Origin of the sequence: Marinimicrobium koreense (assembly GCF_003762925.1) — a bacterium.
Lineage (GTDB): Bacteria > Pseudomonadota > Gammaproteobacteria > Pseudomonadales > Cellvibrionaceae > Marinimicrobium > Marinimicrobium koreense.
In genome coordinates, this window is sequence record NZ_RJUK01000001.1 from 860,719 (window position 1) to 918,389 (window position 57,671).

At 54.7% G+C, this 57,671-nt stretch carries 41 protein-coding genes (2 of these 41 only partly in view); 23 read left to right on the forward strand and 18 right to left on the reverse strand.

Features of this window, described 5'->3' with window-relative positions; genetic code table 11:
• A protein-coding gene (locus tag EDC38_RS03700; RefSeq protein ID WP_123637364.1) for a phosphorylase b kinase regulatory subunit alpha/beta crosses the window boundary here: on the reverse strand, nt 1-2,237 show its 5' portion. The gene continues 838 nt to the left of window position 1, outside the view; the window shows 2,237 of its 3,075 coding nt (coding positions 1-2,237); its start codon is at nt 2,235-2,237; its stop codon lies off the left edge, out of view.
• 185 nt (nt 2,238-2,422) lie between these two features.
• Between EDC38_RS03700 and EDC38_RS03705 the strand changes: the two genes are divergently transcribed.
• The 6 genes from EDC38_RS03705 (at nt 2,423) to EDC38_RS03730 (ending at nt 10,592) form a co-directional block, all read left to right on the forward strand.
• On the forward strand, nt 2,423-4,102 hold the full coding sequence (locus EDC38_RS03705; RefSeq protein ID WP_211331037.1) for a VRR-NUC domain-containing protein: 1,680 nt from the start codon (nt 2,423-2,425) through the stop codon (nt 4,100-4,102).
• Nucleotides 4,095-6,371, forward strand: a complete 2,277-nt coding sequence (locus tag EDC38_RS03710) for an ATP-dependent DNA helicase (protein ID WP_123637365.1) — start codon at nt 4,095-4,097, stop codon at nt 6,369-6,371. Before EDC38_RS03705 ends, EDC38_RS03710 begins: the two co-directional genes overlap by 8 nt.
• A 202-nt stretch (nt 6,372-6,573) precedes the next feature.
• Nucleotides 6,574-7,161: a hypothetical protein gene (locus EDC38_RS03715; protein ID WP_123637366.1), complete on the forward strand. Its 588-nt coding sequence runs from the start codon at nt 6,574-6,576 to the stop codon at nt 7,159-7,161.
• Nucleotides 7,161-8,270, forward strand: coding sequence for a rhomboid family intramembrane serine protease (locus EDC38_RS03720; protein ID WP_123637367.1), 1,110 nt, complete (start codon nt 7,161-7,163; stop codon nt 8,268-8,270). Before EDC38_RS03715 ends, EDC38_RS03720 begins: the two co-directional genes overlap by 1 nt.
• Before the next feature lie 190 nt (nt 8,271-8,460).
• On the forward strand, nt 8,461-9,714 hold the full coding sequence (locus EDC38_RS03725) for a GGDEF domain-containing protein (RefSeq protein WP_170162843.1): 1,254 nt from the start codon (nt 8,461-8,463) through the stop codon (nt 9,712-9,714).
• Nucleotides 9,715-9,788: 74 nt separating this feature from the next.
• Entirely contained in the window at nt 9,789-10,592 is an 804-nt protein-coding gene (locus EDC38_RS03730; protein WP_123637369.1) for a glucose 1-dehydrogenase, read from the forward strand.
• A 21-nt stretch (nt 10,593-10,613) separates the two neighbouring features.
• On the opposite strand, the gene dauA is transcribed toward EDC38_RS03730, so the two are convergent.
• Complete coding sequence (dauA, locus tag EDC38_RS03735) at nt 10,614-12,404, reverse strand: C4-dicarboxylic acid transporter DauA (RefSeq protein WP_281273501.1); 1,791 nt, start codon at nt 12,402-12,404, stop codon at nt 10,614-10,616.
• A gap of 117 nt (nt 12,405-12,521) precedes the next feature.
• On the opposite strand from dauA, the gene EDC38_RS03740 reads away from it, so the two are divergent.
• From EDC38_RS03740 to EDC38_RS03765, 6 genes are all read left to right on the forward strand, one after another.
• On the forward strand, nt 12,522-12,707 hold the full coding sequence (locus EDC38_RS03740) for a ribbon-helix-helix protein, CopG family (RefSeq protein WP_123637371.1): 186 nt from the start codon (nt 12,522-12,524) through the stop codon (nt 12,705-12,707).
• A 45-nt stretch (nt 12,708-12,752) separates the two neighbouring features.
• On the forward strand, nt 12,753-13,097 hold the full coding sequence (locus EDC38_RS03745; protein WP_123637372.1) for a zinc ribbon domain-containing protein YjdM: 345 nt from the start codon (nt 12,753-12,755) through the stop codon (nt 13,095-13,097).
• Nucleotides 13,098-13,107: 10 nt separating this feature from the next.
• On the forward strand, nt 13,108-13,563 hold the full coding sequence (locus tag EDC38_RS03750; protein WP_246004327.1) for a YchJ family protein: 456 nt from the start codon (nt 13,108-13,110) through the stop codon (nt 13,561-13,563).
• A gap of 207 nt (nt 13,564-13,770) precedes the next feature.
• Nucleotides 13,771-14,184, forward strand: a complete 414-nt coding sequence (locus EDC38_RS03755; protein ID WP_170162844.1) for a DUF6088 family protein — start codon at nt 13,771-13,773, stop codon at nt 14,182-14,184.
• Nucleotides 14,174-15,085, forward strand: coding sequence for a nucleotidyl transferase AbiEii/AbiGii toxin family protein (locus EDC38_RS03760; protein WP_123637373.1), 912 nt, complete (start codon nt 14,174-14,176; stop codon nt 15,083-15,085). Before EDC38_RS03755 ends, EDC38_RS03760 begins: the two co-directional genes overlap by 11 nt.
• A gap of 91 nt (nt 15,086-15,176) precedes the next feature.
• Nucleotides 15,177-15,500, forward strand: a complete 324-nt coding sequence (locus tag EDC38_RS03765) for a hypothetical protein (RefSeq protein WP_123637374.1) — start codon at nt 15,177-15,179, stop codon at nt 15,498-15,500.
• 84 nt (nt 15,501-15,584) lie between these two features.
• Here the strand turns inward: EDC38_RS03765 and EDC38_RS03770 are convergent, their stop codons facing one another.
• Nucleotides 15,585-16,481, reverse strand: coding sequence for a dienelactone hydrolase family protein (locus EDC38_RS03770; protein ID WP_123637375.1), 897 nt, complete (start codon nt 16,479-16,481; stop codon nt 15,585-15,587).
• Between the two features lie 977 nt (nt 16,482-17,458).
• Between EDC38_RS03770 and EDC38_RS03775 the strand changes: the two genes are divergently transcribed.
• Complete coding sequence (locus tag EDC38_RS03775) at nt 17,459-18,520, forward strand: lipase family protein (RefSeq protein ID WP_211331038.1); 1,062 nt, start codon at nt 17,459-17,461, stop codon at nt 18,518-18,520.
• Nucleotides 18,521-18,635: 115 nt separating this feature from the next.
• On the opposite strand, the gene EDC38_RS03780 is transcribed toward EDC38_RS03775, so the two are convergent.
• From EDC38_RS03780 to EDC38_RS03795, 4 genes are read right to left on the reverse strand one after another with little or no spacing between them, the layout of a single operon-like run.
• Nucleotides 18,636-19,508 carry a DUF7281 domain-containing protein gene (locus tag EDC38_RS03780; RefSeq protein ID WP_123637376.1) on the reverse strand — a complete coding sequence of 291 codons (873 nt, stop codon included), beginning with the start codon at nt 19,506-19,508 and terminating at the stop codon, nt 18,636-18,638.
• Nucleotides 19,498-20,754: a hypothetical protein gene (locus EDC38_RS03785; protein WP_123637377.1), complete on the reverse strand. Its 1,257-nt coding sequence runs from the start codon at nt 20,752-20,754 to the stop codon at nt 19,498-19,500. Before EDC38_RS03785 ends, EDC38_RS03780 begins: the two co-directional genes overlap by 11 nt.
• Entirely contained in the window at nt 20,744-21,391 is a 648-nt protein-coding gene (locus EDC38_RS03790) for a hypothetical protein (protein ID WP_123637378.1), read from the reverse strand. Before EDC38_RS03790 ends, EDC38_RS03785 begins: the two co-directional genes overlap by 11 nt.
• On the reverse strand, nt 21,391-25,083 hold the full coding sequence (locus EDC38_RS03795; protein ID WP_170162845.1) for an ATP-binding protein: 3,693 nt from the start codon (nt 25,081-25,083) through the stop codon (nt 21,391-21,393). Before EDC38_RS03795 ends, EDC38_RS03790 begins: the two co-directional genes overlap by 1 nt.
• Before the next feature lie 944 nt (nt 25,084-26,027).
• On the opposite strand from EDC38_RS03795, the gene EDC38_RS03800 reads away from it, so the two are divergent.
• The 3 genes from EDC38_RS03800 (at nt 26,028) to EDC38_RS03810 (ending at nt 34,517) form a co-directional block, all read left to right on the forward strand.
• Nucleotides 26,028-27,860, forward strand: a complete 1,833-nt coding sequence (locus EDC38_RS03800; protein ID WP_123637380.1) for an AAA family ATPase — start codon at nt 26,028-26,030, stop codon at nt 27,858-27,860.
• Nucleotides 27,861-28,598: 738 nt separating this feature from the next.
• Entirely contained in the window at nt 28,599-32,288 is a 3,690-nt protein-coding gene (locus tag EDC38_RS03805) for a hypothetical protein (RefSeq protein ID WP_123637381.1), read from the forward strand.
• A 771-nt stretch (nt 32,289-33,059) separates the two neighbouring features.
• Entirely contained in the window at nt 33,060-34,517 is a 1,458-nt protein-coding gene (locus EDC38_RS03810) for a right-handed parallel beta-helix repeat-containing protein (protein WP_123637382.1), read from the forward strand.
• A 70-nt stretch (nt 34,518-34,587) separates the two neighbouring features.
• Here EDC38_RS03810 and corA read toward each other — a convergent pair whose 3' ends face one another.
• Together corA and EDC38_RS03820 are read right to left on the reverse strand one after the other, a co-directional pair.
• Nucleotides 34,588-35,661: a magnesium/cobalt transporter CorA gene (gene corA / locus EDC38_RS03815; protein ID WP_123637383.1), complete on the reverse strand. Its 1,074-nt coding sequence runs from the start codon at nt 35,659-35,661 to the stop codon at nt 34,588-34,590.
• A 152-nt stretch (nt 35,662-35,813) separates the two neighbouring features.
• Nucleotides 35,814-36,128, reverse strand: coding sequence for a BON domain-containing protein (locus tag EDC38_RS03820; RefSeq protein ID WP_024460186.1), 315 nt, complete (start codon nt 36,126-36,128; stop codon nt 35,814-35,816).
• Nucleotides 36,129-36,391: 263 nt separating this feature from the next.
• Between EDC38_RS03820 and EDC38_RS03825 the strand changes: the two genes are divergently transcribed.
• Nucleotides 36,392-36,778: a hypothetical protein gene (locus EDC38_RS03825; protein WP_123637384.1), complete on the forward strand. Its 387-nt coding sequence runs from the start codon at nt 36,392-36,394 to the stop codon at nt 36,776-36,778.
• 46 nt (nt 36,779-36,824) lie between these two features.
• The gene (secD, locus tag EDC38_RS03830) at nt 36,825-39,128 is read left to right on the forward strand and encodes a protein translocase subunit SecD (RefSeq protein WP_123637385.1); all 2,304 of its coding nucleotides are present in this window, start codon (nt 36,825-36,827) and stop codon (nt 39,126-39,128) included.
• On the opposite strand, the gene EDC38_RS03835 is transcribed toward secD, so the two are convergent.
• Nucleotides 39,129-40,358 (reverse strand): EAL domain-containing protein, encoded by a 1,230-nt coding sequence (locus tag EDC38_RS03835; protein ID WP_170162846.1) that lies wholly within the window; start codon nt 40,356-40,358, stop codon nt 39,129-39,131. It abuts the gene before it with no gap.
• Nucleotides 40,359-40,724: 366 nt separating this feature from the next.
• On the opposite strand from EDC38_RS03835, the gene EDC38_RS03840 reads away from it, so the two are divergent.
• Both EDC38_RS03840 and EDC38_RS03845 read left to right on the forward strand, forming a co-directional pair.
• Nucleotides 40,725-42,032, forward strand: a complete 1,308-nt coding sequence (locus tag EDC38_RS03840; RefSeq protein ID WP_123637387.1) for an acetyl-CoA C-acetyltransferase — start codon at nt 40,725-40,727, stop codon at nt 42,030-42,032.
• Nucleotides 42,033-42,042: 10 nt separating this feature from the next.
• Entirely contained in the window at nt 42,043-44,187 is a 2,145-nt protein-coding gene (locus EDC38_RS03845; protein ID WP_123637388.1) for a 3-hydroxyacyl-CoA dehydrogenase NAD-binding domain-containing protein, read from the forward strand.
• A gap of 49 nt (nt 44,188-44,236) precedes the next feature.
• On the opposite strand, the gene EDC38_RS03850 is transcribed toward EDC38_RS03845, so the two are convergent.
• From EDC38_RS03850 to glgC, 6 genes are all read right to left on the reverse strand, one after another.
• Nucleotides 44,237-45,658 (reverse strand): TonB family protein, encoded by a 1,422-nt coding sequence (locus EDC38_RS03850; protein WP_123637389.1) that lies wholly within the window; start codon nt 45,656-45,658, stop codon nt 44,237-44,239.
• The gene (locus EDC38_RS03855; RefSeq protein WP_123637390.1) at nt 45,655-46,077 is read right to left on the reverse strand and encodes a hypothetical protein; all 423 of its coding nucleotides are present in this window, start codon (nt 46,075-46,077) and stop codon (nt 45,655-45,657) included. Before EDC38_RS03855 ends, EDC38_RS03850 begins: the two co-directional genes overlap by 4 nt.
• Nucleotides 46,078-46,384: 307 nt before the next feature.
• Nucleotides 46,385-46,810 carry a hypothetical protein gene (locus EDC38_RS03860; protein WP_123637391.1) on the reverse strand — a complete coding sequence of 142 codons (426 nt, stop codon included), beginning with the start codon at nt 46,808-46,810 and terminating at the stop codon, nt 46,385-46,387.
• An 8-nt stretch (nt 46,811-46,818) separates the two neighbouring features.
• Complete coding sequence (gene malQ, locus EDC38_RS03865) at nt 46,819-48,327, reverse strand: 4-alpha-glucanotransferase (RefSeq protein WP_024460195.1); 1,509 nt, start codon at nt 48,325-48,327, stop codon at nt 46,819-46,821.
• On the reverse strand, nt 48,327-50,048 hold the full coding sequence (locus tag EDC38_RS03870; protein ID WP_024460196.1) for a glycoside hydrolase family 57 protein: 1,722 nt from the start codon (nt 50,046-50,048) through the stop codon (nt 48,327-48,329). The genes malQ and EDC38_RS03870 overlap by 1 nt, the downstream gene beginning before the upstream one ends.
• The gene (gene glgC, locus EDC38_RS03875; RefSeq protein WP_024460197.1) at nt 50,038-51,306 is read right to left on the reverse strand and encodes a glucose-1-phosphate adenylyltransferase; all 1,269 of its coding nucleotides are present in this window, start codon (nt 51,304-51,306) and stop codon (nt 50,038-50,040) included. Before glgC ends, EDC38_RS03870 begins: the two co-directional genes overlap by 11 nt.
• 316 nt (nt 51,307-51,622) lie before the next feature.
• Here glgC and glgB point away from each other — a divergent pair, with 316 nt between their 5' ends.
• From glgB to EDC38_RS03890, 3 genes are read left to right on the forward strand one after another with little or no spacing between them, the layout of a single operon-like run.
• The gene (gene glgB / locus EDC38_RS03880; protein ID WP_024460198.1) at nt 51,623-53,815 is read left to right on the forward strand and encodes a 1,4-alpha-glucan branching protein GlgB; all 2,193 of its coding nucleotides are present in this window, start codon (nt 51,623-51,625) and stop codon (nt 53,813-53,815) included.
• Nucleotides 53,812-55,278: a glycogen synthase GlgA gene (glgA, locus tag EDC38_RS03885; protein ID WP_123637392.1), complete on the forward strand. Its 1,467-nt coding sequence runs from the start codon at nt 53,812-53,814 to the stop codon at nt 55,276-55,278. Before glgB ends, glgA begins: the two co-directional genes overlap by 4 nt.
• Nucleotides 55,279-55,314: 36 nt before the next feature.
• A complete protein-coding gene (locus EDC38_RS03890) occupies nt 55,315-56,898 on the forward strand; it encodes a PQQ-dependent sugar dehydrogenase (protein WP_123637393.1) in 1,584 nt (527 codons plus the stop codon).
• A 66-nt stretch (nt 56,899-56,964) separates the two neighbouring features.
• Here EDC38_RS03890 and EDC38_RS03895 read toward each other — a convergent pair whose 3' ends face one another.
• The gene (locus tag EDC38_RS03895) at nt 56,965-57,360 is read right to left on the reverse strand and encodes an ectoine synthase (protein WP_024460201.1); all 396 of its coding nucleotides are present in this window, start codon (nt 57,358-57,360) and stop codon (nt 56,965-56,967) included.
• Nucleotides 57,361-57,443: 83 nt separating this feature from the next.
• Nucleotides 57,444-57,671, reverse strand: partial view of a redoxin domain-containing protein gene (locus EDC38_RS03900; protein ID WP_024460202.1) — the final stretch only. It continues 387 nt past the right edge of the window; only the last 228 of its 615 coding nucleotides appear in the window; the start codon falls outside the window, past its right edge; the stop codon is at nt 57,444-57,446.

Consider the following 57,671-nt stretch of genomic DNA (forward strand, 5'->3'; position numbering starts at 1 on the left):
TCATTACTGAGGTGGGCGCTGACTATAAATTCGCGTTTTTTGTCTCCCAATACCACCAGTAGGTGGCGCATAGCGAGCACCGATAGACTACCGGCGAGATCGCTGTGAAAACGATTCAGTGCCGCGAAACAGTAGCGGGCCATCAGCCATTGATTCAGCTCCCGTGTTCGCCGGTAGAGCATTTCCAGCCACTGCTGCAAAGTCACCGGCTCGCCATCATGCTGGCCGACCAGGGCGTCCAGGTCACGCTTGTGAAGAAAACCGGCGAGCTGCTTTTGCAGCTCGATTTCCGGTAGCTGGGTCAGAGAATCCCATATGGTCTGGGCTTCCGGCGCAAGGTCGTCCCACTGATCCAGGCAGCGCGAGCAATCGCGAGGTGCCAGGGGTTCCAACTCAACATCCCGAATACTCAGGGCATTCACGCGAGAAGCGCGATAGGCCAGATTGGCCGAGGCATAGCCGACATGGTCATGCTCGGTGCGCAACTGCAGGGAGCGAATCGCTTCGAACAGCGACTCGATCTGAGGCATCTGACACAGTTCGTGGGTCATCAATAAGGTGAAAACGGCGACTTCCTGATTGATCCAGTGCTTGCGAATATGCTCGATTTCCTGGGCGAGGCTTTCGCTGAACCACTGAGCATCGTACAGGCGGTAATCTTCCTCTTCGCTTTGCAGCCAGGAGAGTGTCAAATAGACCTTGCCGTTGATCTGATAGGTCTGGGAGCTGGCCAGGCTCTGCAGGCGTCGGGCTGGACGCCCTGTCAACTTCAGTGCCGGGTTGGCGCCAACCTGGCCATAGGCCTTGACCAGCTCGGGGGCGGGCAGGGCAATCAGTGGCTGAATTTCCTGGAGCGTTTCGGCGATCACCCCGTGCTCAGAGAGAATGCCTTTGGTCACTTCGTTATCGGTCAGCACCACCAAGGCGATGTTCGACTTGATGAACTTGGTGGCTCGCCGACGCAGTGACAGTGGGTCCAGATGATCCGGCTCCAGCAGCCCTTCGTGCATGATCAGGCCGGTCCAATACAGGCTCTGGGCCCAGACCAGCGGTACATTGTCGTTGGCCACCCGCTCTTGGGAACCGGGCTGTTTCTTTTCCGCCGCGACCCGATCGTCCGGCAGATAGTACAGCTCGGGTAACAGTCCGATGCCATCCACGTTTACCATCAGGGATTCCAGCCTGTCCCGATAGTGTTGCGCGGTGGATTCATTGCCGTCGAACAGCGCCTGAATGTACAGATAGGTGAAAAACAGCGGCCACTCGGACTCAACATGCTCAAAGTTCGCCAGTTCCGAGTGCTCGTAGTACAGGCGTGAAGTTTCCTCCAGCACAGTCTGGTGACCATCCCAGATAAACCGCTTGCAGCCGTAGTGGCCACCGAGTTTACCCAGAATTTCATCCCGGGTCCGGGTGACCAGTTTTTCCCGGCTGACCGCAAAGGCGGGAAAGCCGATGATGCTCAGCAGCGCGCTGTCCACCTCTTTGGAAACCGACTCTCTGGGCAACAGAGACGCCAGCGTGGTGCGCGCCAGGGAAATGGCATCGGCCACCACATGAATGGTGGCCCGTTTGGGCCCGGTGGGACCAAACAGGTTGAAACCGTCCAGCGCCTGGAGCGCGGCCTTTGCCATACCCACCGAGCTGGCGTTGATTTCGGTTTTGCCATTGTTGATTTTGTTGCCGCGCTCCCAGATACCGTAATCCGGGGTGCGGTAGGCGCTGGAGATGTAGTACACCAGGTTCTGAACAAAATCCACTTCGCTGAAGGTGGTGACAATCCGCAGGCCCGAGGCGGTCATCTGGGCGAGCATCAGCAGGTACAGTGAGGTGGCATCAATCTGTAAGTGACCCCAGGCGTCATCGGCCACCACCGTCAGGCCACTGGCGGTATCGTATTTGGCGTGCAATGCATCCAACGGGTCGAGGGACGACTTGAAGGTTTCGACCTTGTCCGACTGACGCATCATGGATTGCAGCAGTCCGCGCATCAGCTTGATGGTCGCCTGTTCGAGTTGGTCGCTACGGTCCCGGTCACCGGCGTGGCGCAGGGCCATACCCAGGGCCCAGACACAGACAACGGAGTAGACATTATCCCGCACCCAGGCGTCCGTGTAGTCTCCGTGATGGTTTACACTGGTGCTGGCCGGCAGCAGCCCGGTGACCGGGTGTTGCCGGCTGAGGATCACCGTATCGATATCCTGAAACAGCTGGTTCAATACTGACTTGTTTTTCATAGGGTTGCTTTACACCGCGTTGAGCAGGCAAGGGGAGCATGCTGTCATTATATGAGTAGAACTGAACCGTTGATATGACAATTTTTCATCCCCGGGCCTAATTGACACGCACCGGGTAAACACAGCATATTCCGTGCCCAAGCCGCTCCGACCCGATCCGGGGCAGGAGTTTCACTGAGGTATCCGTGACACTGAATTTTACACCCGCACCGCTGGACGATCCGCTCTACTACCTGCGTAACTTCGAGTGGGTACTCGGCTGGGTGCGACAGCGCTACGGCGACCTGCTGCCGCCGGCCGAACTGGCCTTTATCGACCAGGCCCTGGCGCTGCCCGAGGCCAGTCGTGGCCTGCTGGTGCGCATGGTGATGCGCAAAGGGGACCTGTTCCGGCCGGAAACGCTCGAGTACCCGGAGCTTGAACCCTTCTCCAAGGCGTCCGCCCCACTGCAGCAGTTGGGATGGCTGGTTGAGGACCCGCAGATCAGCCTGGAAACCTTATTCCGGTTGTTCACCTGGTCTTCGTTGAAAACCGTATTTATAAACCGGTTGGAGGCCCATGGTATACCGCCAACGGCCCGCAAGAGTGAAGCCCTGGACAGACTCAGGGGCGAGCTGGAGCCAGAGGATTTAGAGCCGAGACTGGCGTCGAGCTGGGGCTTGGCGCCACAGGCCCTGGTGCAATTGACGGTCATGCCCCAATGCGATCGATTGCGCTGGCTGTTTTTCGGCAACGGCTACCAGGGCTGGTCCGAGTTTGTCCTGACCGAGCTGGGTCTGTACCAGTACGAACCCGTGACCTTTGATGAGCGCTCCCGTCCGGTGCATAAGCGCACCGAGTTAGAGACCTTCTGGCAACTGCTCGAATGCCGCCAGCAGTGGCACGAGGATGAGTCGCCGGAAGCGGTTCTCGAACAGTTGCCGCCGGAACCAGAGGAGCAACCCTGGCTGGCCCGCCACTATCACCGCCTGTTGTTCAAAATGGCGCGCCACTGGGAGCGCACCGGAGAATTGGAACGGGCCCGGGACAGCTACCAGCGCTCGTCCTATCCCGGTGCCCGCGGTCGACTACTCCGGGTGCTGGAACGCCTGGGGTACCATGAAACCGCCTTCGAGTTGGCCCAGGCGGCACAGCAGGCGCCCGAAAGCGAGGCCGAGCGGCAACAACTGGAACGGCTGCTGCCGCGACTGAAACGCACCCTGACCGGAGAGCGTCAGCGCCGGACAGCGCCGCCCGAAGTGCCCGAGCTCCATTTGATCCTGCCCCAGGACCCATCGGTGGAGCGCGCCGTGGCGGCATACCTGAGTACCCCGGAAACGCCGGTGTACTACGCTGAAAATACGCTACTGACCGGCCTGTTCGGTCTGCTGATGTGGGATGCCATCTTCGAGCCCTTACCGGGGGCGTTCTTCCATCCATTTCAGCGGGGGCCGGCGGATCTTTACTGGCCGGATTTTGTCGAGCGCCGCGCGGACCGTTTCGACGCCTTGATGGCACAGCTGACCACCGGCGCGTACCGACAGACCATTCTCGACAACTTTGAGCGCAAGGCCGGACGACAGTCCCCCTTTGTCGCCTGGGGCGCCCTCGACCAAGAGCAGCTGACCCAGGCCCTGGAGTGCATTCCCGCCAAACACCTGGCTCTGTGTTTTCAGCGTTTCCTGCAGGACCTCAAAGCCAACTGCGCCGGCCTGCCGGACCTGATCCAGTTCTGGCCCGATGAGCGTCGCTATCACCTGCTTGAAGTCAAAGGCCCCGGGGATCGCCTGCAGGACAATCAGAAGCGTTGGCTGGCGTTTTTCAGGCAACACCAGATGCCCGTGTCCGTCTGTTATGTCCGCTGGAGTGAGTCGGCGGATGACTGATACCACCTATACGGTTTCCGTCCGCGCCCTGTGCGAATTCACCGCTAAACGCGGCGACCTGGACATGCGCTTTACCCCGTCCCCCAGTGCCCGAGAGGGAATGGAAGGTCACCTCTGGGTGACGCGTCGACGCCCGGACCACTACCGGGCAGAGGTGACCCTCAAAGGCGAATACCAAAACCTGACGGTGCGGGGCAGGGCGGACGGCTATGACCCCGAGCAAGGCCGCCTGGAGGAAATCAAAACCTTTCGCGGTAATCTCAATCTGATTCCCGACAATCACCGGGCGCTGCACTGGGCGCAAGCCAAAGTCTACGGCGCTCTGTTGTGCGCAGCCCAGGGGCTCGAGTCGGTGGAATTGGCCCTGGTGTATTTCGATATTGTTCGGCAGGAGGAACACCATCTGACCGAACACTGGTCGGCGGAGGATCTGAAGGCCGAATTTGAGGCTCAATGCGACGCGTTCATCCTCTGGGCCGAGCAGGAGCTCGCACACCGGGAGCGGCGCAACCTGTCCGCCGAAGAACTTCAGTTTCCCTACCACGATTTTCGGTCCGGCCAGCGGCCCCTCGCCGAAGCGGTTTATCAGTCCGCCGCCACCGGTCGCTGCCTGCTGGCGGAGGCGCCGACGGGCACCGGGAAAACCCTGGGGACGCTATTCCCCCTGATCAAAGCGTTGTCGACGCAGTCACTGGATAAAGTCTTTTTCCTCACGGCGAAAACCCCGGGCCGTCAGTTGGCTCTGGACGCCTTACAGACGCTGGACCTGCCGGAGCTGAGAACGCTCGAACTGGTCGCGCGGGAGAAAACCTGCGAGCACCCGGATAAAGCCTGCCACGGCGACTCCTGCCCACTGGCCAAGGGGTTTTACGATCGTCTGCCCGAAGCGCGGCAGGCCGCCGCCCGGGAGCGCTGCCTGGATCAGGCTCGCGTGCGGGATATTGCCCTGGCCCACGATCTGTGTCCCTATTATTTAAGTCAGGAAATGGCTCGCTGGAGCGATGTCATCATTGGCGACTACAACTATTACTTCGATCAGAGCGCCATGCTTTACGCCCTGACGCAGACCCACCAATGGCGCACCGCACTGCTGGTGGACGAAGCCCACAATCTGATCGAGCGCGCCCGAAGCATGTACTCCGCGGCGCTGGACCAACACCGGTTTCGGCGCACCAAAAAACAGGCCCCCAAGGCCTTGAAGTCCCGACTGGAGTCGCTCCATCGCAGTTGGAATGAATTCAATCGCGCCTTGCCGGAGGAGCAGGATCTGGTGTTGCAGACGGAACCGCCGGAGCCGCTGATCGGTCAACTGCAATTGACCGCGGCGGCGATAACCGATTATCTGGCCGAGCACCCCTTTGCCCTCGACAGCGAGCTGATGCAATTTTATTTCGACGCGCTGCAGTTTCTGCGCATCGCCGAGCTGTTTGATCAGCGCGACTTTCTGTGTGATATCGAGTGGCGCCCACCGCCAAGCGGGAAGGGTGGCAAGCGCAAGGGCACCGTGATCCAGCTACGCAACCTGATTCCCGCCGCGCAACTGAAACCACGCTTTGAGGGCGCACACAGTGCCACCCTGTTTTCGGCCACCCTCAACCCCGCTGGTTATTACTGCGACCTGTTGGGACTGCCCGACACGGTCGTGGCCATGACCATGCCATCGCCCTTCAACGCCGAACAGGTCACCGTCCATACGCATCGCAACCTGTCCACACGTTACCATGATCGAGCCCGGTCCATTGCGCCCATCGCACACCTGATTGCCGAACAGTACGAGCAGCAGCCCGGTAATTACCTGGCTTTTTTCAGCAGCTACGACTATCTGCAACAGGTGCACGAACACCTGCGAGATCATCACCCCGAGGTGCCCACCTGGGCGCAGGAACGAAAGATGAACGAAGCCGCTCGCGCGGACTTTCTTGCCGCGTTCAACGAGCGCAGCAGCGGCGTCGGCTTTGCGGTCCTGGGTGGCGCCTTTGGCGAAGGTATCGACCTGCCCGGAAAACGCTTGATCGGCGCCTTTGTTGCGACGCTCGGCTTACCCCAAATGAACCCGATCAATAACGAACTCAAGCAGCGCCTGGAAGAACAATTTGGCCAGGGTTACGATTATGCCTACCTCTATCCCGGCCTGCGCAAGGTGGTCCAGGCCGCCGGCCGGGTGATCCGGGGAGAGGATGACACGGGAGTGATACACCTGATCGACGACCGTTTCGCCCAGCCCAGGATTCGCCGTTTGTTACCCGAGTGGTGGGCGCTGGAACGCTAAAGGCGAGCTTGTCGGATTACGCCTGCGGCTAATCCGACCTACGAGAAAGATTCCAGTGGCATCAAGTAGGTCGGATTAGCGAAGCGTAATCCGACAACCCCCTCCATTCGTGACCGCCATCACACATTAACTCAAACGATTGGCAATATCCGCTCAGTTTGGCACAATTCCCGGCGCCAAAGAATTTCGTAGGAGTACCTTCGTGCCCATAAGGACCGTGTTCCGCCGCCTCGCATCGCGTCTTTCAAACCCGCTGACCCCCGGCGAACTTCGCCACGGTAGCTTCTGGTTCAGCCAGTTCCTGATGATCGGGGCCACCGTGCTGGGTGTTTATCTCGCCTCATCCGAAGGGATGAAAGTCGCCATTCAGTTCAATGAACTGACCCGTCTGGAGCGCAATTACTACCTGCGCCAATCACTTGCCAATGAACTGGAAGCGAATGCCCGTCTGGTGCAGGCGTACGCGGAGAGTCTTGATGGCGGAATTCAATCTCATAGTTTCTTTGAACAGAATCCGTTGACGCTTGATCAGTACGTCTGGACCGTTATGGGTGAGTCCGAAACCACGCTTGAAACCCCCAGTATTTACCTCAGTAGCACTCAGCGGTTCTATCGGGAAGTGCCGTCGATCTATCACCGCCTGAGCAACCGAATGATCGGTGCCCAATACGGTGCGGAGCAGTTACGCGAAGCCGCACAACCGATTCTTGACGATACCATCCCGGGCCTTCGGGATAGTGCCTCGACCCTGAAACAACACCTTCAACAAGCCGGAATGGACGTCCACTAATGCCCTCTACACTGCATCGCTGCCCCAACTGTTTTCACCAGACCCTACTGGAATCCCGCGTCGGCCGTCAGGCGGTCATGCAGTGCGATGGCTGTCTCGGTGTATGGTTTGAAGATGGGGCGCTGAATCAGGCGATCGCCCACAAACACGACAACATCAGCGTTTACGACCACGAACAGAGTCTCGGAAAGCGAATCGGGGTAGGGGGGCGATTGTGTCGTCGCTGCGATGTCAACATGGAACGCTTTTACATGCTGGAGCAGTACGAAGTGGAGGTTGACTGCTGCCCGGACTGTGACGGCGTATGGCTGGACCAGCCGGAGGTCGAGCTGGCCTTGAAATCGCCCCAGCTGAACAGTGCCTTGGCGACCCTGTCGAAACAGCTGACCTGGCGCTCCATGGTGTTTCAGTTTCTCACCGGCATGCCGGTGGAATACAACCTCAAACCTCACCGCACGCCCTGGGTAACCTACGCCATGATGGCGATCTGCATCTCGCTGTTTGTCGCCGGCCAACTGAACGGCCAGTGGGAAAACACGCTTTACCTCTATCTCGGGCTACACTCCGATGCACCCACTCAGTGGCAGGTCGGTCAGTTGCTCTCCCACCAGTTTATGCACGGTAGCTGGTTACACTTGGCGGGCAATATGTATTTCCTCTGGGTGGTGGGCGACAATATCGAGGATGTACTGGGGCACTGGCGCTACCTGGGCGTCTACCTGGGAGCCGGCGTTCTCGCTGCGTTGGCCGAACTGGTCTTTTTCGACAACGCCCAAGGGCCGCTATTGTTGGTAGGGGCCAGTGGTGCCATTGCCGCGCTGTTTGGCCTGTATATGATGTGGTTCAGGCGCGCCAGCCTGACGGTGATGATTCTGGTCCTGCAGTTTAAAGTCGCGCCCCACTGGTATTTTCTGGTATGGAGCTTGACCAATATTGTCGGGATGATCATGGGCGAGAGCAATGTCGCCTACATGGCGCACCTGGGTGGTTTCCTGGCGGGCATTCTGGTGGGGTGGCTGCTATACCCTTGGGTCCTCCGTAACAATCCGCTGCTGAACTGGCTCAGCCAACCAGAGGTGAAGTTGCGGCGCACAAAATACATCAGCTGACCGTCACCGGGGCACGGGGAGCTCAAACCTTGCATTATGATGATAAATGTGCCATTTTGGCCGCATGATTGCCGGAGTCCGCGACGATCGGCGTTAATCACACCCATTATTAAAATAACGTATGACGCAAGGCACCCACACATCAAAGGGGCTACTCCGCCGGGCTGGCACAGGGTTCGGCGTGGAGATTGTGGTTCTGATATTCGCACTCATCAGTGTTGGCCTCATGGCCTGGCAGCACTGGGGGATGAATCTGGTCATGCCCATTGCCTCGGAGAACGGTAATCCAGGCTGGGTGGAGGATGATCGCTCCGAGAACGGCAACTCCATCGTTCACTACCAGCAGAATGATGCCTACCACATGCAGTGCGAAATACGCACCGCCATTACCTATCCGTTCTGCAATCTGTTTACCGCCCTAAACCCCGAAGACCAAAGCGTGGATCTCACGCAGTACACCACCTTGCATCTGGATCTGTCACATCAGTCGTCGACCCGCGACAGTCTGCGCATTTACCTCAATCACTTTTTTGCGCCCGACGACCAGGTCTGGTTTCCCTACAAGAGCAATCAGCAGGTGATCAACCCGCGCGAGGGCAGGCACTCTTACACACTGAAGCTGGACGAATTCTACGTTCCCCCCTGGTGGGTGTACGCCAGCGATCTACCCGCTGAACAGACCACACCGCAACTGACCAACGTCCGTCATCTGGTGCTCTCCACGGGTGACAGCTCGATCCCCCGGAAAGTCAGCCTCATCCTCCATCACGCCGAGTTGAGAGGAAAGTGGATTTCCGCCAATGCCCTGTATCGAGGCCTGATCTGGGCCTGGATGCTGTTGGCGTTACTGTATTTTTCCTATCGTGCGGTTCGTTACAGCCATGAAGCCAAAGCGAAACACGCTGAAACGGAACAGCTCCGGGCGGTCAATCGACTGCTCGACCTGAAAAGCAAACGGTTTGAAGACCTGGCGACCCATGACACCCTGACCGGGCTATACAACCGCGCGGGCCTTCGCCCGCACCTCCAGGAAGCGGTGGCAGACTACAAGAAAACGCAGCTACCTTTCTCCGTGCTGATGATTGATCTGGACCACTTCAAGGCGATCAATGACAGCTATGGTCACGACGAAGGCGACCGGATTCTGAAAGCCTTCGCTCAACTGATCAGTGAGCGCTGCCGACACAGCGACATTCCCGCCCGGTGGGGTGGGGAAGAGTTTGTGGTGGTCTGCAAAGGCTCATCCGCCAAGGCCGCAAAAGTGCTTGCCGACGATCTGTGCCGAACCGCCCGGGAGGCTGAGCTGGGCAAAGGTTATGTGGTGACCTGTTCCATTGGTGTGTCAGAAGTCAGCGGCACAGGCATCAGCGCATTGTTCAAACGAGCGGATACAGCTCTGTACCAGGCCAAAAATAGCGGGCGGGACCAGGTCGCCGTTGCCTGACGATAGGGCGCTTGTACGGGTCGGATTCGTTCGGTATAACGGAGCCCTTCTATTTTTGAGTCGCTGAGCCCCCTATGAGTAACCCGCCCCCCACGAATGACGCCACAGCAATCCCGCTTGAACAATCCCGAGTGGCACTGGTAACCGGTGCTGCTCAGGGAATCGGCAGAGGTATAGCCCAGTCGCTTCTCCAGCGAAACTGGCGTGTCGTGCTTTTCGATATCGACGAGGCCGCCGGACAGCAGTGTCTGGACCAGTTGCCTGAGGGCAGGGCAGCGACGTTTATTGCCGGTGATGTGGCCAACGAGGCCGATGTCCGCCGCTGCATCGAGCATACCCTGGAGTGGGGCGGCCGACTGGACGCACTGGTCAATAACGCCGGCCTGGCCGATCCGCATTCCGGCCCCCTGGAAACGCTCGCACTTGAAGACTGGCAGCGCCGCCTCGACGTCAACCTGACCGGCCCTTTTCTAATGGCTAAACACGCCGTTCAGGCCCTGCGGGCCTCTGAAGGGGCCATCATCAACATCGCTTCAACCCGCGCCTGGCAATCAGAGCCACAGTGTGAATCCTACGCGGCGAGCAAAGGCGGCATAGTGGCGTTGACCCACGCCCTGGCCATGAGCCTCGGGCCGCAGGTCAGAGTCAACAGCATCAGCCCCGGCTGGATAGACGTCCGCGCTCTACAGGCCGATGCACCAGATGACCTGAAACCTCTCCCGCCCAGCGCCCACGCGCAACACCCGGCCGGTCGCGTAGGCAAGGCGGAAGATATCGGCTCGCTGCTGGCTTACCTGGCTTCACCAGAGGCAACCTTCATCACGGGGCAGGATTTTATCGTGGACGGCGGCATGACCCGGAAAATGATCTATGAGTGACCACCCTCCGGATCAGCCCATTCAGGAGTATTCAGCCGAATCGCCATGAAGGGCATCGCTCAGTGTCCGATGAATGCGGAAAACACCCGCCACAGGCTCCACGTTGGCTCGCACCAGGGTTTTCATTGGCTGAAAGTGCACTTGGGCCAATAGAAGCTGGGCACCTGAGGATTGGCAGTGTGCGATCAGTTTGGTCAAGGCCGAGACGCCACCGGCATCGAGCAGGCTGACCTGATCCATATCCAGAACAATGGTTTTGCCGTCTTCGCAGTAGTGGGTAAGCTCCCCGAAAATTCGATCGGCGGCGGCAAAAAACAAGGGGCCGGTAACTTTGAACACGCGGGCATTGAGCGCCGGGTTGTCGCCAGGCTCGTTGGACGTATCGGTTATCTCGATCAAGCGCGTCAACTCGGCCATTTGTTTCATAAACAGAAGGGCGGCAAGCACAATACCGGCCGTAATGGCGATCACCATATCGAACAGCACCGTGAGGACAAAGCAGCAAAGGAACACCCAACGGTCACTGGCCTGAGACGTTCTGAGCATGTGCAGGCTTTTTCGCGCTTCGCTCATATTCCAGGCCACCATCACCAGCAACGCCGCCATTCCGGCCATCGGCAAGTAGCCCAGCAATGGGGCGAATGCTACCAGCCCCAACACGACCACCAGGGCGTGTATTGCCGCCGCCACCGGAGACTGGGCGCCGGCTTTGAAGTTGGCCGCAGACCTCGCAATCGCTGCGGTCGCAGTAATGCCACCAAAAAAGGGCACCACCACATTACCGATACCCTGACCGAGTAGCTCGCTGTTGGCGCTGTGGCGCTTGCCGCTCATTCCATCCAGCACCACCGCGCACAACAACGATTCAATGGCCCCAAGCATGGCAATGGCAAAAGCCGCGGGCAGCAGGTCGCGAAACAGATCCCAACTGAGCGTCAAGGGGGCCCCATCGGCGCCCGGTTGATTCCACGGCCATTCGAAGCTCGGCAGAATAGGCGGGATACCCTGACCTACACCGCCGTCAGCCAGGGGATAACTGAACCTTGAATCAATGGTCTCGACCGGAAAGCCGGTTTTATTGAACACCAGAGCCACCAACGCCCCAAGAACCACCGCTGGCAAATGAGCTGGAACCGCGATTTTAAGCCGCGGCCATAGGACCATGACGCTCAGAGTCACCACCGCAACGATCACACTGGGCCACTGGGCGAGACCAACCGACTGAGCGAGCCATTGGATCTTGTCAACATAGTGTTCCGGCATGGACGCCAGGGGTAAACCGAGAAAATCTTTGACCTGCAGGGTGGCGATGACCACCGCAATCCCACCGGTGAAGCCGAGCGTGACCGGCTCAGGAATGTATTCAATCAACCGCCCCAAGCGAAACAGCGCCATGACGATCAGCATGCCCCCGGCCGTGAATCCGGCCAGAAGCAGCCCTCCAAGTCCGTATTGCTGAGTAATCGGGTAGAGAATAACCACAAACGCCGCAGTCGGGCCCGACACACTGAAGCGCGAGCCACCCGTCAACGCGATAATGAAACCCGCAATGGCCGCGGTGTACAGCCCATACTGGGGTGGCACACCGCTGGCAATGGCCAGCGCCATCGCCAACGGAATCGCGATTATGCCCACCGTCAAACCCGCCAGCAGGTCTCCCTTAAAGCGCACTCGAGTATACGGGGTGTTCAAGCAACTCTCGCGGAAGGCGTGACCAAGGCGCAAGGAAAACAGGTGAGCTCTGTGTGGCACGATCGGGGCTCCTCGGCGTGGACGTAGATGACCCGTACAGGGTGCCACCGATATTACCATAACATTATAATGTTGTTATAATTGGGTATTATTCGGCCACCGCCAAGCTCAGTAGAACCCAGGTGGCGCATCCCGGCCCTGACCCCACAAGCCATTACAACCGCAAGAGACAAGGCTATGGAACAAAAAACCGCCCGTTTGACAGTGCTGATCGACCCCACCAAGAAGAAAGCCTTTGAAGAGCTGTGCGCCACCCAGGACGTCACGCCGTCACAAGTCGTGCGCAAAATGATCCGGGACTACCTGGAACAGCACGGCGTCAGCTATGCCAACCAGCCGCAACACCCCTCTAGCGAGGCGTAAAGACCGCCCGCTGCAACACCCACCCCTTGATGAGACAATGCCCGAATGAGCCAACTTCCCGATTGCCCCGCCTGCGGATCAACCTACACCTATCAGGACCAGCACCTGCTGGTTTGCCCCGAATGCGCCCATGAGTGGGACGCCGCGAACCTGTCTCCGGAAGAACAAGATGGCCTGACCGTCCTGGACGCCAACGGCAACCGCCTGCAGGACGGCGACCGTGCCACCATGGCCAAAGACATCAAAGTCAAAGGCTCGTCTCTCGTGCTCAAGGTGGGCACCAAAGTGAAGATCAACCGCCTGGTGGATGGCGATCACAATATCGACTGCAAAGTGGATGGGGTAGGGGCGATGATGCTCAAGTCCGAATTGGTCAAGAAAGTACAGTAAGGAACATGCAATGAAACCGGTGCAACACCCGATTTGCCCCTGCGGCAGGCAAACGACCTACGAGGAGTGCTGCGGCCAGTACCACACCGGAGCGCCGGCGCCCACGCCGGAGGCGCTGATGCGCTCCCGGTTCAGTGCCTTTGTGCAGAACAAGACCGATTACCTGATGGCCACCTGGCACCCGTCAACACGCCCCGAGCACCTGGACTTGAGCGATAGCCCGGATTGGGTGGGGTTATCGGTGCTGGCCAGCGACACCAACGAAGACCGGGGCCGCGTCCACTTCAGAGCGTACTACCGTACAGGTGGTCAGTGGCGCTTCCTCGAAGAGCATTCCGAGTTCGTGCGAGAATCAGGGAGCTGGTTCTATGTCAACGGAGAGATTCGTGACGAAAGTTTCAAGCCAGGGCGTAATGATGCTTGCCTGTGTGGTAGTGGGCGGAAGTTCAAGCGGTGTTGTGGTTGAGGGGAGCCTGCGGAGTTTGGGTGGTTGCGGGACTCGGGCGAGTCTCCCATTGCAGAAGATGCAGCCAAAGTCCTTTCTTCAAGGTTCGAGGAATACGGTATAAATCAAATAACACATTGATAAATATAACTTTTTTAGGTTTGATTGTTGCCTGAAAATGTCGTATATTTGTGGGCGATGATATCGTTTATAGTCAGGATGCAGGCTGTGCCACTTAAGTCACTGAAAAGCAAGGTGAAATACAGAATCAGTAGAAGCTCCGGGACTGTGTTTACCCCCGGGGATTTCTTTGATCTGTCTGGTCGTGACCAGGTCGGTCGCGCCCTACGGCAACTGGTTGCTGAACAAGAGTTGATCAGGTTCGGGCAGGGGCTCTATGCCAAGGCAAAGCGCTCGTCATTAACCGGGAAGTTAATACCCGAAAAACCGCTGCCCGAATTGGCCAGAGAAGCGCTGAGCAACAAGCTTAAGGTACAAGTGCTATCCGCCCGCGACCTGGAGCGTTACAACAACGGCGAGTCCACCCAGGTGCCGACAGGTCGGGTCATTGCAGTGAAAGGACGAGTGTCAAGAAAAATGGCCTACGATGGCAAGTCCATTAAGTATCAGTATGTCTCTTGATCAGGCTATCGTTGGAGAGATAGCCGCAGAGCTCGGTATAAATCCTGCCTTTGTCGAAAAGGACTGGTATTCCGTCCAGGCGCTGAAGCTCATTAGTCAGCACCATAGCGAAGATATTACAACCATTTTTTCTGGTGGCACCAGCCTCTCCAAGGGGCATAGATTGATTCAGCGCTTTTCAGAAGACTTGGATTTTCGATGTCGTTACAATGCGGCCAACTCCGGCAATAAAAGCAAACTCATTCGAAGGACTTACCGAGAGAGCATCATTGATCAGCTTTCCAATGCCAGTTCGCTCGCTTTGTCAGAGGATGCGGTAACCCGTGCCGGAAACTACTTCAAGTTTCCCCTGACATACCCTCAAGCCTATGAGGAACACTCAGCATTGCGTCCAAACCTGGAAGTCGAATTCAGTTTCACTCAACCACAGCTTGAGCCGCAAACAAAGCCCATCCAGTCGTTAATGGCGCAATTTACCGGAGGAGAGCCAGAAGCGTATATCTTATGTCTGTCGCCTATAGAGATTGCTGCCGATAAGCTCAGCGCGCTGACGTGGCGTGTTCTCAAGAGAGATCGAATGAGCAGTAAAGATGACCCTACCATTATTCGCCATCTGCACGATTTGTGTGCGCTAATTCCAGCAATCAATGCAAATTTTTCTGTATTCGAAGAGGCTGCGCGCGCTTCATTCGAAGTTGATCAGAAATCGACATCCCGGCAGACAAGCGAAGGATTCCATGGGTCAGTAGCCAGAGCACTTGACACGCTCATGAGAGATGGCACCTATAAAGCGGAATACAGACAATTCGTTGATGCAATGTCTTACGCGAATGACGAAGACAATATTGACTTTGATAGGGCATTGAAAGGCTTTAAAAATTTAACCGAGCAGCTACGATAAAGCGCACTACCAGGGAAAGCGGTAATGGCAAGTTCGAGGCTCGTAAAAAGGCAAGTGACTACGTGTTATCCAATACAAAAGCTGAGAACTAATGTCTGAAGATCCCCTGAAAGCACTGTCTGATATGGCCAGCGATGCCCACGCACGCATCCAGGCCACTCATGAGCACATCAATCCGGTGGTGGGAGTGCGCCGCAAAATGCGGGACGCCGGCATTCCAGCCGACGTGATGACGATTGACTGCCTGCGGACGCGTCGGCGTATTAACTTGATCCTGCACGACGAGCAGCCGGGCGTCTTACTGTACCAATTCATCACGATTGAAGACGAAGTCAAGGACGACTTTCAGAGTATGGCGTTTTCGCAGGTCAATACACAGACGCTCTATGAATGGATGGAGACGTATTTTGCGTGAGGGCCAGCCCACCGACTAAGTCGCCGGCCCCCTCGCGATTCTCAGAGCGGGCATTGGAAACCTCAATGGTGGTGGGACCAAAAGTCACTTTTCCAGGTGTTTCTTAAAGAAGTCGATGGTGCGCGACCAGGCCAACTCCGCCGCCTCTTTGTCATAGCGGGGCGTGGAGTCGTTGTGAAAGCCATGGTTGGCGCCCTCATAGGTGAAAATCTCGTAGTTGACTCCGTGTTCTTCCAGCGCTTTTTCATACTCCGAATACTGACTGTTAATACGTTGATCCAGCTCTCCCAGATGGATTTGCAGAGGGGCCTGAATGTTTTTCACGGTGTCCAGATCGGCTGGCGATCCGTAGTAAGGGACCGCCGCCTGAATCAGGTCGAAATGCTCGGCGGCCAGACGGTTGGCGACGCTGCCACCAAAGCAGAAGCCCACTACACCCAGCTTACCATTGCTGTTTTCCACCGCTCGGGCGTGCTCCGCCGCGGCCACCAGGTCGGCAAACACCTTCTCACCATCCAGCCCCGCCTGTAGCGCACGGCCCTCGTCATCGTTGCCCGGGTACCCACCCACCGGATGAAGCGCATCCGGAGCAAAGGCGATAAACCCTGCCTTGGCCAGTCGTCGTGCCACATCTTTGATGTAGGGATTGAGTCCCCGATTCTCGTGCACCACCAGGACCACAGGAGCGGGCCCTGTGAGCTCACTGGGATACACCAGATACCCTCGGCCCTCACCGTGCCCCTTGGGGGAATTGAAAGTTTGATAGCTCGGCCGGATATCCGGATCATTGAACGAAACCTGCTCCGCCAGCGCATAGTTGGGCAGCAGGGCGCTCATCAGGGTAGTGGCGGTATAGCCGCCCACGGCCACTCCGGTCAGACCACGCAGAAACTGGCGTCGATTGATCGCGCCGTGAGCGTACTGATCGTAAAGCTCGAACGCCTGGGGAGGGATATCGGTTGTGCGGTTGCGCTGACTCATCGGGACTGCCTTATGAATTGTATGGTTCATTACAAGCCAACTAAGGCCTGCCAATGGTTGTGAGTGGGGACCTGCTCCAGTCGGCAACTACAGCCGTTGGCGTGTTGGGGCGCAGACGTGCCGCCTTTTGCTGTATCTGCGACAAAAACCCCGGTCGCAGCCGAGATCCGTTAAGACGCAACGCGAGGGATTCATAGTGACTAAGTAGGCGGCGTAGTTGTGATCAATCATAGTGAAACCCTGGTTTTTAGGAGGGGATGTTCCCTCCGTCCTGAAGACCCTTTCCCCGGCATTCTCCCCTAAGGTTCTGGCCGGAGTACTGGTTCAGTATCTCTTTTCTATGACGAAACTCAAGCCCATTACTTATCTTAACCTGTTGGTTTTAAAGCTGTTTATTATACGCGCTAGTAATTTGAGTTGATTTTTCCTAAGTTGAATGTCTTCCATTTCAACTAGTTAGAGACAAGGCGGTGGACATCATGTTTAAGCTTCCGACCGTTTCATAGAGTATAAGAATTAACATATAGCTATATTATTCTGAATAAGTATACACCTGTATCTACGGAACCGCCCCGGCAGACATGAATTCAACGGTCGTCCAAGTGAGACGTTTGGCGCCTAATATCGAGCCTAACGACTTTCACCGGCGCAGATGAGTGCATCACGCCAAGCGAAGAATTTTCCCAGTATTATTTTCTGCACCAATCAATAGGCATGCATTGATTAATAACTTAAAGGTGTGACGCACTTCACATTGGTGACGTGTAATGCTACAACCTGTCACTAAAGATTTGATTTGAGAGGTTTTGTACGCGAGGCGGGATGTCCAACGCAGTCTGCGGTCGCTCCTCGCGCTCAGCACGGTGTTTCTATGTGCCACGTAACACCTGTTGGTCGTTCGGAGCATCAATATAGAGCCGTAAAGCGTAAGCGCCTCCTAGCGCCAAACGAAGTCGAAGACATTGAGGGCGAAATTAGTGACAGGTAGCATTTTTTCATCGATAGACAAAGTCGAGCAAGCCGAGTCGCTCGCTGGAATGGGCGGGCCGAATTCAAGGATGGCATACAGCAATAGAGTCGCTTGGCAGATGGCGTGCTATTCTGAGTTGGCTTACCTTAAGTTTGATGAACCTAAAATCGATGAGAGGGTATTGGCCAAACTTGAAGAGCTTTTCAAAGGGCGTATAAAACATAAAAAGCTGCAGAAGGTACTTCCAGCATTGGAGCTTTTGTCGCATGACCCGGTTGAACAACAAGAGAGGCTGTTGTCTGACTTGAGGGTTCTCAATATATCTCTGGTGAAAACGTTTAGCACTGGAAACACTCAAGCAATTTTGTTGGTATCCGAGAAGTACGCCGTCCTTGCTTTTAGGGGAACGGAAGCGACGTGCATTGGCGATATAAAATCAGACGTGTCAGCAAGCACCATTGACTGTATCACCGAAGGAAAGGTTCATTCCGGTTTCAGCGAAGCATTTAATCTAGTTGAGAGCGAAGTAGTCTCGGCATTGAAAGATCCTGGACTTCGGAACAAGCCATTGTATTTCACTGGCCACAGTTTAGGCGGTGCATTGGCAACTATTGCCGCAAAACGAATTACACATAAGGGAGGAAACGCAGCATGCTATACTTTTGGTGCTCCCAGGGTAGGGGATGATACGTGGATATCCGAGATAAAAACACCGATTTACCGTTTAGTCAACGCGGCTGATGGCGTGACGATGATGCCCCCTGGGCATGCTTTTATACAGACCTTGAGTTGGGTTTTGAGGTTGATTCCCGCCGTGGGAATATCCGCTTCAAGTTGGATACTGTCGAGATTCAGCGGATATATTCACGGGGGAAATATGCGATACCTCACAAACTGCCGAAAAGGAAATTATAAGAAGGTGAAGCTGCTTTACACCGTGAACATCTTTTATCGAGCTAAAGGCATGATTGTTAACAAGATGCCATGGATGAACGTCTTGGCAGATCACAGTATATCTACTTATCGAGAGAAGCTCGCAACTATTGCCGTGATGAGAAATCGTCATTAGATAGCGAGAATGAAATCATCCACCTCGATAACAATGAGGAACCCAGTTGTCATATTCGATCATGCCAGTGGGTCAGCGGAGAGAACATCCCTTGTCTGGGCCGGTGTCGACACGGCTATATAGTGTTGGATACTCTCCCTACTTTTCTAAGACGAATCTTGAGCGACAACATGCTCTCTTGTGTTAAGCACCATCTCTCTTTTAACACTTGTCGTATGAGCGACTGTCCAGAGTTGCTCAATGTACATTCACTTACTCTCGCACTTTGCTGAATAAACACCTCATCTTTACAATGTCGCTTCAGCTCTTCCAGTTCCAGTGAGCTCAATTCGCTCAAGTCGGGTACTATTACCGCATCCAAAGCGGGATGAGAAAAGCCCATCTGAACGCCGGCCGGGTCAAAATCAAAGAAACCAATTCGCTCCACAGAGGACGGCAACGATGCCAGCCACGCATTGACCCGGAACGCGCTTTCGTTGTGCCCCCGATAGATAAACAAGGGATTTTGCACCCCTAGCTCTTTCAGGCCGATATCATGCCAGTGGCGCATAGCAGCGCCGTTTTCAATAACAATGACATGCGACAAGCCCCTCAATGTCAGCTCCTCCGGCCGGACCGAGAGTAGGGTACCCGGTGGGGTCAGGGCCGTTCCTGTGGATAGTTCAATCGGAAGACTATCGCCAGTGGCGACTTGAATCAGGCTTCCGAACACCGACTGGCCGGAGAGCTTTTCATCAAGCCCCTGGGCGGCCAAGTCCATTCGGTCGCCGGTCATGTCGCTGCTCACTGGATCAGAACCGGTTAGGGCGATACACTGCTGCCGCAATGCCTGCTTTTCCTCCATACTGACACAGTACTCTTTGCCTTCAATACGTCCCAGCCCCCACTGATCAATAACGGTACGCCAGCACTGATTGACTGGGGCCCGGAAGCCTCTCTCTCGCAAAAACCGCTGAATAGTTTGAAGTTGCCGTCGATTAAGGCCCATAGGCGATCCCGATGTCTTCTACGATGTGGTTCCCAGAGTAGTGAGGTTCGGCATGTTCCACAAAATGAATTCGGTACCTGACGCGCTCAGCTTCTGGCAGTGCCTGAACGACGTTAACCACCGTCGAAAGCCAGAGCGAAGCGTCGCAGTCAACCTTAAGAGGCTTTCGAATGTCGGTGACAGATAGCAGCCGAGCATTGTTTTTCTTCTTGAGGGCTTCTACAAACGCGCGGGCTTTGCGGACGACAGGATGCTCCGGATCCAATTCGGTGGTACCGTGGCGAGCATCACTGACCGGCTGCCCCTGCGGAAGATCCTCACCGGGTAGCCTTTGCGCCTTGCGCAACGCGGCCTGGGCAATCGCAGCAAAGCTATCCTCAGCATTGACTCCGTAGACATCGGCTGGCATTGCCCCGATATTGTGGCTTAACGCCTGGCCCGGTGGACGCATCACGGGCTTGGAGAGACTCAACCTTGGAGGTAAAGGACCGACCAGGGTCGGGGCCTCAGGGAGAAAATCCGGCTGATGGCTGAAGTGCACTTCGAACGCCCGTATCAGCTGGCCGAGCTCGCTGTCAGCGCGTAACCGAACCAACAGCTCGCTGAGACGGTAAAGCGTAGCCACCACCTCTTCGCGCACCCGCGAGAGTGATTTGGCAAAACCGGCAACGAACAGATGGCGGGTGTGTCTGGGCAATCTTGATTGATCCACTACCGAGTAGACGTCCAGGCCCCGGAGGCTGTCATTGAGTCGTTGCGCCATAGCCAGTGCCCGCTCATTCTCTTTGACCCGGAGCTTGGGATCCCGCGTATGAGCATAGCCGTGCTCGATATAGTCGGAGAACCGGCGCAGACTTTCTTCAATATCATGATCGAGCTCATAGAGAGTCTCCGCGACGTCTTCGCAAAGACGATTGGCGTCCTGAATCTGACCCCGAGCCAGTACTTCGTCGTGTTCGCTGACACGCTCTTGAATAGAGCGCCATAGTTTGTCTACATTGCCATCAGCCAAGCGTCGGTATCGGTTTTGCTGTGCATTCGCCAGCAAATTGACCACTGAGCGGGTGAGGGTGATGGCTTCGGTGTCCCCCATTTGCCAGACTAGGTGATGCTTTTTCAGGGCCCGAATCGCTGCCTCGGTTTCCTCTGACTCCGGAATGGTGCCTCCATGATGCAGCACCGCCTCGCGAATCAGCTTTCGATGGGAATACAAAGCCTGAATTACGCCGAGGATCTCATCCGCCATGATCGAACTCTCCTTCGACCGGTGCCGTGCCTTCGGGTATTTCAATGCCTTCGTTTTCCTGAATGAATGTCAGAAGGTCATAAAATAGAGAAAACCGGGCGGTTGCCCTGTAAATAAGCTTCGAATGGCTCAACTCGACCAAATAGCCCATTTCCACCAGGCGGCTGAGAATCCGGCTGATCTGGCCATCAGGGGTCTTGTTATCGTTCAGAAACATTCGCAGCCGGCACAGCTCGTCCAGGCGACGCTGCATTTCGGCGGACTCCTCGATAGCTTGAAGAAGCTCCGATTTACGCAGGGTTGCCCCCGCCTTAATGGGCTCTCCCCGAGGATCAGCACGCTGGGCCAGGGTCAGCCAGGCCACCAGTGGGCGGATCTGTCCACCGGTTTCCTCGAACATCGCTCGGCAGTCTTGCTTGGCCCGAGTGCTCTGGGCGTCCGCGTGCGTTAGAACAACCCCAGCTCGGTCGTTGGTCCACCTCAGACGGCGGTTCATACGCACCAAAAAATCGGAAACCAGGCGAAAATTGTCCTCATTGGCCAGATATTTGTACTCAACCTCATTGGTGTGCCGGCAAACTAACGCGGTACCGAGCAGCTGCTCCGTCACTCGGGCGAATAGCATGGTATCGGACATCAGGCGTTTTCCTCCTCGGGTAGGGCACTTAGTACATCGTCGATCTCCTCGTCGGAGATCTCAGAGTTTCCAGTGAACTCGCGTACCCCTGTTGTACGATCGAGCAAGTATCGGTGCTCAAAGTGCTGCAGTAGGTTGAAATCGGTACTGGGAAAAGCAGAGAGCATCCAAATGTTATTGTGATTGAGCATGGTAAACAGGCTTGAGACGTTCATTGGGTCCAAACTGGCAAGCTCATCAATCGGCCAAGTCAGCTGAATTTCATGGTTGGGACATAAGTACCTCGACAACCCCACAAAGATGACGATCAGTGCCAAATAGCTCAATCCGTTGCTGCTAGAGTCCTCAAACGACTCGTCACTGGTGACCTCGGTGGGCCGACCGCTCTCGGTCATTTTGATTTTCATGTCTACCAGCGACTCAATCTTCGTTTGTACCGTTTCCGGATCAATCAACACAATGACGGACTCTAAAGCTTCCTCGAGCGACTCCGGAGGCAGCTCATTGCTCATGATGGAATGCCAGCCACTGAATTCCTCCACAAAAAGCTTGAGCTGCTCCCATCCATCAATGGCCGTGTGTATCCGCGATTCGAGCACCAACTCAATATTGCTGAGCGAGCCGATACGTTGATCGGTGTTGATCTTTTGCTTGAGCTGCCGGCTAACCCGAGAGACTTCTTTGGCGAGACTATCCAGCTTCTGGTAAAAGTCGACGTAGGTACTTCCCACTGCTTTGACGGTCTCAATCTGGGCAGCTCGAATCTGGGGGATGGATCGATTCAGCAGGGTTTCCAGATCCTCAGGCAACTGTAAAAGAAAGGCGTCTGAGTACTCTTCGTAGCCTGAACTATCTTTTCGGGCCTCGACGAGCAGCTTCCAGGCCTCGTATACCCGGCTTTCAGGTGTCGTGTAGATCGACTCTTTGGCTTGACGAACGGAATCGATTACCTGGGATTTGACCTGCTGTTGCTCTGAAAGCAGGCTCTGAAGGTTCTGGCAAAGGTACTCCAGAGTACCTTCGGCGGCTTCACCAGGAGGTGCTTCGCCCACTTGGGTCAGGAGTGTGGTGGCGGTGCCAAGCAACTCATTTTCAGCTCGTAGCTGGCCTTCCGTGCTTTTAAGTCGATCATCGAACGCGTTCATTTCCCGGCGGTGATCCCTATGCATCTGCTCCAGTTCGCGCTGCATCTGTACCAGTGTTTCCGTCAGGACGTTCTGCTCCTCACGTTGCTTTGGAACTTCGGCCCACGTTCGAGAGAGCCAGTGGTTGTAGGTGTAAAGATCCTCGCGATAGCTCTGAACCTCACGCACTTTGGCCGCAGCCTCGTCCCACCGTTGCTTGGCGCGTGAGAGGGCTGCTTCATCCACATCCTGATCGGCCATCTTCTGCTTGTAGGTCAGCTGAATTTCGTCACTTTGCTCTATTGCGTCCAACTGAACGGCTTCAATAGACGACTCCCGACTGCGGATTTTGTCTTCTAGGTCCCCAGTTTCCTCCGATCGGACCGCCAAGGCATCGTTAATGGCTTTGTCGCGTTGAGCGATAGCGCTTTTCAGTGCTTGCTCAAAGTCCCTCTTTGCTGCGTCCAGCTCTGCTTGCTGAGCTTTACGATCGTCTTTAATATCCTGACGGCGCTGTTGGAGGTTGTCCTTATGACGTGACTGAAGTCCTTTGAGGTAGTGCGTAGCCTCTCGGCGTGCATTGGCGGCCGCTCGACGCTGGTGGTCGACTTCTCCCTGCGACAACTCCGCTTGGCGATGAGCCTCAACGGCTTCTTGGAGCTGTTCCTCAGCGCTTTTACGGGCATCTTCGGCGTTCCTTTGATAGGCCTGAGCGATATCCAATCGTTCTTGTAGGGCTTCAATGCCCTGCGCAACATCGGACTTGTCGATTTTATCCAAGTCCAGTATCAGCCCGTAGAAGCTGGCGTCTACTTGCGTCTCCACAAAATCCGGTACCAGGTCTTTGCGCTCAAGCAGCTCGGGCTGAATCAGACGACCAATCGTCTCCGTCCAGTCTGGTACGTTATTACGCAGCTCGCGCAACAGGGATTTTTCAGGAGGGTGACAAAGCCGCTCCAGCTCTTCCACTTTACGCTTTGCAGAGGCCAATTGACGGTCACGCTTTCTGAGGGCCTCCGCACGGGAGGTACGCAGAGATTTGGCCGCATCCATGTCTATCTTGGCGCGCTCAAGATCAGTTTCCAGTCGCTCAATGTTGCTGTCGATGTCGCTGATGTGCTCACTGGCGGAGGCCTCTTCAAGCATTTCCGCTTCGGTGGGCACCAGACTCTGCTCCAGGGTTTCCAGGCGAGCGATCTTCTGTATCAAAGGGGTGCGCTTGTCCTCCCAAGCGGCGCGTAGGGTCTCTTCCCTCCGGGAGTACTCTCTTCGAACCTCATTAGAGTACGTTTCGTAGCGGTCTTTACACCTGTCGATCTCCACTTTCAGGTCGTCAATCCGTTCGCGATGCTTTTGAATATTCTCTAGGCGGTTACTTTCAATCGCATTGAGCCGTCGGTCCCGGTCTTCGATAAGGCCCTTTTGGTTGTCAAGCAGGGCCTTGTAATGGCTTTGTGCTTGCTGCTCGCGTTCGCAGTAGCTATCGAGCTGCGCGAACTCTTCCTTCTTTGTACCCATGTCAGCCTCAAGCCAATTCTCATACTCGGCATCGGCTTTGGCGATATCTTTGGTAAGAGACTTCAGGCGGTGCTGGCAGTCGGAGGCCTTCTGGGAGAGAGCATCACGCTCTGTCTCGTAGGTCGCCTGAACCTGCTCTTTCTGTGCCCTGAGTGATAGTAGGTGGTCTTCATCAGCGGCGATCTGGGAGGCGAGGTCATTTCGTCCGGAGACAATGCCACGGACATGCCGGAGGATGATGTTCTGCAGCGACAGTCGCTCGCGGTGCTGGACAATGGCCTTTCGGATAATGGGTTCGTGAACAGCGAAGCTTCTCAGGCTCCGGAGGTTGGCACTTAACTTGGTGTTTCCTTTGTGTTTAGGCACTTTCGGGGGCTCATAGCTGAATTGCGTCTCCACCACCATTTGCTTTAAGCGCTCAAACATCTGGGAGCGCTTAATCAAGGTGTAGGACAGCTCTCCCATGAGCCGCATGTCAGACCCCCGCACGCCCAAGCAATACTTTTGAGCAAGGTAATGCAGGTTACGCCCGGACTGGTTGCGGCGCCGGTGCCGAGGGACGTTGTTCTGGATGATCGCCGCATAGTCGGAAATGGTCGTCACCTGAGAGCTGACCGCATCCTTATCAACCTGCTGTTTTATCAGGTGTGTGAAAATGTCAGTCGCCGCCTTACCCTCTTTAAGCAAGGCGCCAGTACTCTCATTGAAAAAGACATCCCGGCTATGCCCCTTTAGAAACCGGTAGACCAGGCCGCTGTTGTTTCGGTACACCGCGACACAGTACTCGCCATCCTCTCGCTGATAATCATAGATGAGCAAGCTCGAGGCGGTTGGTAGTACATGCTCTTGGAAAGGCTTTTTGTCTGTTGCCCTCGCGTCAAATCGACTCGGCCTACACCCGTAAAACAGTGCCAGAACCCGCAACATGGTGGTCTTTCCAGCGGCGTTTGTCCCTGAGCAGTTCGTGTGGCCATCAGTCTTGATGGAGACCGTCAGGTTCGAGTAGTAGGAATTGTGGAGGGTGATATTAGTCAATCCATACCGATTCATAGCGATCCCGCACTTTGTTGGTCGTTTCCTGAGGTGAAGGGTAGGGTTCCTTTGGGTAACCATAACCATTTAAGTTTTTACGAACGGGGGGTTACTAAAAGGTAGCGACTAACGATTATATGTAACCTCGCTCTAAGCCCAGTTCGAGTCTAGACCACTACTAATATGCGGACAAGGAGGTCCTTGAGGCATATTTACTGCGCATGATCAGTGCAGTCGAACCGTGTTCCCATTTACCGATGACACGGTAAAAGTATACGTAAATCAGATATTCTGATCTGGTCAGATTTTGACCCATATCAGTAGTGCATTTAATTTGTCTGCGAAATAGGGCACAATTTATCCAATATGTCATTCTTTTATTTAAAGAGGGAGTATAATTTCCATATAAATCAACACGTTATGACGCTTATCTCCGAAGCGAAACCTACTTATCGGAGGCCAAGTTGCAAAATGGTCCTACTGGGGCGGGGGACTTGCACACATTTGAAGGCAGGCTCGGCCAGAAGGCGTCTTGATCTCGAGGACTGTTTTGAGTAATAGCTGCTTCTCCAATGAAAGGCTCCAGGCTTTCGGGGAGGGGAAACGCATAGTATGCATGGACGGATTCGATTTATCGGAAATGCTTAGAAGAACGATCTCTGTACAGGATGTATTGGAAGCAAAAGTATGGCGAGCGGCAGAAACTGGACGGCCCTTTATCCCGGTTCGTGAGCTTTTCATTTAACCTGGACTAAATTAACTTGCGTCCAACTCCTCTGAGTCGTGCGCTCTTTTTCTCGTTTCGCCTTAAAAAGTGTGCGCCGAAATACTAGCTTGGTTCGTCCGTTTTCGACCCCAAGCGGACATTAGGATAGATATTTTTCCTCTTAGTAGATTTTACTAAATTGGGCTTAAACGCCATTTCGACCCTTTTCTGCGAACCTTATGTAAGGAAGTCAATTATGCGCTTAAAATCAGTTAAGCTAACCAATTTTAGAGGGTATCGAGATACGACAGTTATACCTATCGATGGATCCATGACTGGTATTGTTGGCCGTAATGACTTTGGTAAATCTACCATACTGGAAGCTTTGGCAATATTCTTTGAGGCTGATGGTGCTAAGGCGGACAAAAATGACATAAACTGCTTCCGGTTAGAAGCAGGTGAAAGTAACTTTGAGATTACCTGTGTATTTGATGAACTTCCAGATAGTCTCATTTTGGATGAAAATGTCCAGACAACGTTGGCGGATGAACTACTTCTAAATTCAGAGGGTTGCGTCGAGGTTGTAAAGGTTTTCAAAGCAACCACAACCGGTAAGCCTGATAAAACCTACATTCGGTGCCAGCACCCTGTCGACAAAGATTTACATAACATGCTTGGTCTGAAAATAAATGATTTAAAGAAGCTTGGTAAAGATCGCGGCATTGAGGAAGTCGTCGCCGACAAACGAGTGGCTTCTTTCTGGCGTAAGGCTATTCGAGATGGCTCTCAACCATTAGAGCTAGCTGAAACATTACTGGACGTCGACAAGGGGCTGTCAACAGAAGGAAAATCAGTTTGGACTAAAATTCAAGATCAACTTCCGACATTTGCCCTGTTTAAGGCTGATCGCGAAAGCAGTGATGGCGATTCTGAAGCTAAAAACCCTCTACAGCAGGCAGTGAAGGACGCTCAAGCTACGTTACAAGAACAGATTTCTTCCCTTGAAGAACAAATAGAACAGAGCGTGCTAGATGTGGCCGATCGCACACTGGAGAAATTACGAGAGATGGCTCCAGAACTAGCGAAGGAGCTAAAGCCCCGATTTAAAGATAAGCCAAAATGGACATTTAATTTTACATTAGATGGTGAAGACGGCATTCCTATTAATAAACGAGGTAGCGGAGTGCGCCGTTTAATTCTATTGAATTTTTTTCGTGCTGAGGCTGAAAAGACCGTTGTGGGATCAAATCGAAACGTCATTTACGCAATTGAGGAACCAGAAACCTCTCAGCACCCCAACTACCAGATTATGCTGATGAAGGCTTTACTGGAGTTAGCCAATCAAGACAATCGACAGATTCTGGTGACCACTCATGTACCTGCCTTAGCCGGTTTGATTCCAATTGAAGGCATTCGTTATGTCACTAGGGGGCCGGAAGGCTCCCCAATAGTTAAAATGCCAAGTGATACGGTGCTAAAAGAGGCTGCCGAAAGCCTCGGCGTATTACCTGAGACCGGTATGGAGCGCGCCAGAGGGGTTGTATTGGTAGAGGGAAAGTCAGATGTAACCTTCCTGCGTCATACAACCACAACTCTGAAAGATGCAGGTCATATCGCAGCCAGCTTAGATGACGCTGGGATAGTTCCCCTTCAAACAGGAGGTAGCGGAAATGTCAAACACTGGGTGACGCATAAATTGGCTGATGATCTGGGATTACCGTGGTGCGTGTTTCTTGATTCAGATGTTGGCGGTAGCCCGGAGCAGGCCAAGTCTATTCAAAAACGTAAAGCCGAGGTAGAAGCACAAGGTAGGGCGTTCTATTCCACACGTAAGCGTGAAATAGAAAATTACCTATGCAAAGATTTGATTAAGGATGAATCTGGAGCAGAGGTGACCTTCACCGATACATGTGACGCCAAGAAAATTATTGGAAATGCGGTAGGGATGAAACCTGACGATGTTATTGAGCGTTTTTGGCCTTCCATGTGTGCCATTAAAATTATTGAGCAATCAACGTACGAGGATAGCGGAGTTACGAGATCGGAGTTAGTTGAATTATCGGAAAGAATAACTGCGTTGGTCGATTAGCTAGATTAAGATTCTTTTAGTAAGGGCAGAAGGCCCCGCTATGAATCGAGAATATTGTCTTGATTCATAGCTCGCCGATTATCTGAGATTTTTGATCGACAAACACTGCATTGAGCAGTATAGAAAGGTTCAATCGCTCGAGCTTTTTGAGTTATTTACTCAGGAAGATGGTGACTTCTACTACGCATCAATCGCAACGTCCTTCAAGCATATACTCAACGTCAGCTCGCTGGCATTGGCGGGTGAGAAGGTTCTCCATAAATTCCAGGAGTCTATGCTCTCGGCACCGGTCTGAGATTGATCAATTGAGAGGGACCTAAAAAAATGATAAGCGTGTGGGACCAAAATATGAATGGCTTTTTAATGAGTTCGCTGCACGCATCCCTGAAGTCGAGCCCGCTTACCCATGTGAGGATGACGAGAGGTAAATTTTGGCCCCATCAAGGTAGCCAAGGATCGATACTTGAAGACGAGCGGTATACATTGGTCATTGCTATTCTCCTATAATAGTGTTTTCAGTATCGAGTATAGTGTTGGCGCGCTAACCCTCGTGTGCCGATTAATGGCACCTACGCCGTTTTCGACCCAAAGGGAACATAGTTAAATAAACTGCCCCAATGATTTTTCAATCATTAAGACTAATTTAGGAAATTATCTATAAGGTGGAAGTGGCCCTAGTGGCTTAATTATAAGTATCAATAGCTGAATAAGAAAAGAAAAAATGATAGAGGGGTTTTAATGGTCGATTTACAATCAAAACTATGTAGAGACGTGGGGCAATATCTGTCTGCTTTTAAGTATAAAGAAACAGTGGCTATTGCAGCAGGTCTACTAACACTTCCAAAGCTTTCAGCAAATTCAATTAGGTGTGAGACTCTTGTCCACCTTGCAGTTGCTTATTCGAGAGGAGGTAAGCAACCTAACAGAACAACTTTTAAAACAGTTCTTAATGATTTAATGGGCAACACTCAAGTTGCAATGATTGAAGACCCCCAAGAGGATGTTTTTGTTTCAAACATCTTAACGGAGCATGGAGATCTTAGGGTTTTTAATGCTCTCTGGGAAGCTAATGACTATTTTATTCAATCCTTGGTAGATATAATAAGTCGGTATCAGCTTCCTGGAAGCCTCCAGAAAATAAAGGAAAGCTGTATATCTTTGCTCAAATTAAGTGAGGAGGTTGCTTCACGGTCAGGCTTAAGCCGAAATTCCAGTGAAGATTCACGGGATAAAGAGAATATCAACGTCCCTAGGTCAGATGAATACGGTTCGTTGTCAAAGCGAGTAACTTTCACTCGTGATGAAATGACGAATCTGGGTGTTACGGCTGAATCAATTGAGCCATTTATCATATCAAACGAAGAAATGTTTGATCTAAAGCAATCGACAGTTGGAAATTCAATTTTAGAAAGAAAGCCCATCGTTGAAATTGACGGTAGTTATATCCTTTCAATTCCAAGTGCAGTAGGAATTTCTGTCAGACATTACTTTATATCTGGTTGTAAAGTAAATGGTAGCTTAGGCACTTTTTCGCAACTATTGGCGAACCACCAAGCAAAACAATTAACAGATGAAATTCTTCGTGAGTTCAAAGGCAAGTTCGAATCGATAAATCCAGATCTGTCTACTATCGAAAACATGCCTTCAATGCATTCACTTTTACTAAAGGATGATTCAGGTAATTATCTTCATGCAGTAATTCTACATGATGAAATTAATGAAATAATTGATAACGGAATGAGTAGTTACCACACCCCATCGGAAGATAATGTTGTGGCTCTTAGTAAATTTTTTCATGACATCGCTGAATACTGTAAATCACAGGATAATTTTGTATCAGGCTTATCACTTACTACACATGGCGGTCTTGGTAGAGGTTATAACTTTGGGCTCGAAAAATGGCCGGATGACTGGGGTTTTTCTGCATTAAGTTTAAATGACCTTTTCCTCATTAGCAACTCTAAAAGTAAGCCCTTGGAAGAGTTCTTCCAATGTATAAATCAGAAACAATGGATGGAAAATGAGGGGGTCAAGTTACATAACGTAAATGGAGATTTTAATTATTTTGGTTTTTGGCGGGAAGCTGACTTTAAGTGTGTTCCTGACGAAATTCCAGTTTCAGAAAGTGGGTTTATAAGCTTATACACGGATTTTGTGTTTTCACTCAGGAGAGACCTTCGAATAGAGGGGGACAGACATAGCGTAAAATATATTGATGGAACCTGGAAGAGGGTTGAACGGTTAACACGAGACTCTTTTTATGTGGGGATGAAGAATAAGCCAATATATGCTTCTGTTGATGACTTGATTAATGGATTTCTGAATGGGCTTGTTGAATCAGAATTTGTTAATCTTTGGTTTGGAGCTGACTTTTCATATGAAACTTCAGATCGACCAACAATATATGAGTGGTGGTCTGGTTTTATTGGGGCGGCGGAAGAAGCTCTTAGCTATATATCTTCACGTGTAAGCTTTGAGGACCGCCATTCATTGCAGATAATTATTGATTTTTCGGGATTGGTTTCAAGAGATCAAATTGATTTGGAGTCGAAAGATGAAAGAGGTGCCAACATTTATTGGAGTGGTGATGTCTGCAGGATACAGATTGAGCCAAATTTCATGGCTAATTTTGCACAAGTTGAAAACACTGGTGAGAAGTTAGTACTCAATCTTATTCTATGCTCTTTGGAAAAATTTTTGGCAGAGAAAGGTAATGATATTAATGAGCATATGGACGATGCCATAGATTATGTTTTAGGTGATTCAGCTGTTCGTCTTGTTCATATATTTGTTTCATATGATTCCGCTGATTTTCTACTAAACGCAGTGTCTCGAAAACCACAATTTGTCGATAGAAGGAGAACAACATTTGAACTTATTCGCATAAGTAAGTTTTTAAAGTTATCCAACCAGGAGATTGAAGGGAAACGTAATTGTGGATCTGTCCTAAACAGGATTGTTGATGAAATATGGTTGAGAATTAAGTCTATTCTTTCTCAAGTGAACAGAATCTCCATATTAAATGAGACTGCTTCACTGATTAACTCTATTGAGCAAGATCGAGGACAATGGAAAAGAACAGCAAGAGCAGTGTTCGCTATTTATTCAAAGCATGACGATGTTATTCGGGTGGCTCGCGAGAGGGAGTCCGACCGGAGCTTGGCATCCTTATGCTTACGTTCATTAATGGAAATGTCGTTAAGTGAATGCCCTGATGAATCAGGGCTACCTGTAGATGAAGGCATTATTGGTGATTTGCTCTCTCTTACATCTATATTGGTTAATACAGCTTCCGATTCTGATGCAATTCACTGGGGGCTAGTGGCGCCAAAACTCATTTTTAATATGAATGGAACATATTTCATGCCCACAGAAGTGATGGAAGAGATGCTTTTGCCATATTTTTCAGGACACTTTAGGGGCCAATTTGTTGAGGCGATAGATGATTACGAAGAGCTATACAATGCCAAGATTGTCGAGAAAGCAGGGGTTAAAAAAGGTGTTTTTGGTGAAGATTTTGACAATGCCCTATTGGCTGAATATGGTCTTTTAGCCCATCATATTGTTGAGTGTTGGGCAGAAATTATCGATTTGCACGTTGAGACATCCCAGCCCGTTATCACAACGAGCTTGGAGGACTTAGTGAGTCGTATTGTAACAAATAGAAATTTGGAGGCGGATAGTGTGAGACGATTCTTCCAAGCATTCACATTATACCCAAGGAATGAATGGTCTGTGCCACCCGAAGGTTTCTCTTTTAGAGATATAGCACCCTGGAAATTTAAAAGAAGGTTAAGCTGCTTGGTTAAACCTGTTCTTCAGCTAAATGATGACGAGATTTTCCTAAGCCTTTCATTGATTCGCCTTGGGGTTGCTTATTTTCTTGATAGAGCAAAAGAGGGGGAGTTCAATACAGAGTTTTTTAATTCTACCGTTATGCGTAGCTATGTCGGCTCTATGATAGAACAAAGAGGATCGGATTTTACCGAGTTAGTTGCTTCTAAGCTTGGAAATGAGGGATGGCATGTCAAGAAAGAGGTTCTGATGACAACAGTGGGGGCCTCTCAAGAACTTGGTGATATTGATGTGTTGGCAATTAAAGATGGTGTGATGCTTATTTTTGAGTGTAAAAAGCTTCAAATGGCCAAGACAATCTCTGAAATTGCAGATGTGTGTAATAGGTTTAGAGGTGAGGAGAAAGATGAACTCAGGAAACACTTAAATCGTGTTAGTTGGTCTACTGATAATTTAGATGACCTTCTGCAGAGGATCAATTATAGGGAGGAGGTTTTATCTGTAAGAAATGCTCTTCTGACAAGCACTGAAATGCCTATGAAATATAAAAGAGATCTACCGATAGCGAGCGAAGATGTTATCTCGTTTAGAGAGCTTGAAGATTGGTTATCGACAGTGGAGTTACGGGGATAGCTTACTTAGTTCAATGGCCGCTTTTGGCCGAATGCGGAAGCTGGAGACACAGTCGAATGTAGGAAAGACGACCCGTAAGCCATCCGTGCACAGAACGCCGAGTCCAGGGCCTGACCCTAAACCCTGAGAGGCCGGCAAAAGGCGGTAGGGCAAGTGGATCGGGAATGGGCGCTGGGCGCTGGGCGCTTTCCAGCGACAAGTAGACACGCTGCTTCTAACAACTGATACGTAAACTGATACAAGATCGGGCTATTTTGCGCTACAAGACCATGTAACTTATTGTTACATAAGGTGTTTTTCCCATAATTGGATAATTTTAAACTGATAACGGGGCTGAAAGCGCTTCGGGTCTTTGCCACACGTTGTAAGTGCACCGCAAGGGCAACTTTAGAAGAAGTCAAAACGGCAAGAATCTCATCTAATTTTGAAAACAGGCATCTTGCCTTGAGCTGAAAAAGGGCTGGAAGCTAGTTGTAGCAAGGGCTTGCGCTTTTCAAATGGTGGTGAGACCGGATCTCAATCTCACATTGAAATGACAAAAGCGAATCGGGGACCTCAGATGTCTCCTCTAGGCATAATTTAACATAATATACATTATGCGAAGTCATGGCTTTGGGAGACATTTGACAGATTTTGCATTATCCACCATATTGGTAAGGCCACCTTCCCACCTTACCGTGAAGATGGTCGCTGTTCGGAGGAGTTTTCAAGGACGCCTTTCATGGTTTATAGCCATTACATTCAAATAATATAGACACGAGAACAGAGACTATGTCAGACATACAATCACAACTCCATTCCAAGAACCGTTTTTTCCATCCGGTATTCGTTATTGCCTGGTTATGCCTGGCACCGACGGCGTGGTCAAGCACCCTGTTGGTGGATTCCGCTTCTGAGATCCAGAATGCACTCCAGAACGCGTCGCCGGGCGATGAGATCGTCATAGCACCAGGTACATACGAAGGCAACACCTCCACCAGTGGTTATTCCGGGGCTCACTTCTTCGCCGATGCCAGCGGAACCGCTAGCAGTCGAATTGTCGTGCGAAGCGAAGATCCGGATAATCCCGCCGTACTCGAAGGCAGTTCCCTGTCCTCAAAAATCGTTCTCCACATCAAGGGCGACTACTGGGATTTCAAGAATCTCGCGGTGACTCATGCTCAGAAAGGCATCATTCTGGATGGCGCGAATTACAACCTTCTGGAGAGTGTTGAGGTGTTCGATACCCGGGACGAAGGCGTTCACTTTCGCGATGCCAGCTCGAATAATGTGATTCAGAACTCCTATATCCATGATACAGGCGCGCCCGGTCGCGAGGGTTATGGCGAGGGCATTTACGTTGGCACCGCATCCAGCCAGTGGGATAAATATGACGAAAACTGTCACGATAACGTCATCAGAAGCAACCGCATCGGCCCGGGTGTTGGTGGAGAACACATTGACATCAAGGAAGGAACCCTGCGAACCATTGTCGAATACAATACCTTTAATGGCACAGGCATTTCGGGAGAACATTATGCCGACAGCTTTATTGACGTAAAAGGCAATGACGCGATCATTCGATACAATACCGGCTATCGAAACGGGAATTCAGAGATAAATGATGCGTTCGATGTGTTCAGCATTGTTTCAGGCTGGGGCATCAACAACCAATTTTCCCAAAATATTGTTGATCTGGATGGTACGTCCGGTTATGTGGTAAATGTCAATTCCGGATCGGCCCAGGTAGCGGAAAATTACCGTGATGACGCCGGCACTAACCTCTACAGTGGGAACTACAGCAGCTACACGATTCCGGACCTTTATCTTAAGCCCAAAAGCGCCCAGTCCTACTGTGTCACCCCACAGAATGGTGATTTTTCGCAGAACAATACCATGGTCATCTATCAATGCGGCGCTTCGGATGACTTCAAGTGGCACCTGGTGAACGCCAAAGACGGTCACGTGAAAATAACCAATGCCGGTAACCCCACAAAGAATATCAAAGTCTATCAGGGGATACTCCAGAACAACGAAGACGCGGTTATTTATGAAGATCAGGATTATCACAGCCAAATCTGGGAACCGGTCTACGTTGATGCCTGGCAGGAGCACGTCGCTTTTCGTAACCGAAGTGACAGCAGCTTTTATCTGAAGGTCTACAACGGCGTGTTTTCCAACGATCAGAAACTCGTCATTTATGAATGGAATGACTGGGGATCACAGAAGTTCATAATGGATGAATACTGACGCGTATCAGTTTCTATCGTATTGATATAAGGGTTTGGGGAGGTGCCCCTCCTCCCCTGCCCGCTTCGGTTTATAACCATCCGCGTCGCTTGAAGAACCAGATCAGCCCTGTGGTGATTGCAATCATAATACCCCATACCATCGGGTAGCCGAAGTACCAACGCAACTCTGGCATCGCCCAAGGGCTGACCGGGTTCTCGAAATTCATGCCGTACACGCCCACCACGAACGTCAGGGGTATGAAGACGGTGGCAATGATCGTCAACACCCGCATGGTTTCATTGGTGCGCTGGCTGATACTGGAGAGGTAAATATCGAGCATACTGGTCGTCATCTCCCGAAAGCTCTCCAGCAGTTCGATGATCTGTACGCTGTGATCGTGGCAGTCTCGGAAATAGACCTGCGTGTTGGCATGAATTAACGGATCTTCGGCTCTCATCAGGCTAGTCAGTAGCTCTCGTTGTGGCCAAAGCACTCGGCGAAGTACCAGGAGTTCTCGCTTTAGGCCATGAATCTGGGCCAATGTTCGCTGGCTCGGATGCTCGAGCAGATCTGTTTCCAGGTCCTCTAATTGGTAGCCGAACTGCTCCAACACCGGAAACCCAGAATCGATAACCAGATCCAATAAGGCGTACAGCAGGTAATCGATGTCCCGGGATAGAAATCGCCGGTTATTGGGCAACCGCATGCGCTGGCGGACGGGTTCGAAGGGGTCTTCATCCAATGGACAAAGACAGAGTAGATAGTTTTTGCCGATGAACAGGCTGATCTGGACAATCTCCAGATCTTCGCCGCTGTAGAATGGCATCGCCGCAATCAGGAACAGCCGGTCGTCATAGAGCTCGAGTTTGGGACGTTGTCCGGTATTGAGCACGTCCTCCAGGGCGAGATCATGAAGATCAAAAAGCTCGCCCAGGTTTCTGAGTGTTTCCGGATCTACCTGGCCATTGACCTGAATCCAGGTTCTTGTCTCTCTGATCACATAGTCCCGGCAATCCGCGGCGTTTACCAGCCTGACTTCCTCCAGGTGATCCTCGGTGTAATCGATCAGGTGAAAGCTCGGCGGCTCTCTGGTCTCGCTCTTCGCAACCAGGGTTCCGGGCTCGGTGCCGGGGTCGTGATAGTGCTTGCTGAAATAAGCCATGACGGGTCCTTATGAGCCTTCCGTTCAGCCACTTGTAGGCAATTGAGCTACGCTTGAGCATAGCTCAATTGATGGAAGGTTTCACAGCCCATTCAAGCCAACACACCAGCAGCGTGCCTCGACGTATCCAGTCCAGATTGGTACCGGATGGGCTATTTCAGCTTCATGTCGTTCTCAACCGATGTCACCCCTTTCACTTCACGTGCAATACTGACGGCCCGGTTAATATCAGCCCGGGAGTTTACGAAGCCAGACAACTGCACCACGCCTTTAAAGGTTTCTACGTTTATTTCCGAGCTTTTCAATGTTGAATCATTGAAAATCGCCGCCTTTACCTTGGCAGTAATGACCGTGTCATCAATGTACTCTCCCGTGCCAGAACTGGTCTCGGTAGAGGCGCAACCTGCAAACATGGCCAACAGCATCGCCAATGCCAGTATCGGAATTTGTCGCATTATCTTTTCCATGCCGGTTTCTCCTGCTATTGCTAATGGCCAACACCTTGCGACCTATGACCCCTAAGAGTCAGTACCTCGGCAGTTGGCTGACCGGGCACACCGTCAGGCTATTGCACTGCCATCATAGAGTCTGTTCGATATCCCACATCCAGCACAGTTGGCATAGGAGACCTTACGGTCAACGCACGCTTCCGCATTTTATTTGCAAGCCCGGATTGACTTTACCTCCGGCCGCCCCCAATCTATCGATTAAACACACTTGGCGCAGCCCCATGTACCGACCCAACCCATCAAGACATCGCCGCAAGTCCGGAGCCTTCAGCGCTTTGTGGCTCACTTTGCTGGTGCTGTCAGTGGGATTGTTGGGCGCCGGGGCTGGTGGCGTTCAAACCTCGGACCACTCGCTGGGGGTCGGCTTTTCGGGCGCCTTTGACCCGGTGGTAGGCGCGCCGTCGTCCACGGTGCTCAATGCCCTTCCCAACGGAGAGCGCCAGTCGTCAGAAGGAACCGACGAAGGCGATCAAGCATTCGCCGCCAATAACGCATTTAATGGCACAGTCGCCGAGCTGTCGGCGCCCTCCTATGACTATCAATCACCGACGCCTCCCAGGCTGAAGCACCCGTTAAACCAGGCACCACGAGCGCCGCCACTCGTCTAATCCGTCCCAGTTTTCACTTCTTTTACGGATTAAACGAGGAATTCCCATGAAATCCCTGCAAACGCGTGCCATCGTGTATGGCCTGGTGATTCTGTTGGGCGTGCTGAGCGCCCTACCCAACCTACTTCCCAAATCCATCAGTGAGGCCTTGCCCTCCTGGTACACCACCAATCAACTCGCCCTCGGCCTGGATCTGCGCGGTGGTTCTCACTTGTTATTGAACGTTGATACGACGGATCTCGGCTTTGAGGCGCTGTCCAGTGCCGAGCGTGCGGTCGCCCTGGATGATGTCATTGAACGCAGTCTGGAGATGGTCCGGCGTCGCCTGGACGAGACCGGGCTGACTGATCCCACAGTCACCCGCCAGGGTGAAGACGGCATTCTGGTCCAGTTACCCGGTGTGGATGACCCGAGCCGAATTCGGACCCTGCTGGGCACGACCGCGAAGATGACCTTCCATTGGGCCGTCAACGATCAATCCGTAGGGCCTGTGCTGCAGTTGCAGGGCCCTGAGAATGAATCACTGTATCGCCTGGAAAAGCGGGTTGCCCTGCAAGGCGAGCACATCCGCGATGCACAGATGGCGTTCAATCCGGATACCGGGGAACCGATTGTCAACTTCAAGCTGGACAATGACGGCGCCCGTCGTTTTGGCGACATGACCCGGGACAACATCGGGCGGGCACTGGCGGTGGTTCTGGACGGTGAGGTCATTACCGCGCCGGTCATACGCTCCGTCATTGCCGGAGGAAGCGGGGAGATCAGCGGCGGGTTTACCACCACGGAAGCCAGCGATCTGGCCTTGCTGCTACGGGCCGGTGCCCTGCCCGCACCGCTGGACGTGGTGGAAGAGCGCACGGTGGGCCCGGAGCTGGGCAGTGATTCCATCGCCATGGGGGTCAGTGCCGGTTTACTGGGTACCTTGCTGGTGTTTGGTTTCATGTTGGTGGTTTATCGGCGCTGGGGCTTGATTGCCAGCGCCGCACTCGCGCTGAATATCGCCTTGATTTTTGGCGTGCTCAGCCTGTTTCGGGCGACGCTGACCTTGCCGGGAATCGCGGGCATTATCCTGAGCATTGGGATGGCGGTGGATGCCAATATTCTGATCAATGAACGCATTCGCGAGGAAGTCGCTCAGGGTGGTCGCGCCTGGAAGGCGTTGGATGCGGGGTTTGGCCGTGCCTGGGCAACCATTCTGGACTCGAACGTCACCACGCTGATTGCCATCAGTTTACTCTTTCTGTTCGGTAGCGGTCCGGTGCGGGGGTTTGCCGTCACCATGGCGGTTGGCCTGCTGACCTCTTTGTTTACAGCCATTGCCGTGGCCCGGGTGTTGATGGAGTGGCGGGTCAGGCGCCTCGGGCGGCGTGCGCTGGTGATACCCGGTCTGGCCTGGATGAGCAGGGCCGGACAAGCGCCGCTGAATATCATGAAAGCCCGTTTTGCCGGTATCGCCCTGTCGGCGGTACTGTCTCTGGTATCCATTGGGCTATTTGTGTCACCGGGGCTGACCTACGGTGTGGATTTTACCGGCGGCAGCGTGGTGGAGGTTCGCGCTCCGGCCCTGTCCGTCGAACAGTTGCGCGACCAGCTGACGGACCCGGCCCTCGCGGGTGCGGCGATTCAGGAGTTTGGTGAGGCGGGTGTGTTTCAGGTTCGCTTGCCCACCGAAACGGCTGATAACGTCGCTTCCGGCTCACTGGTGCAACACCTGAAAGCCGAGGTGTTGGCCGCCGACCCCGACGCGAGTTTTCCGCGGGTGGATATGGTGGGCCCCAAAGTCAGCGGAGACTTTACCGAGGCAACGATTCTCGCCGTTTTGATGGCCGGTGGCGGTATGCTGATGTACCTCTGGTTCCGGTTTGAATCACATTTCGCCCTGGCGGCGACCTTGACGCTGGCTTTGGATCTGGCGAAAACCGTTGGCTTTTTTGCGTTGACAGGCATTGAGTTTAATCTGACAGCGGTGGCCGCCCTGCTGGCGCTGATCGGCTATTCGGTGAACGATAAGGTGGTGGTGTTTGACCGCATTCGGGAAAACCTGCGCCTGGATCCAGATCGATCGTTGTGGACGCTGTTTAACGACAGCATCTCCGCGACATTGAGCCGCACCTTATTGACCTCAATCACCACTGTGCTGGCTATTGTTCCAATGGCGATTGCGGGTGGCGCCGCAGTACAGAGCTTCGCCTGGCCGATGCTGTTTGGCATCGTTGTGGGAACCAGCTCGTCTATCTTTATTGCCGCTCCGATCCTCTATTGGCTCAGCGAGCGTCGCACGGCAAAGGGGCTGGCTCAACTCAAGCCCACAGGAGAGGCGCTTCGGGCCGAGCTGGATGCCCTACCCTGATCAGAGCTCTCCGCTGACATCTACATCCGCCAGAAGGAATTGGTGGTTCAATAACCGGATCCCGAACGTTTTACAGCGTATGCCGCTGGTCGTATCCCGGTAGGCATTGGAGACCACCATGGATGCATTGCGCTGCTCCCCCAGGCCAATCAGCTGCGGAAAATAGGGCCGGTGGCTCCAGTTCTTGCCGATGAACTGGTCCAGGGTTTCCCCCGTGGCAATTTCAACATTTGGCGATACCTGATTACCTTCAGCATCACAAATATAATAGCGAACGACGCCCAGGCGATTCAGCTCAGCGAGGAGAGGGATCGGCAGTGGCTGAGTGTCAAGCAGTTGTCTCGCCACACTCTGAAGCTGGCGCCCTACCGCCTCCTGCTGGATCATCGCCTCGGAGTATGCGCGAGCTTTCCGGCTCAGATATCGGCTCTTCAGATGTTGTGTTTTGTTCACGGTGGCCGTCGGCTCCATCAACGACTCGCTCGCTTTGCCGTGAATCCAGCCCTGAATCAGGTCCGCGCCGCACTCCAGCGCAAATTGATACTCCTGTTCGGTTTCTATGCCCTCACAGATGACCTGACAGCCGATGCGCTTGGACATTTCGGTAATCGACAACGCAATATCCGCCTCGATACCACCGAGCACTGCCGCTTTCAACAAGCCCATGTCCAGCTTGATGACATCGGGGGTCAAGGCCGCAATGCGATCGACCTGGGAGGCGCCGGAACCAAAATCATCGATCGCAACGCGGATGCCCTGTTTTTGATACTCCCGGGTTAACCGACGCAGGTTATCAATATCGCCGGCACGCTCGGTGATTTCGACAATGACCCGGGCCGGATCGATCCCGGAAGATTCAATCAGCCCCAGGGTCGGAATCAGCTCGTTCTGATCCAGGCGGTCCACCCAGTGCGGACAGATGTTGAGTGCAAGAAAGCCTGCTTGAGGCTCGTGAGCGAATGTATTCAACGCTTTCTGGCGCAAGTCCCGATCGATTCTCAGCACGGCGCTCGGCGCATAGTGCCCGCTGGTAAACAGACCGGCTGCCGTGCGTAGCTGCCCGTCACTGGCCCGGATTCGGGCCAGTGATTCATAGCCTGCAACTCGTCCCGTACTGGTATCGACGATAGGCTGATAGCAGGGAATATAGCGGCCAGACGGTGACGGCAAAGACGTTACGGCCTGTGATGGCTGAGCGAACAGTTTGGTGATGGGGGGTGGGTTGGCCATTCTCAAGTCTCCGGTACAGCTGGCCCTGCGTCCCGAAATGCGGGGATTGCCTGGCATCCGTTTATCAAACGATTGGGTGATAAACTAGCAAGTTACGCGCCATCACGGGGCACAGTGCCAACTCCGGCGCTATGATCCCTTAACAACCATAAAATACGGGGCTGTGGGCACCGTTATCGCACCGGGGTGCCTCTTGGTGGTGCCCGCCATCAGGGTGGGCACCAATATAGGGCACACATGCAGAGACATTCCTACATCAATATTTGACAGTCAGACGCGCTCACACCTTAAACTACCACGAGACAACCCATAACCGCGTGTTATGCTTTCGTTTTCAGGCATTTACAGACTGCAGAGGATGGCTATATGGTCCAGCATCAGGAACAAGCGCCCCGTCGACCGGTTTACCTGGTGGACGGCGCCCGAACCCCCTTCCTGAAAGCCCGCGGGCGCCCCGGGCCCTTCACTCCGGTGGACCTGGCTGTTCAGGCCGGAAGGCCCCTGCTAATGCGCCAACCCATGGCGCCCACCGATTTTGATCAGGTGATTCTGGGCTGTGTGAACGTCATTTCCGAGGAGATGAACCCGGCCCGGGTCGCGGCCCTACGGCTCGGTATGGGTGAGGCCATGACCGCCTTTACGGTACAGATCAACTGCGGCTCGGGGATGCAGTCCATCGATACAGCCTACCGGACCATTCAGGGCGGCAGTGCCGACCTGATCCTCGCCGGCGGTGCGGAAGCGCTGAGCCATTCGCCATTGCTGTTACAGCAGAAAGCCGTGAACTGGCTGGCTGACTTACAGCTCGCCAAAAGCCCCATGGCCAAACTGAAGGCGCTGGGACGGTTCCGCCCTTCCCTGTTCAAACCCGTGATCGGGCTTGAGCGTGGGCTCACCGATCCCATTGTCGAACTCAATATGGGGCAGACGGCGGAAGTCATTGCCCAACTGTTCGGCATTACCCGAGCCCAAGCCGATGAATACGCGGTAAGCAGTCACCTGCGTCTGGCCCGGGCCCAACGGGAAGGCTGGCTGGACAACGAAGTGGTCCCGGCGATTTCCGCCGACGGGCGCATTTATAAAGAGGACGACGGCGTTCGGCCGGATAGTTCGGTCGAGCATCTGGCCAAACTTCGACCGGTGTTCGAACGCCCCTACGGCATCGTGACCGCGGGCAACAGCTCCCAGATCACTGACGGTGCGTCCTGGATGATTCTGGCTTCGGAAGAAGCGGTAAAAAAACACAACCTGACGCCACGAGCGGTGATTACCGATAGCTGCTGGTCTGCCCTCGACCCGGAAATCATGGGCCTGGGCCCGGCGATGAGTATTGCGCAGTTGTTGTCACGTCACCAGTACCGGCTCGACGACATCGACCTGTGGGAGCTCAACGAAGCCTTTGCCGCGCAAGTGCTCGCCTGCCTTGCGGCGCTGGAAGATGAAACTTTCTGCCGCGAAGCGCTCAAGCTGGAGCACTGTTTCGGTCGCATTGACCGGGACAAGCTCAACATTGATGGCGGCGCGGTCGCCCTCGGGCATCCGGTGGGCACCAGCGGTAACCGCATCGTGTTGCACCTGCTCAACGCCCTTGAGCGCAAAGGTCTCAAACGTGGCATCGCCACCCAATGCATCGGTGGCGGCCAGGCCGGCGCCATGATGATCGAACGACTTTAAGGAGAGCGCCATGACTGGTCCCGTCTATTCTGCCCTGCAAGCGCGCGCCCTGGAGCTGGGGCCCTTTGGCCACGAACCGTCCAGGGATAACCCCGGTCCCTGGCAGCACTGGCAACTCGGCCGGGATGAACAGGATGTTGCCTGGCTGTTGCTGAACAAAGCCGACTCCAGCGTCAACGTTCTTTCAGCCGATGTGCTGGAGGAGCTGGGTCAGGTGCTGGATGCCTTGCAGGACAATCCGCCCACGGGCCTGGTGCTGCGCTCGGGCAAGCCGGGAAGCTTCTGCGTGGGAGCTGATATCAAGGAGTTTCGGCATCTGCACAGCGAGCAGGAAGTGAGCGAAAAGCTGACCCGCGCTCACGGGCTGGTCAAGCGACTGGTCGACCTGCCCTACCCGACGGTGGCGGTGATTCACGGCGCAGCGCTTGGCGGTGGTCTTGAGCTGGCTCTGTGTTGCGACTACCGCATTGCGGTGGCCGGAGCATCCATGGGCACACCGGAAGTGCTGCTGGGCCTGCATCCGGGCCTGGGCGGCACCGGCCGACTGGTGGATCTGATTCACCCGGTGGCCGCCATGACCATGATGCTGACCGGGAAGAATACCCGTGACCGCAAAGCCAAAGCGCAAGGCCTGGTCGATCTGGTGGTACAGGAACGGCACGTGGCCAATGCAATCAACGCCGTCATGTCCGGGAAGGTTAAAAAACGCAAAAACACCTGGCAGGCCAAGCTGTTCCGGATTGACCCCCTGCGTCGTTTTGTCGGCAAAAAAATGCGAGCCCAGGCTGCGAAAAAAGCGCCGCCGGAACATTACCCCGCCCCCTACGCCCTGGTGGACCTGTGGGAAAAATACGGCCGCAACGGAACCGACCTGTTACGCCACGAAGTGGACTCCTTTGCCAAACTGCTGACCAGCGACACCTCGCGCAATCTGGTGCGGGTCTTTTTCCTGCGCGAACAGATGAAGGCACTTACATCCGTTGATCCGCAGGTGGCACCCATTCGACAAGTGCACGTTATTGGCGCCGGTGCCATGGGCGCCGACATCGCCGGCTGGTGTGCCATTCAGGGGCTTCGGGTCACGCTGTTTGATACCCAACCGGAAATGATTGCCAAAGCGATTGGCAAAACAGCAGCCCTGTGCCGCAAGAAGCGCTTCTCCAGTGCGGACACTCGGGCCGTTCTGGACCGGCTGATTCCCGATTTTCATCACGACGGTATTGCCCAGGCCGATCTTGTACTGGAGGCCGTTCCGGAAAAGCTGGAAATAAAGCACAAGGTGTTCGCCGAGGTGGAGCCGAAACTGAAAGACGGTGCCATTTTGGCCACCAACACGTCCAGTATTCCGCTGGAACAACTCCAGGACGGATTGAAACATCCGGAGCGGATGGTGGGCGTACACTTCTTTAATCCGGTCGCGCAAATGCTGCTGGTCGAAGTGGTACAGCACTCGAAGATGAACAACGAAACCTTCGAGCGCGCGAAAAAGTTTGTCGGTCAGATCAGTCGGCTACCCACCCCCGTATCCAGTGCCCCCGGGTTCCTGGTCAACCGGGCGCTGACCCCTTACCTGATTGAAGCCATCGTCATGCTGGATGAAGGCCACAGCCCGGAAAGTATCGATCAGGTAGCGCTGGATTTCGGTATGCCCATGGGGCCCATTGAGTTGGCCGATCAAGTGGGGTTGGATATCTGCCTGGGTGTGGCGGAGATGTTACGTGAACGGCTGGATACCGAATTGCCGGAAACGCCCCAGTGGTTCAAGGATAAAGTGGATCAGGGCAAACTCGGCAAGAAAACCGGTGAGGGTCTCTACGTCTGGGAAAAAGGCAAGCCGAAAAAACGCAATAACCCAGCCCGAGCGCCGGAAGAGACTCTGGATCGGTTGATTCTGCCGATGCTCAATGCCTGCATGGCATGCATGCGCGAAGGCGTCATCGACAACGAGGAGCTGCTCGACGGTGCGATGATTTTTGGTACCGGTTTTGCCCCCTTCCGCGGCGGCCCCATGAAGTACGCCCATGAACGCGGCTTTGCCGACATTCAGCAGCGGTTGCAACAGCTCGCGCAGTTGCATGGCAAGCGTTTCGCACCGGATGCGGGATGGGTCTCCTCCGAGGCTGCCGAGACAGAGAACTCCGAGACAGAGGACTAGATCACGCAGGGGCCTTTCAGGCCCCTACTGATCTATCGGTCAAAGGTTGTCAGGGCGCTTTTCGAAGCGCCTTGCCCTCTTGATACAAAGCCAAATGCGCCTTGCGTTGGGTCATGGGCAACTTTAAGGCCTCGGCGTCCTCCACCACCTCACTCTGCCAGCGAACCGCCTGCTTGAAATCGCCCTGCTCTGCGGCAATGGCCGCCGCAGTCATATAATAACGCTGACGATCAGGGTAATCCTCATCCACGGTGTCCCACAGGGATTGCGCCAATGCGCCGTCCCGAAGTTGGTCGTCCGGGTGCGTCGCCAGCAACCACGCATAGCGCAGTCGCGCGGCCTGTTTTTGACTGGCCGCCTCTTTCAGCCAGAAAATCGCCTGTTCCGTATTCTGCTCAAAGCGGGCGCCACTGAACAGCTCCAACGCCAACATATACTGGGCATCGGCCACTCCGTCATTGGCAGACTGTAGTAGCCAAAAATGACTTTTCCGGGGATCCGCCTCGCAGGCATCACCGTACAGAATGTTCCTCCCCAGAAAGAAGCCGGCGCTGCTGTGCCCCTGGCGGGCCGCTTTCATGAACCAATCGTTGGGGTTCTGTCGGTTCTCTTCCGAAATGTAATGCTCCCCACCGTAGGAAAAAGCGGCTTGGGTGAGGTAAGCAAAAGCAAACTGATTTTGCGCTTCCCCGGTGGCCGCCTGTTCGCGAACTTTACTCAGGTGGCGATCAACCAGTCTTCCGCGACGTCGTTCATGGTCCTTGCCTTCATCCAGCACGAAGACAAATCGGTAAGTAGCTCCATGGACAATGGCGGGTTCGCCGTCAATGGTGGTTGGTTCGAATTGAAACCCGCGAATGACTTCCATTGCCGCATCCGTGAAGCTTTCGTCCGAACTGTAGTAAGCAACGTGATCACTGGTGGTTCCGTCTTTCTCGATCGTGAACATGAAGTCTACCCAGCCTTCCCGGCCCCGTCGGGCTGCTGATCGCGGATACTCCGGGGCATAAGCATAGACCGGTCGAAACCCTTTGACGGAAAATCCGGTTCCCGAAAAGGTCGGCTGCATTTTCTTCAGTAAAGCGGCATTCCCGAATTCATCTTCCAATTCCTTGTGTCGGGCTACGGCCTTTTCTTGTTGGGCTTCATTCAAATGGCTGAACACCAGATCGTGCGTACCCTCCTGTGCCAAGGTCTCACTCTGGGCGGACAATGCGATCCAGGCGTAGCTTTCCACCAGATCCCTCTCTACGTGTTGTCCCTTCAGGTACATGACACCGAGATTCAACTGGGCCTGGTGGTTGCCCTGTTCTGCGGCACGTCGGAACGCGTGGTAGGCGGGCTCATATCGCTCGGCATCATAGTGGCTCAGTCCACTTTGCAAGCTGGCGCTCGCCATGCTTGATAAGAGGAGAAGCATCAGGCCCGATAATAGACCCGCACGTGTTGTCAGCAGGTTGAAAAGTTTCATGGCAACGCTCCCTGTTCAGTGATTGACGTCTCAAAGGGCTGGTACTGAAGCCCCGGCAAGGTATTTGAGTCAGTCTGCCCCGAGACACGAATCAATGATGGCACGTGCAACAGCGGAATCTGCTGGTACTGATCATTGATCCTCACGCCCAACTGTTTGGACTCGGCCCCCCATTCCAGCGAAACCTGAATGGCGTCGCCCCAGGGAATTTCCCGGGAAAAGTAAATGCTCTCAAAGCCATCCTGCTCTGTGAGATAAACAAGATGCCCTCTATGACCGAACTCACAGTCCTCATCCAGCAGTTCAAAGTAAGCGATCTGAGGCCAATCTTCGGGTTGAGCAAAGGTCAGCCGGATGTCGTCGTGAGCTTCGAGGCGGGTGTTGAACTCGATCTTCCCCGATCCCGGATTCAAGTTCATAACCCAAGGGTCATGCCTCTCGAAACGGGCAACGTGGGAGCCGAACGGTGTAGCTGTGCTGCAGCCGACGAGAAGGCTAAGCAATGAATAAAACAGCGTGTGGTATAACCAATGTCGTTGAAACATACTTCCCTGATCCCTGTCGGATGGCATTTGACGGTCGTCGCTGATCCAGGTCAGCGACGTTTATTGTATGATCAAATGCTATCGGGATCTGCGCTTGACGTCAATCCAGCGGCCATACCACGGACCGGGATACCGGAGAAGCGTGGCCCCGGTACCGCGACAGTCGGTCAATGGCTCGCTATCAGGAGTGACGAACCGGACGACGTACCGGAGATGTTTCATCGGGCGCCAGTTGCGCGGCGCGCGCGGCGGTATTGGCCAACAGGTCCCGATTCATGCGGTGAGGGTCACGCTGACGTTGCTCGATAAACTCTCGCAGGGGTTTGGCACCATGCTCTTCGAGCATCTCCATTTCCAGGCCCACGCCCGTCATGGATTTACGCACCACCAGAGCGGCTACGCAACAGCGCCGATTGCCCTTGACGCGATCCCCCAGCAGTACTTCCAGCTCCAGTTTCTGCAGCTCACGCACGTCCTGGTAGTCGGTTTCCAGATAGAGACCGTGACTGCTACCGTTTTTGATTCGCCCCATCGCCACCGGTACACCGTGCTTGTAGATCAGTGTGTTGATATTGAGTGAGACTCGTCGACTGCATCGATGCTCCATGGGTTACCTCATGATCTTGATGGTTGCAAGGGTAAATTGGGTTGCCGCCCGTAAAGCGTTAACCAATGATGGATCGACTCATTCAGGCTCGGCGGCACCTGGGGCCAGACAAAACGCCAGCGCCAATTGCCGTCCTCGGTACCCGGCCGGTTCATCCGCTGCTCGGAGCCGAGGCCGAGTAAATCCTGAAAGGGAATGATGGCCAATCGTGCCACCGAAGATAGTGCCAGTTGCACCAACAGTTGGGGCATGGGCTCCTGACTTTGATGGCAGTACTCGATCAGGCGTGTGCGAACCGATTCAGGCTGCTGCTGATACCAGCCCAGGCTGGTGTCGTTGTCGTGAGTTCCGGTGTACACGACCGAGTGAGGGTCGTAAGCATGGGGCAGATGAGGGTTGTCGGCATTGCCATCGAAGGCAAACTGCAATACCACCATGCCGGGAAGACGAAACTCTTCGCGCAAGGCCTCGACCGCTCGGGTTATGAAGCCGAGGTTTTCGGCCACCAGCGGCAGGTTCTTGTGTTCCCGGAACAGGCTGTTGAGCAGAGCCCGTCCCGGCGCCTCGACCCATCGTCCCAGTCGCGGCTGCGGAGTTGCCGCCGGAATTTCCCAGAAGGCTTCCAGCCCCCGAAAATGATCCAGTCGAATCAGATCGAACCAACGCAGTTGCGTGTTCAGTCGCTCGCGCCACCAGCGAAAGCCGTTGGCCTGCATTTCATCCCAGTTGTAATGTGGATTGCCCCAGTGCTGTCCGTCTTCGGAAAAGTAGTCCGGCGGCACCCCGGCGACACTCAGGGGCTGACCGTCGGCGTCCAGCTTGAACAGGTCCTGGTTGGCCCAGACATCGGCGCTGTCATGAGCCACAAAAATCGGCATATCACCGAACAGTGCAACCTCTCGCTCCCGTGCGTACTGACGCAGCGCTTGCCACTGCCAGTCAAAAACAAACTGCTCAAACCGACGCGCTTCAATGCTCTGACTGAGCTCCCGACGCATGCGCGCCATGCCCTGTGCCCGGCGCAGGCGAATATCATCCGGCCACTTCGTCCAGTCATCGCCCGGGTAGCAATCGCGCAACGCCATGAACAGGGCGTAATCATCCAGCCATTGGCGCTGGTCGTGACAGAAACGCTCGTAAGCTTCGGCCTGCTCCGGATGCTGATCATACTGCGCAAAGAACGTATCGGCCGCCTGCCGCCGCGCCTGCTCTCCGGTAAGCGCCTGTCGTTGTTCCGACGTCAACCAACTGCGACTGACCAGATCATCCAGGTCAATAAGGGCCGGATTGCCCGCGTGAATCGACAGGGTCTGATAAGGAGAACGATTGGCGTGGGTGGGGCCTACCGGCAACATCTGCCAGACGGTAAACCCACACTCGGACAGAAAGTCCACAAACCGGAAAGCGTCGGCACCCAAGGTGCCCTGCTCTCCCGGGCCGGGTAATGATGTGGGGTGCAGCAGCACCCCGGCCCTGCGGTGCTGTAACAACGGGTGCGGCAGATCGCGCAGGGCCATCAGGTACTGCCCTCCGCATGGCCGCGCCGCATGACGCCGCCGGCGGCCGGTGCGCCACCGCCGTGACTGAAGGCGCTTTGCAAATAATCCGGTGGTGGCTGTTTGAGCAACCGGTACAGATTGGTCAAATGGCGCCGGTAAAGGTAGTCAAAGTCCTGCACACTCTCGGACGGGTTGTAATCACCAAACCACCAGAACCAGTCGGACCCTTCGCATTGCGCCAATTGTAACTGCGCGGCTTTCCGTTCAGGCTCGGGCAGCCCCTCGCAATGCGTGTCGTAAACGGCTTTCGCTTCACAGAGCATATCCCAGGCGCGGTTCTTGTCCCGATCGCCAATCCAGGTGGAAAAGGTGCCATAGACCCAGCTTCCCGCGACCAGATGATCGAGCGCCACCGCGTCCAGTTTCGTATCCTCCAGCGCCGACTCGTAAGTCGTCATCTCCAACCGTGGATGACTGCTGATGCGTCGGTAGAGGGCTTCGAGAAAGTACCAGGCGTTTTCCGGGTAGTACTCCCAGGCGTTTTCACCATCCATGATGATGGAAATTACACAGGCATCCGGGTTATCGCTTTCATCCGCGATGCGCACCAGGTGGTTGATCAGATCGCCCACGGCATCCTCGGCGTGCCAGTCGGAGTATTGAAAGCCGATCAGATCGGACAGGCCGTCATCACGGAAAAAACAGCGGATCGGTTGCTGGTCGAAGGTGTAAGCGCGGTGCAGGTGCTTGGGAGCCTGTTTGGCATTGGCGGTTTTTTTCAGACTGTTGTGCAACACGGAGTCTCCCGTGGCGGTCCAGGTAAACCCTTCGTCGGTAAGCAGCTTGAGGGTTTCCCCGCTGAGCGCCCCTTCCGATGCCCAACAGCCCTTCGGGCGTGATCCGAAGTAACCCTCGAACACCTCGAGCCCCTGTTTGAGGTGCCAGTGAGCCCGCTCCTCTCCGCCGGGGTAACCGGCTGACTCGGGCAGGACCACATCGGGCATGGCTTCCCGAGCGCTGTTGAAATCCAGAAGCAGCGGTAATATGGGGTGAGCGTAGGGGCTCATGGCCACCTCAATTCGCCCTTCGTCCCGCAGAGCCCGATAACGGGGTTTGATGGCCCGTAACTGTTCGGCAATCACCAACAGCAGGGTTCGACGATCCTGATCGCTGAAACCGCCGCCTTTGGTCTGCAGTGTCTGAACCCTCGGGTCATCCCGCCGGTGATTTTCACCCAACCAGGCAAGGTGGTACCAGACCACCAAGTCAATCAGGAACTGGGGATTGAGATAACACTGGCGCTGCGGACTGTCGGTGGTCTGATCCAGAATCTGGACCAGAAATTTGTAGGCCGGAAAACGCTCGATCATCCGGTCCCGGTGTGCTCGCAAACAGTTCTGTGCCAGCGTCTCATAGTCCTCACTACCCGGTTCCGGCAATTGCTCCTGAACCAGTGCCGCGAGCATGGGGTCACGGATGCTGGTCCCTCTGTCCAGATAGTCGTCCACTTGTGCCTGGTAATCGTCGAGCTGCTCCAGAAGGATGGGCGCAAAATTCACCACGGCCCGCGCTTTGGGATTGTCCTCCAGATGCACGAGCATGTCGGTGTAATCTTTCAGCGCATGCAGATAGGTCCAGGGAAAATAGTATTCCCCGGTCAACCGGTCCCGGTAATCCGGCTGGTGCATATGCCAGCAGAACACCACTTTAACCCGGGGTTTGACACTGTCAGAACACATGGGGGTATGCCTCATCAAGCATTTCCGGGGTGACCATCACAACGCCTTTGCTCGACACATGGAAGCGCTTTTTGTCCTCTTCCGGGTCGAAACCGATCACCGTTCCCGGTGGAATCTGGCAGCCCCGATCAATCAAGGCGCGTCGAATCCGGCAGTTCCGGCCAACATCCACCCGTGGGAACAGCACCGAGTCGGTAATCTCGGAATAGGAGTGAACCCGCACCCGGGGAAACAGCAACGAATGGTGCACCTGGGCTCCGGACACAATACAGCCACCGGCAATCATGGAGTCCACAGCGTTGCCGCGGCGCCCTTCGTCGTCAAAGACGAACTTGGCCGGAGGCACCTGTTCCTGATAGGTCCAGATGGGCCATTCCGAGTCGTAGAGATCCAGTTCCGGCGTAATGCCGGTCAGCTCCAGGTTGGCTTCCCAGAGTGAGTCGATGGTGCCCACATCCCGCCAATAGGCCTTACCGCCGGTAATCGGGTCGCGGAATGGAAACGCCATGACCCGGTGGCTTTTCATTAAGGAAGGAATAATGTCCTTGCCGAAGTCATGGGAGGAGCCGGGCAGGTTCTGATCATTGAGAAGCTCCCGGAACAGCACTTCGGTGTTGAAAACATAGATCCCCATGGACGCCAGGGCCTGATCGTCAGAGCCGGGCATGGGTTCCGGGTTTCGGGGTTTTTCCTGAAATTTGGTGATCCGGTTGTCGGTGTCGATATTCATCACGCCAAACGCGCTGGCCTGCTCCAGCGGCACCTCAATGCAGCCCACCGTAATGTCCGCCTCGCGCTCCACATGGGCCGCCAGCATGGTGCCGTAGTCCATCTTGTAAACGTGGTCGCCCGCCAGAATCAATACATAGGCGGGGTTATGACGCCGGATAATATCCAGGTTCTGCCACACGGCGTCGGCCGTGCCGGCATACCAGCTTTCCCCCATGCGCTGCTGCGCGGGCAGCAGCTCAACAAACTCTCCGAGTTCGCCACCAAGGAACCCCCAGCCACGTTGTATGTGCCGATCGAGTGAGTGGGATTTGTACTGGGTCAACACACTGATTCGACGGATGCCCGAATTCACGCAGTTCGACAAGGGGAAATCAATGATGCGGAACTTACCGCCATAGTGGACCGCCGGCTTGGCGCGCCAGTTGGTCAACTCATGAAGTCGGGAGCCCCTCCCGCCGGCCAGAACGATGGCCAGGGTTTCCCGGGTAAGACGGCTGACAAAACGGCCCGATGTCGACGTAAGCATAATGAATCCCCAAAGCGAGCGGAGCGCCTGTTATTCGATCAACGAATAAAGTGCCCGCATTATCATAGTCAGCAATAACAGTGCCAAGGATTCCCATCGCCACCAAACTGTTCAGGCAATCCATTGGCCCCTCGAAGTTACCGTTCAAGTTGCTTACTAAGTGTAGTCTCAAAACGAGCGGGTCTGCTTGTTCAAGATCAATTTGTTCCGCGAATTGTGGCGGCAAAAGCAACCCAACAGAAAGGTCACAAACCACTGGTAATATAACGCCATCCCTATTACGCTTTAACGACATACATGCTGTGAGTCCTCTCCCATGCCAGCGACTGCTCTGAAGGAAGCCAGCCAACGCCTGGCTCAGGCACGACACCACGATCCCTTTCAGGTACTGGGTCGACACCCGGTACCGGGAAAGCCGGATACCCTTCTGTTTCGCGCGTTTTTACCCCAGGCAAGCCAGGCTTCTCTCAACGGGGTTAAAGGCAAGCTGACTTTAACCAAAGAAGCGGAGTCAGACTTCTGGTCGTGGCAAGGGAAGGCAACACAGTTACCCGAACACCCGGAAGTCGAATGGCAGGACCACCACAACTGCACCCATACCGCGCACTACCCTTACACCTTCGCGCCACAAGTGGGCGATATGGATCTGCACCTGTTTGGCGAAGGACGGCACTGGCAGGTGTACGAGGTTCTGGGAGCACACCCGCGCACCGTCGACGGCGTGGCCGGCGTGTTATTCGCCACCTGGGCGCCGGCGGCAGAGCGGGTCAGCGTTGTGGGTGATTTCAACCACTGGGATGACCGGCTTCATCCCATGCGGGTGCGCGGAGGCAGCGGTGTTTGGGAGCTGTTCATTCCCGGGCTGGAGCCCAGCACCCTCTACAAGTATTCAATCCGCAACCGGCACTCCGGTCACATCCAGATGAAGACGGATCCCTACGGTCAGGCGTTTGAGGTTCGTCCTAAAACCGCCGCTCTGGTAACCGCTCCCTCAGAGTATCAGTGGCAGGATCAGAAATGGCTGACGCAGCGACGCCAATGGGATTGGCAAAACGCCCCACTGTCGGTGTACGAAGTGCATCTGAGTTCCTGGCGCCGAACGGAAAACGGTGGATTCATCAATTACCGGACTCTGGCGCACCAGTTAGTGGATTACGTCAAGCCTTTAGGGTTTACTCACGTCGAGCTTCTGCCCATTACCGAGCACCCTCTGGATGATTCCTGGGGCTACCAGACCACCGGTTACTTTGCCCCGACCAGCCGGTTTGGTTCGCCGGATGATTTCCGGTACTTTGTCGATCACCTTCACCAGTCCGGTATCGGGGTTCTGTTGGACTGGGTGCCCGCCCATTTTCCGAAAGATGAGCACGCCCTGGCCCGCTACGATGGCACCGCATTGTATGAACATGAAGACCCCCGCAAAGGCGAGCACCGGGACTGGGGCACACTGATTTACAACTACGGCCGCAACGAAGTGCGCAACTTTCTGTTGGCCAATGCGCTTTATTGGCTGAAAGAATTTCATATCGACGGTCTGCGAGTCGATGCGGTGGCGTCCATGCTCTATCTGGATTACTCCCGGGAAGAGGGTGACTGGCTGCCCAACCGCTATGGTGGTAATGAGAATCTTGAAGCCATTGATTTTCTCCGCCAGCTCAATGAGCTCTGTCATGGTGAGCACCCCGGCGCCTTGGTTCTGGCGGAGGAGTCCACGGCCTGGCCTCAGGTCACACGACCCACCTGGGTGGGCGGACTGGGTTTTTCCATGAAGTGGAATATGGGCTGGATGCACGACACCCTGCTCTACATGAGCCGTGATCCGATCTATCGTCACTACCATCACGACCAATTGACCTTCGGGCTGATTTACGCGTTTACCGAGAATTTCATGCTGCCGTTCTCCCATGACGAAGTGGTCCATGGCAAAGGCAGCATGCTCACCAAAATGCCCGGCGATGACTGGCAGCGCTTTGCCAACCTGCGTCTGCTCTACGCCTATCAATGGACTTACCCGGGTACCAAGCTCCTGTTCATGGGTTGCGAGTTCGGCCAATGGAAAGAGTGGGCTCACCACGGTGAGCTGGACTGGTTGTTACTGGACCTTGAACCCCACCAGGGCGTAAAAACGGCCCTGTCCGATCTGAACCAACTTTATAAAACCCGCACCGAGTTGCACCAGCGCAGCTTCCGCAGCGACGGCTTCGAGTGGATCGATTGTCACGACAGTCCCCAGTCGGTCATCAGTTACCTTCGGGCGAGCGACGATGGCTTTCTCGTGGTCATCCTGAATTTCACGCCGACGCCGCGGGAGGGCTATCGCCTCGGCGTTCCCAGCGCGGGGCGCTACCGGGAAGTGTTTAATTCGGACTCCACCTACTACGGCGGCAGCAATGTCGGTAACCCATTGCCACTGGAAACCGAAGATCGCCCGTGGATGAATCGACCCTACTCCATTGAACTGACCCTGCCGCCTCTGGGCGCCATCATTCTCGATATCGACCGGACATGAATATTCTGTTTCTGGCCAGCGAGGCCTTCCCCCTGATCAAAACCGGCGGGCTTGCCGACGTTGCCGGTGCCCTGCCCCGCGCGCTGATCAAACGGGGGCACTCGCTGCGCCTGGTACTACCCGCGTATCAATCTGTGCTCGCCCGGTTGCGCTCGGACGACAAGGCGCCACCCCTCAGCTCGCGCGGACAGATCGACCTTGACGGAACCCCGGTGAAACTCTGGCAGACGCGTCTGCCCGGCACCCGGGTAACGGTCTGGCTGGTGGATATTCCGGCCTTTTCCGAGCGCGAGGGTAATCCCTATGTGACGCCGGAGGGCGTCGACTGGCCGGACAATGACCAGCGCTTTTATACCCTCTGCCGAGCTGCCACCGAACTGGCCATGGGCCGGGCCGGGATCAAATGGAAGGCCGATCTGGTGCACGCCAATGACTGGCAGGGCGGGATGGTCTGCCAGCTGCTGGCGCGGGAAGCGTCAGCGCCCGCCACGGTATTCACCATTCACAACCTCGCCTATCACGGGTTGTTTGATTACCAGACAATGCACAGGCTTGGGTTGGAACCCTGGTTGTGGCAACCGGACTTTCTGGAATTTTACGGACAACTGTCGTTTATCAAGGCCGGGCTGGTGTTCGCCCAGCGGCTGACCACCGTCAGTCCCAGCTATGCTCAGGAGATCCAGACTCCCGAGCTGGGCTGCGGCCTCGACGGCCTCTTGCGAGCCCGGCAGGAAGTTTTGAGCGGTATTATCAATGGCATCGATACCCGGGAGTGGAACCCAAACCGGGACGCCTGTCTCGCCGCGTCTTACGATCGACGGCGACTGGCCCGAAAGGCCGATAATAAAAAGGCCTTGTGCGCCGAGCTGGGGTTGGCTGACAAGCCGGATACTTTACTGCTGGGCTTTATTGGACGCCTGGTGGAACAGAAAGGACTGGACCTGCTGCTGGCAACCCTGCCGGAGCTGTTGGCCCGGGGCGATGTGCAGATTGCCCTGCTGGGCTCGGGCGTCAAAGCCTATGAGCAGGCTTTTGCCGCGTTAGCGACAGATTACCCCGAACAGCTGTCGGTCACCCTCGGTTACAACGAAACCCTGGCGCACCGTATTGAAGCCGGTGTCGATGTGTTTCTGATGCCCTCCCTGTTTGAACCCTGTGGGCTGAACCAGATGTACAGCCTGCGGTATGGCACCCTGCCCCTGGTGCATGCCGTGGGAGGACTGAAAGATACCGTGATTGATGGCGACGACCCGCTAACGGCCAACGGCTTCTGTTTCGAGCCCGCGACTGTCGACGCCTTGCGCGTTGCGCTCAAGCGTGCTCTCGCGCTCTATCAGGACCCCGAGGCCTGGCAACAACGGCAGCGCAATGCCATGAGTGGCGATTACTCCTGGGACAGAAGCGCCGCCGAGTACGAGCGGATTTATGAGCTGGCGCTGGAGGATAAAAAGCAGAACGCCTGAATGGTACACTCTCGGCTTCATTGCACAGAGGTGACCATGCCAACATCACTCCCTTCCTGGTCCAGATGGCTGCTCGCGTTTATCGCGGCCTTGCTTGTGGGCACACTGCTGGGCAGTCTGGTTCAAACGCAATTCAATCTGCTGGCCATTCAATCCATGGGCTTTCCCGTTCCGCTGGATGTGCGCCTGGTGACCAGCGCACAGGATCTGCTGTTCTTTGGTCCGGTATTCGCCGCACTGTTTGGCGGCAGTTTTCTGGTCTCACAACCCGTTGCCCTACTGATCAATCGCTGGCTTTCCCCCCTCTGGCACCCCCTGCTTTGTGCTCTGGGCGCGGCTCTGGGACTGGCGGTCACCCTGAAACTGGTCGATGCTCTTGCGCCCATGCCGACATTGATTGCGGCCACCCGGTCTGCTTCGGGTACTCTCGCTTTGCTGGCCTGCGCCGCACTGGCCGGCTGGCTGTTTGCCCGCTGGCGCCCCTACCGCTCGACCCAGCCGGTACGATCGCCCTTGGCCACATCCGCGGTCCTTGTGCTTGTCGGTGCGCTCTGCCTGCTTCCCGATCCCTCTTCAGCCAGTGAGTCGGCAGACTACCGGATAGAAACCGTGGCCCAAGACCTCGAACACCCCTGGTCCGTGGCATTTCTCCCGGAAGGCGGGCTGCTGGTGACTGAGCGCCCGGGGCGCCTGCGCCATATCGACGCTCAGGGTCATCTGCACGCCCCCATTTCGGGCATTCCCGAGGTCTATGCCCAGGGTCAGTCCGGATTGTTTGACGTTCTCCTGGCACAGGATTTCGAGCACAGTCATCGCCTGTATCTGAGCTACGCCTGCGGCACCCACAGCGCCAACCATACCTGTCTGGCCCGAGCCCGGTGGCAGGATTCGGCCCTGCGGGAGGTCGAGGAAATTTTCCGGACCCGGCCCGCAAAAATCGCATCCGCCCACTTCGGTGGCCGCCTGGCCTGGCTGGACGATGGCACCCTGGTTATGACCCTGGGTGACGGATTTGACTATCGCGAACAGGCGCAGAATGTGAGCAATCATCTGGGCGGTACCGTGCGGCTCACCCCCGATGGTTCGGTGCCGGCCGACAACCCGTTTCGGAGTCAGACAGGGGCCGCCCCGGAGCTCTACACCCTGGGGCACCGCAATGTGCAGGGGCTGTTCTTTGATGCCACCTCCGGCACGCTGTTCAGCCATGAGCACGGCCCCAAAGGTGGCGATGAGCTCAATATATTGGCGCCCGGAGAAAACTACGGCTGGCCGGCGGTGACCCATGGGCTGGATTACACCGGAGCGCGGGTCTCACCCTACACACAGTGGCCCGGCATACGCCCGCCGCTCTGGCACTGGGCGCCATCCATCGCGCCTTCGGGCTTGACGCGTTATACCGGCACCTTATTTCCCGAGTGGGAGGGCAGCTTACTGGTGGGTGGCCTGGCGTCACGGCAAGTGCATCGGCTGACGTTCACCGATGGCGTGATCACTGAGCAGGAACCGCTGTTTGGCGAGCTGAAAGCACGCATTCGGGACGTTCGGGTCGGCCCGGACGGGGCCGTGTATCTTTTGACGGACAGTCCGGAGGGGAAGGTACTCAGAGTAACACCGGATTGACGGGGTACCGGCGCGGGAACGGCCGGAGAGGAGTCGGGGCGGGCCGTGCCCACCCCGGACAATATTTCAGTCTTCGCTGGTATCGGGCAGGTAGGCGCCGTCTTCGTCGTGCACTTCACGACCGGTGACCGGCGGGTTGAAGGTGCAGATCAGACGCATATCTTCAGTGCCACCACGCAGGATGTGCTTGTCGTGCTTATCCAGCGCGTACAGGGTGCCATCGGTGATTTCATGGGTTTCGCCCGTGGCCAGATCAGTAATGGAGCCATTGCCGGCCACACAGTAAACCGCTTCCAGATGGTGCTTGTACCAGAACGTGTGCTCGGAGCCTGCCTTGATGATGGTTTCATGAAAGGAGAAACCCATTCCGTCCTTTTTCAACAACAGACGACGGCTGGTCCACTGCTGTGCGCTGACTTCGCGTTCACTACCGATAATGTCTTGCACACGTACAATTTTCATAGAAGCTCCTCGTTGACTTGAATGTTCGGCCGACCATTATAACCGAAATGGCACTCTGACCCCACGGGCGGGCTTTATTGGCATCAAATGTCCAGATCCAGCTCGCAACCATAGGCCTCTGTACGGGGCGTTTCAACCGCTTCCCCTGCCAGACCGGCTTCCAGAGCGGCCTCAATATGACTCGTGGCGGCTTCAATGGCTTCCGGGCTTGCGCCATCGCTGTCATCCGGAGCACCGCTATATACCAGGGTGCCATGTGGATCAATGATATAAATCTGTGGTGCTTTACTCACACCATAGGCCCTCGCGAC

What these genes read in the sequence shown, in the direction of transcription:
- EDC38_RS03795 (WP_170162845.1), bottom strand. Translation starts at nt 25,083, where the DNA reads ATGAATCGGTATGGATTGACTAATATCACCCTCCACAATTCCTACTAC.
- EDC38_RS03750 (WP_246004327.1), top strand. Translation starts at nt 13,108, where the DNA reads ATGAAACCGGTGCAACACCCGATTTGCCCCTGCGGCAGGCAAACGACC.
- EDC38_RS03890 (WP_123637393.1), top strand. Translation starts at nt 55,315, where the DNA reads ATGCCAACATCACTCCCTTCCTGGTCCAGATGGCTGCTCGCGTTTATC.
- EDC38_RS03710 (WP_123637365.1), top strand. Translation starts at nt 4,095, where the DNA reads ATGACTGATACCACCTATACGGTTTCCGTCCGCGCCCTGTGCGAATTC.
- dauA (WP_281273501.1), bottom strand. Translation starts at nt 12,404, where the DNA reads ATGGTAATATCGGTGGCACCCTGTACGGGTCATCTACGTCCACGCCGA.
- EDC38_RS03780 (WP_123637376.1), bottom strand. Translation starts at nt 19,508, where the DNA reads ATGGGCCTTAATCGACGGCAACTTCAAACTATTCAGCGGTTTTTGCGA.
- secD (WP_123637385.1), top strand. Translation starts at nt 36,825, where the DNA reads ATGAAATCCCTGCAAACGCGTGCCATCGTGTATGGCCTGGTGATTCTG.
- EDC38_RS03765 (WP_123637374.1), top strand. Translation starts at nt 15,177, where the DNA reads ATGTCTGAAGATCCCCTGAAAGCACTGTCTGATATGGCCAGCGATGCC.
- EDC38_RS03730 (WP_123637369.1), top strand. Translation starts at nt 9,789, where the DNA reads ATGAGTAACCCGCCCCCCACGAATGACGCCACAGCAATCCCGCTTGAA.
- EDC38_RS03740 (WP_123637371.1), top strand. Translation starts at nt 12,522, where the DNA reads ATGGAACAAAAAACCGCCCGTTTGACAGTGCTGATCGACCCCACCAAG.
- EDC38_RS03860 (WP_123637391.1), bottom strand. Translation starts at nt 46,810, where the DNA reads ATGGAGCATCGATGCAGTCGACGAGTCTCACTCAATATCAACACACTG.
- EDC38_RS03810 (WP_123637382.1), top strand. Translation starts at nt 33,060, where the DNA reads ATGTCAGACATACAATCACAACTCCATTCCAAGAACCGTTTTTTCCAT.
- EDC38_RS03800 (WP_123637380.1), top strand. Translation starts at nt 26,028, where the DNA reads ATGCGCTTAAAATCAGTTAAGCTAACCAATTTTAGAGGGTATCGAGAT.
- EDC38_RS03790 (WP_123637378.1), bottom strand. Translation starts at nt 21,391, where the DNA reads ATGTCCGATACCATGCTATTCGCCCGAGTGACGGAGCAGCTGCTCGGT.
- glgC (WP_024460197.1), bottom strand. Translation starts at nt 51,306, where the DNA reads ATGCTTACGTCGACATCGGGCCGTTTTGTCAGCCGTCTTACCCGGGAA.
- EDC38_RS03855 (WP_123637390.1), bottom strand. Translation starts at nt 46,077, where the DNA reads ATGAACTTGAATCCGGGATCGGGGAAGATCGAGTTCAACACCCGCCTC.
- glgA (WP_123637392.1), top strand. Translation starts at nt 53,812, where the DNA reads ATGAATATTCTGTTTCTGGCCAGCGAGGCCTTCCCCCTGATCAAAACC.
- EDC38_RS03805 (WP_123637381.1), top strand. Translation starts at nt 28,599, where the DNA reads ATGGTCGATTTACAATCAAAACTATGTAGAGACGTGGGGCAATATCTG.
- glgB (WP_024460198.1), top strand. Translation starts at nt 51,623, where the DNA reads ATGCCAGCGACTGCTCTGAAGGAAGCCAGCCAACGCCTGGCTCAGGCA.
- EDC38_RS03870 (WP_024460196.1), bottom strand. Translation starts at nt 50,048, where the DNA reads ATGTGTTCTGACAGTGTCAAACCCCGGGTTAAAGTGGTGTTCTGCTGG.
- EDC38_RS03835 (WP_170162846.1), bottom strand. Translation starts at nt 40,358, where the DNA reads ATGGCCAACCCACCCCCCATCACCAAACTGTTCGCTCAGCCATCACAG.
- EDC38_RS03785 (WP_123637377.1), bottom strand. Translation starts at nt 20,754, where the DNA reads ATGGCGGATGAGATCCTCGGCGTAATTCAGGCTTTGTATTCCCATCGA.
- malQ (WP_024460195.1), bottom strand. Translation starts at nt 48,327, where the DNA reads ATGGCCCTGCGCGATCTGCCGCACCCGTTGTTACAGCACCGCAGGGCC.
- EDC38_RS03825 (WP_123637384.1), top strand. Translation starts at nt 36,392, where the DNA reads ATGTACCGACCCAACCCATCAAGACATCGCCGCAAGTCCGGAGCCTTC.
- EDC38_RS03770 (WP_123637375.1), bottom strand. Translation starts at nt 16,481, where the DNA reads ATGAGTCAGCGCAACCGCACAACCGATATCCCTCCCCAGGCGTTCGAG.
- EDC38_RS03840 (WP_123637387.1), top strand. Translation starts at nt 40,725, where the DNA reads ATGGTCCAGCATCAGGAACAAGCGCCCCGTCGACCGGTTTACCTGGTG.
- EDC38_RS03850 (WP_123637389.1), bottom strand. Translation starts at nt 45,658, where the DNA reads ATGAAACTTTTCAACCTGCTGACAACACGTGCGGGTCTATTATCGGGC.
- corA (WP_123637383.1), bottom strand. Translation starts at nt 35,661, where the DNA reads ATGGCTTATTTCAGCAAGCACTATCACGACCCCGGCACCGAGCCCGGA.
- EDC38_RS03895 (WP_024460201.1), bottom strand. Translation starts at nt 57,360, where the DNA reads ATGAAAATTGTACGTGTGCAAGACATTATCGGTAGTGAACGCGAAGTC.
- EDC38_RS03820 (WP_024460186.1), bottom strand. Translation starts at nt 36,128, where the DNA reads ATGGAAAAGATAATGCGACAAATTCCGATACTGGCATTGGCGATGCTG.
- EDC38_RS03745 (WP_123637372.1), top strand. Translation starts at nt 12,753, where the DNA reads ATGAGCCAACTTCCCGATTGCCCCGCCTGCGGATCAACCTACACCTAT.
- EDC38_RS03845 (WP_123637388.1), top strand. Translation starts at nt 42,043, where the DNA reads ATGACTGGTCCCGTCTATTCTGCCCTGCAAGCGCGCGCCCTGGAGCTG.
- EDC38_RS03760 (WP_123637373.1), top strand. Translation starts at nt 14,174, where the DNA reads ATGTCTCTTGATCAGGCTATCGTTGGAGAGATAGCCGCAGAGCTCGGT.
- EDC38_RS03720 (WP_123637367.1), top strand. Translation starts at nt 7,161, where the DNA reads ATGCCCTCTACACTGCATCGCTGCCCCAACTGTTTTCACCAGACCCTA.